The organism is Alteromonas sp. S167 (assembly GCF_036864375.1).
Lineage (GTDB): Bacteria > Pseudomonadota > Gammaproteobacteria > Enterobacterales > Alteromonadaceae > Alteromonas.
In genome coordinates this window covers 57,672-115,342 of record NZ_JAZETR010000003.1, presented here as the reverse complement: position 1 = coordinate 115,342, position 57,671 = coordinate 57,672, and the positions used below count along the sequence as shown (strand labels likewise).

General features: G+C 44.9%; 50 protein-coding genes (1 of these 50 only partly in view). 36 read left to right on the top strand and 14 right to left on the bottom strand.

What is annotated here, in order from left to right; genetic code table 11:
* From V7R35_RS06450 to V7R35_RS06435, 4 genes are all read left to right on the top strand, one after another.
* A protein-coding gene (locus V7R35_RS06450) for a sugar MFS transporter (RefSeq protein WP_334013907.1) crosses the window boundary here: on the top strand, window positions 1-1,113 show its 3' portion. 150 nt of this gene lie to the left of the window's left edge; the window shows 1,113 of its 1,263 coding nt (coding positions 151-1,263); the start codon falls outside the window, past its left edge; its stop codon occupies window positions 1,111-1,113.
* Between the two features lie 2 nt (window positions 1,114-1,115).
* Window positions 1,116-3,686 (top strand): glycoside hydrolase family 3 protein, encoded by a 2,571-nt coding sequence (locus V7R35_RS06445; protein WP_334013906.1) that lies wholly within the window; start codon window positions 1,116-1,118, stop codon window positions 3,684-3,686.
* Between the two features lie 153 nt (window positions 3,687-3,839).
* Entirely contained in the window at window positions 3,840-4,199 is a 360-nt protein-coding gene (locus V7R35_RS06440) for an adenosine deaminase (RefSeq protein WP_334013905.1), read from the top strand.
* A gap of 6 nt (window positions 4,200-4,205) precedes the next feature.
* Window positions 4,206-6,014 carry a lipoprotein N-acyltransferase Lnb domain-containing protein gene (locus V7R35_RS06435; protein WP_334013904.1) on the top strand — a complete coding sequence of 603 codons (1,809 nt, stop codon included), beginning with the start codon at window positions 4,206-4,208 and terminating at the stop codon, window positions 6,012-6,014.
* A gap of 51 nt (window positions 6,015-6,065) precedes the next feature.
* On the opposite strand, the gene V7R35_RS06430 is transcribed toward V7R35_RS06435, so the two are convergent.
* From V7R35_RS06430 to V7R35_RS06420, 3 genes are all read right to left on the bottom strand, one after another.
* Window positions 6,066-9,011 (bottom strand): TonB-dependent receptor, encoded by a 2,946-nt coding sequence (locus tag V7R35_RS06430; protein ID WP_334013903.1) that lies wholly within the window; start codon window positions 9,009-9,011, stop codon window positions 6,066-6,068.
* 63 nt (window positions 9,012-9,074) lie between these two features.
* The gene (locus tag V7R35_RS06425; protein ID WP_334013902.1) at window positions 9,075-11,756 is read right to left on the bottom strand and encodes a family 16 glycosylhydrolase; all 2,682 of its coding nucleotides are present in this window, start codon (window positions 11,754-11,756) and stop codon (window positions 9,075-9,077) included.
* Between the two features lie 347 nt (window positions 11,757-12,103).
* Window positions 12,104-12,856: a sulfite exporter TauE/SafE family protein gene (locus V7R35_RS06420; RefSeq protein ID WP_334013901.1), complete on the bottom strand. Its 753-nt coding sequence runs from the start codon at window positions 12,854-12,856 to the stop codon at window positions 12,104-12,106.
* Window positions 12,857-13,086: 230 nt separating this feature from the next.
* On the opposite strand from V7R35_RS06420, the gene V7R35_RS06415 reads away from it, so the two are divergent.
* The gene (locus V7R35_RS06415; RefSeq protein WP_334013900.1) at window positions 13,087-14,166 is read left to right on the top strand and encodes a methyl-accepting chemotaxis protein; all 1,080 of its coding nucleotides are present in this window, start codon (window positions 13,087-13,089) and stop codon (window positions 14,164-14,166) included.
* Window positions 14,167-14,387: 221 nt separating this feature from the next.
* Window positions 14,388-15,971 (top strand): methyl-accepting chemotaxis protein, encoded by a 1,584-nt coding sequence (locus V7R35_RS06410; RefSeq protein ID WP_334013899.1) that lies wholly within the window; start codon window positions 14,388-14,390, stop codon window positions 15,969-15,971.
* Between the two features lie 36 nt (window positions 15,972-16,007).
* Here V7R35_RS06410 and V7R35_RS06405 read toward each other — a convergent pair whose 3' ends face one another.
* The 3 genes from V7R35_RS06405 to V7R35_RS06395 all read right to left on the bottom strand — a co-directional run bounded on the left by V7R35_RS06405 (window position 16,008) and on the right by V7R35_RS06395 (window position 18,709).
* Window positions 16,008-17,360, bottom strand: coding sequence for an ABC transporter permease (locus V7R35_RS06405; RefSeq protein ID WP_334013898.1), 1,353 nt, complete (start codon window positions 17,358-17,360; stop codon window positions 16,008-16,010).
* Complete coding sequence (locus tag V7R35_RS06400) at window positions 17,357-18,106, bottom strand: ABC transporter ATP-binding protein (RefSeq protein ID WP_334014160.1); 750 nt, start codon at window positions 18,104-18,106, stop codon at window positions 17,357-17,359. Before V7R35_RS06400 ends, V7R35_RS06405 begins: the two co-directional genes overlap by 4 nt.
* A 315-nt stretch (window positions 18,107-18,421) precedes the next feature.
* Window positions 18,422-18,709: a YebG family protein gene (locus V7R35_RS06395; protein ID WP_334013897.1), complete on the bottom strand. Its 288-nt coding sequence runs from the start codon at window positions 18,707-18,709 to the stop codon at window positions 18,422-18,424.
* A 246-nt stretch (window positions 18,710-18,955) separates the two neighbouring features.
* On the opposite strand from V7R35_RS06395, the gene rpsF reads away from it, so the two are divergent.
* From rpsF to V7R35_RS06360, 7 genes are all read left to right on the top strand, one after another.
* Window positions 18,956-19,357, top strand: coding sequence for a 30S ribosomal protein S6 (gene rpsF, locus V7R35_RS06390; protein ID WP_014951120.1), 402 nt, complete (start codon window positions 18,956-18,958; stop codon window positions 19,355-19,357).
* An 11-nt stretch (window positions 19,358-19,368) separates the two neighbouring features.
* A complete protein-coding gene (gene rpsR / locus V7R35_RS06385) occupies window positions 19,369-19,596 on the top strand; it encodes a 30S ribosomal protein S18 (RefSeq protein ID WP_012519954.1) in 228 nt (75 codons plus the stop codon).
* A 26-nt stretch (window positions 19,597-19,622) separates the two neighbouring features.
* Window positions 19,623-20,075: a 50S ribosomal protein L9 gene (rplI, locus tag V7R35_RS06380; protein ID WP_334013896.1), complete on the top strand. Its 453-nt coding sequence runs from the start codon at window positions 19,623-19,625 to the stop codon at window positions 20,073-20,075.
* A gap of 334 nt (window positions 20,076-20,409) precedes the next feature.
* Window positions 20,410-23,535: an efflux RND transporter permease subunit gene (locus V7R35_RS06375; RefSeq protein WP_334013895.1), complete on the top strand. Its 3,126-nt coding sequence runs from the start codon at window positions 20,410-20,412 to the stop codon at window positions 23,533-23,535.
* 12 nt (window positions 23,536-23,547) lie between these two features.
* Window positions 23,548-24,633: an efflux RND transporter periplasmic adaptor subunit gene (locus V7R35_RS06370; RefSeq protein WP_334013894.1), complete on the top strand. Its 1,086-nt coding sequence runs from the start codon at window positions 23,548-23,550 to the stop codon at window positions 24,631-24,633.
* A gap of 203 nt (window positions 24,634-24,836) precedes the next feature.
* On the top strand, window positions 24,837-25,925 hold the full coding sequence (locus tag V7R35_RS06365) for an MBL fold metallo-hydrolase (protein WP_334013893.1): 1,089 nt from the start codon (window positions 24,837-24,839) through the stop codon (window positions 25,923-25,925).
* Between the two features lie 106 nt (window positions 25,926-26,031).
* Window positions 26,032-26,448, top strand: coding sequence for a hypothetical protein (locus V7R35_RS06360; RefSeq protein ID WP_334013892.1), 417 nt, complete (start codon window positions 26,032-26,034; stop codon window positions 26,446-26,448).
* On the opposite strand, the gene V7R35_RS06355 is transcribed toward V7R35_RS06360, so the two are convergent.
* Entirely contained in the window at window positions 26,420-27,058 is a 639-nt protein-coding gene (locus V7R35_RS06355; protein ID WP_334013891.1) for an MOSC domain-containing protein, read from the bottom strand. The genes V7R35_RS06360 and V7R35_RS06355 overlap by 29 nt on opposite strands.
* 123 nt (window positions 27,059-27,181) lie before the next feature.
* Here V7R35_RS06355 and V7R35_RS06350 point away from each other — a divergent pair, with 123 nt between their 5' ends.
* From V7R35_RS06350 to dnaB, 5 genes are all read left to right on the top strand, one after another.
* On the top strand, window positions 27,182-27,757 hold the full coding sequence (locus V7R35_RS06350) for an RNA polymerase sigma factor (RefSeq protein WP_334013890.1): 576 nt from the start codon (window positions 27,182-27,184) through the stop codon (window positions 27,755-27,757).
* Window positions 27,750-28,256, top strand: coding sequence for a hypothetical protein (locus V7R35_RS06345; RefSeq protein ID WP_334013889.1), 507 nt, complete (start codon window positions 27,750-27,752; stop codon window positions 28,254-28,256). The genes V7R35_RS06350 and V7R35_RS06345 overlap by 8 nt, the downstream gene beginning before the upstream one ends.
* A 13-nt stretch (window positions 28,257-28,269) precedes the next feature.
* Window positions 28,270-29,256, top strand: coding sequence for a DUF4097 family beta strand repeat-containing protein (locus V7R35_RS06340; RefSeq protein WP_334013888.1), 987 nt, complete (start codon window positions 28,270-28,272; stop codon window positions 29,254-29,256).
* 190 nt (window positions 29,257-29,446) lie between these two features.
* A complete protein-coding gene (locus V7R35_RS06335; protein WP_334013887.1) occupies window positions 29,447-29,950 on the top strand; it encodes a hypothetical protein in 504 nt (167 codons plus the stop codon).
* 114 nt (window positions 29,951-30,064) lie between these two features.
* A complete protein-coding gene (gene dnaB, locus V7R35_RS06330; protein ID WP_334013886.1) occupies window positions 30,065-31,450 on the top strand; it encodes a replicative DNA helicase in 1,386 nt (461 codons plus the stop codon).
* Between the two features lie 74 nt (window positions 31,451-31,524).
* Here the strand turns inward: dnaB and V7R35_RS06325 are convergent, their stop codons facing one another.
* From V7R35_RS06325 to rsd, 5 genes are all read right to left on the bottom strand, one after another.
* Window positions 31,525-32,721 carry an OmpA family protein gene (locus V7R35_RS06325; protein WP_334013885.1) on the bottom strand — a complete coding sequence of 399 codons (1,197 nt, stop codon included), beginning with the start codon at window positions 32,719-32,721 and terminating at the stop codon, window positions 31,525-31,527.
* Window positions 32,722-32,823: 102 nt separating this feature from the next.
* Entirely contained in the window at window positions 32,824-33,261 is a 438-nt protein-coding gene (locus tag V7R35_RS06320) for a secondary thiamine-phosphate synthase enzyme YjbQ (RefSeq protein ID WP_334013884.1), read from the bottom strand.
* Window positions 33,251-33,715, bottom strand: a complete 465-nt coding sequence (locus V7R35_RS06315) for a chemotaxis protein CheX (RefSeq protein WP_334013883.1) — start codon at window positions 33,713-33,715, stop codon at window positions 33,251-33,253. The genes V7R35_RS06320 and V7R35_RS06315 overlap by 11 nt, the downstream gene beginning before the upstream one ends.
* Entirely contained in the window at window positions 33,705-34,178 is a 474-nt protein-coding gene (locus V7R35_RS06310) for a transcriptional repressor (protein ID WP_334013882.1), read from the bottom strand. The genes V7R35_RS06315 and V7R35_RS06310 overlap by 11 nt, the downstream gene beginning before the upstream one ends.
* Window positions 34,179-34,232: 54 nt before the next feature.
* Entirely contained in the window at window positions 34,233-34,679 is a 447-nt protein-coding gene (gene rsd / locus V7R35_RS06305) for a sigma D regulator (RefSeq protein WP_334013881.1), read from the bottom strand.
* A gap of 179 nt (window positions 34,680-34,858) precedes the next feature.
* Here rsd and nudC point away from each other — a divergent pair, with 179 nt between their 5' ends.
* From nudC to V7R35_RS06290, 3 genes are all read left to right on the top strand, one after another.
* Window positions 34,859-35,692, top strand: coding sequence for an NAD(+) diphosphatase (gene nudC / locus V7R35_RS06300; protein ID WP_334013880.1), 834 nt, complete (start codon window positions 34,859-34,861; stop codon window positions 35,690-35,692).
* A gap of 267 nt (window positions 35,693-35,959) precedes the next feature.
* Window positions 35,960-37,051 (top strand): uroporphyrinogen decarboxylase, encoded by a 1,092-nt coding sequence (hemE, locus tag V7R35_RS06295; protein ID WP_334013879.1) that lies wholly within the window; start codon window positions 35,960-35,962, stop codon window positions 37,049-37,051.
* Window positions 37,052-37,073: 22 nt separating this feature from the next.
* On the top strand, window positions 37,074-37,649 hold the full coding sequence (locus V7R35_RS06290; RefSeq protein WP_334013878.1) for a hypothetical protein: 576 nt from the start codon (window positions 37,074-37,076) through the stop codon (window positions 37,647-37,649).
* Between the two features lie 28 nt (window positions 37,650-37,677).
* Here V7R35_RS06290 and queG read toward each other — a convergent pair whose 3' ends face one another.
* On the bottom strand, window positions 37,678-38,832 hold the full coding sequence (queG, locus tag V7R35_RS06285) for a tRNA epoxyqueuosine(34) reductase QueG (RefSeq protein WP_334013877.1): 1,155 nt from the start codon (window positions 38,830-38,832) through the stop codon (window positions 37,678-37,680).
* Between the two features lie 6 nt (window positions 38,833-38,838).
* Here queG and V7R35_RS06280 point away from each other — a divergent pair, with 6 nt between their 5' ends.
* The 14 genes from V7R35_RS06280 to V7R35_RS06215 all read left to right on the top strand — a co-directional run bounded on the left by V7R35_RS06280 (window position 38,839) and on the right by V7R35_RS06215 (window position 55,969).
* Complete coding sequence (locus tag V7R35_RS06280; RefSeq protein WP_334013876.1) at window positions 38,839-40,347, top strand: NAD(P)H-hydrate dehydratase; 1,509 nt, start codon at window positions 38,839-38,841, stop codon at window positions 40,345-40,347.
* Window positions 40,348-40,412: 65 nt separating this feature from the next.
* On the top strand, window positions 40,413-40,895 hold the full coding sequence (tsaE, locus tag V7R35_RS06275; protein WP_334013875.1) for a tRNA (adenosine(37)-N6)-threonylcarbamoyltransferase complex ATPase subunit type 1 TsaE: 483 nt from the start codon (window positions 40,413-40,415) through the stop codon (window positions 40,893-40,895).
* A gap of 67 nt (window positions 40,896-40,962) precedes the next feature.
* Window positions 40,963-42,309, top strand: a complete 1,347-nt coding sequence (locus V7R35_RS06270; protein ID WP_334013874.1) for an N-acetylmuramoyl-L-alanine amidase — start codon at window positions 40,963-40,965, stop codon at window positions 42,307-42,309.
* A 195-nt stretch (window positions 42,310-42,504) separates the two neighbouring features.
* Window positions 42,505-44,346: a DNA mismatch repair endonuclease MutL gene (mutL, locus tag V7R35_RS06265; protein WP_334013873.1), complete on the top strand. Its 1,842-nt coding sequence runs from the start codon at window positions 42,505-42,507 to the stop codon at window positions 44,344-44,346.
* Complete coding sequence (gene miaA / locus V7R35_RS06260; protein WP_334013872.1) at window positions 44,339-45,292, top strand: tRNA (adenosine(37)-N6)-dimethylallyltransferase MiaA; 954 nt, start codon at window positions 44,339-44,341, stop codon at window positions 45,290-45,292. Before mutL ends, miaA begins: the two co-directional genes overlap by 8 nt.
* Window positions 45,293-45,369: 77 nt before the next feature.
* The gene (gene hfq / locus V7R35_RS06255) at window positions 45,370-45,615 is read left to right on the top strand and encodes an RNA chaperone Hfq (RefSeq protein ID WP_334013871.1); all 246 of its coding nucleotides are present in this window, start codon (window positions 45,370-45,372) and stop codon (window positions 45,613-45,615) included.
* A gap of 17 nt (window positions 45,616-45,632) precedes the next feature.
* Window positions 45,633-46,922 (top strand): ribosome rescue GTPase HflX, encoded by a 1,290-nt coding sequence (hflX, locus tag V7R35_RS06250; protein WP_334013870.1) that lies wholly within the window; start codon window positions 45,633-45,635, stop codon window positions 46,920-46,922.
* Between the two features lie 67 nt (window positions 46,923-46,989).
* The gene (gene hflK, locus V7R35_RS06245) at window positions 46,990-48,141 is read left to right on the top strand and encodes an FtsH protease activity modulator HflK (protein ID WP_334013869.1); all 1,152 of its coding nucleotides are present in this window, start codon (window positions 46,990-46,992) and stop codon (window positions 48,139-48,141) included.
* A gap of 5 nt (window positions 48,142-48,146) precedes the next feature.
* Window positions 48,147-49,028, top strand: coding sequence for a protease modulator HflC (hflC, locus tag V7R35_RS06240; protein WP_334013868.1), 882 nt, complete (start codon window positions 48,147-48,149; stop codon window positions 49,026-49,028).
* Window positions 49,029-49,314: 286 nt separating this feature from the next.
* Window positions 49,315-50,916, top strand: coding sequence for an AbgT family transporter (locus V7R35_RS06235; RefSeq protein WP_334013867.1), 1,602 nt, complete (start codon window positions 49,315-49,317; stop codon window positions 50,914-50,916).
* Window positions 50,917-51,175: 259 nt separating this feature from the next.
* The gene (gene hemH / locus V7R35_RS06230; RefSeq protein WP_334013866.1) at window positions 51,176-52,255 is read left to right on the top strand and encodes a ferrochelatase; all 1,080 of its coding nucleotides are present in this window, start codon (window positions 51,176-51,178) and stop codon (window positions 52,253-52,255) included.
* Between the two features lie 58 nt (window positions 52,256-52,313).
* Window positions 52,314-52,727, top strand: a complete 414-nt coding sequence (locus tag V7R35_RS06225) for a DUF4112 domain-containing protein (RefSeq protein WP_334013865.1) — start codon at window positions 52,314-52,316, stop codon at window positions 52,725-52,727.
* A gap of 109 nt (window positions 52,728-52,836) precedes the next feature.
* Window positions 52,837-54,477 (top strand): acetolactate synthase large subunit, encoded by a 1,641-nt coding sequence (locus V7R35_RS06220; RefSeq protein ID WP_334013864.1) that lies wholly within the window; start codon window positions 52,837-52,839, stop codon window positions 54,475-54,477.
* Window positions 54,478-54,541: 64 nt separating this feature from the next.
* Entirely contained in the window at window positions 54,542-55,969 is a 1,428-nt protein-coding gene (locus V7R35_RS06215; RefSeq protein ID WP_334013863.1) for an aldehyde dehydrogenase family protein, read from the top strand.
* A gap of 146 nt (window positions 55,970-56,115) precedes the next feature.
* On the opposite strand, the gene V7R35_RS06210 is transcribed toward V7R35_RS06215, so the two are convergent.
* Window positions 56,116-56,475 carry a DUF2237 family protein gene (locus V7R35_RS06210; RefSeq protein ID WP_334013862.1) on the bottom strand — a complete coding sequence of 120 codons (360 nt, stop codon included), beginning with the start codon at window positions 56,473-56,475 and terminating at the stop codon, window positions 56,116-56,118.
* 220 nt (window positions 56,476-56,695) lie between these two features.
* On the opposite strand from V7R35_RS06210, the gene ubiG reads away from it, so the two are divergent.
* Complete coding sequence (ubiG, locus tag V7R35_RS06205; RefSeq protein WP_334013861.1) at window positions 56,696-57,448, top strand: bifunctional 2-polyprenyl-6-hydroxyphenol methylase/3-demethylubiquinol 3-O-methyltransferase UbiG; 753 nt, start codon at window positions 56,696-56,698, stop codon at window positions 57,446-57,448.
* The last annotated feature ends 223 nt before the right edge of the window (window positions 57,449-57,671 follow it).

The window sequence follows — 57,671 nt, the reverse complement described above, 5'->3', positions numbered from 1 at the left end:
GGGGCTTTTAACCTGAGTTTTACACAAGCAATGCTTATCCAGTTTTGCTTCTTCAGTGCTTATTTCATTGTGTCTTTGCCAGCTGGAATGGTGGTGTCGCGCATTGGCTATCAAAAGGGCATTGTTGTTGGATTAGGGATAGCGTGTTTAGGCTGTGTATTGTTTTATCCTGCAGCGGAAAGTCAGATATATGGGGTATTTTTGTTAGCCCTATTTGTATTGGCATCGGGCATCACTATTCTACAAGTTTCTGCTAATCCATATGTTACCGCGCTAGGCAATCCAAAGACGGCATCATCACGTCTTACTATGACTCAGGCCTTTAACTCATTAGGCACTACGGTTGCACCATTTTTCGGTTCTTACCTAATGTACGGTGCAGCTGGCGAGCATAGCGCCGCCACAGCGTCAGCCTCAGACGTACAAGTGCCGTACCTTATTCTTGCCGCCGCATTGTTAATGCTTGCCCTAGTGTTTTTGTATTTAAAACTACCTTCGCTTAATCACACAAACAGCAACCCAAGCTTATTTAAAGGTGGTGCATGGCAACACAAACATCTAGTGCTGGGTGCGGTTGGTATATTTATGTATGTAGGCGCCGAAGTTGCCATTGGTAGTATGCTAGTTAATTACCTAGCAAGCCCAAGCGTTGCGGGCCTTTCCGAGGCAAGCGCATCAAAGCTGCTAGCGTATTACTGGGGTGGAGCTATGGTGGGTCGCTTTATTGGTGCATTGGTAATGCAAAAAGTATCGGGCGGTACTGTACTGGCATTTAATGCGGTAATGGCCATTGCATTAATATTGCTATCAATTTCAAGTTCTGGCGATGTGGCGCTTTACAGTGTGCTTGGTGTGGGTCTATTTAATTCAATCATGTTCCCTACCATTTTCAGCCTAGCGCTACAGCAATTAGGAAAAGACACGCCACAGGGCTCAGGAATTCTATGTCTTGCTATTGTAGGCGGTGCCATTATCCCGCTTTTCCAAGGCATGCTCGCTGACGCAGTAGGCGTTACGCTGTCATTTTTGCTACCCGCTTCATGTTACGTTTTCATTGCCTATTATGGATTAGTGGGAAGCCGTGTATCTGAAACTACTTTAATTGAGGAATAACAATGCGAAAAACGACTCTCGCTAACGTTGTTGCTAGCACCGTTCTAAGCTTGGCTGGTGGTGTTTTGCTTACAGGTTGTTCGTTTGAAGATAACACTGCAGCAAGTGTTAGTGAAAAAAACGCCACTGCGCCAAGCACTAAAGCAGCGCAAATTTGGCCGAAGCTTGATATCGAAGTTAAACGCGATGAAGCAGTTGAAGCTAAAGTTTCAGACATCATGTCATCAATGACACTGGAGCAAAAGGTAGCGCAAATGATTCAGCCTGAGATTCGCAATATTTCAGTTGAGGATATGCGTAAATACGGATTTGGCTCTTACCTGAATGGTGGTGGTGCATTTCCCAACAACGACAAACATGCAACCCCGGACGATTGGGTAGCATTGGCTGAATCGCTTTATCAGGCCTCAGTTGATGACAGTTTAGATGGTTCAACAATTCCCACCATGTGGGGGACAGATGCGGTACACGGTCACAATAATGTGATTGGTGCCACGCTGTTTCCCCACAATATTGGGTTGGGTGCAGCTAATAACCCAGCATTAATGGAAGAGATTGCACACATTACTGCCAAAGAAGTAATGGCAACAGGTATCGACTGGGTATTTGCACCTACCGTTGCAGTGGTGCGTGATGACCGTTGGGGCAGAACTTACGAAAGCTATTCAGAAGACCCTGCTATAGTGCGCGAGTATGCTGCATCGGTGGTAAGAGGGCTTCAGGGTGCTGCAGATAAAGACTTTTTAGGCGACCAGCGTGTAATTAGCACGGTAAAGCACTTCGTGGGCGATGGTGGCACTGTTGGTGGTGACGATCAGGGCGACAATATTGCAAGTGAACAAGCGCTGTTTGATATTCATGCACAAGGATATGTAGGCGGCCTTACGGTTGGTGCACAATCTGTTATGGCATCGTTTAATAGTTGGAATGGTGAAAAGTTACACGGCCATAAATATTTGCTAACCGATGTATTGAAAGATCAAATGGGGTTTGATGGCTTTGTTGTTGGTGACTGGAACGGCCACGGGCAAGTAAAAGGGTGTAATAACAACGACTGTGCACAAGCTATTAATGCTGGACTAGATATTTTCATGGTGCCAAGCGACTGGAAAGTATTGTACGACACCACTATTTCACAAGTGAAAGAAGGGGCCATTAGTATGGTTCGTATCGACGATGCTGTACGCCGAATTTTGCGTGTAAAAGTGCGTGCAGGCCTGTTCGATAAACCAAGCCCAGCAAACAGACCACTCTCTGGTGACCGCTCATTAATTGGCAAAGACAGTCATCGTGAAGTGGCGAAACAAGCAGTACGCGAGTCGTTAGTGCTGTTGAAAAACAAAGATAAAATACTGCCTTTAGACGCGAGTAAACGCATTTTGGTGGCGGGTGATGCTGCAGACAATATTGGAAAGCAGTCGGGTGGCTGGACGATAACGTGGCAAGGTACCAATAACACGAATGAAGATTTTCCTGGTGGAACGTCTATATTCGATGGCATACAGAGCTTAGCCGAACAGCAGGGCGGCGAAGCTGTGCTTTCTATTGATGGTGAGTTTGAAACCAAGCCAGACGTAGCAATTGTAGTGTTTGGAGAAGAGCCATATGCCGAAGGACATGGCGATCGAGAAACGCTCATCTATCAGCACGGTAGTAAGCGTGATCTTGCGCTGCTTAAAAAGCTAAAAGCACAAGGCATTCCTGTTGTCTCTGTATTCATTAGCGGGCGCCCGATGTGGGTAAACGCAGAACTGAATGCGTCTGACGCCTTTGTGGCTGCTTGGTTGCCTGGCTCTGAAGGGGCTGCGGTAGCCGATGTGATTTTTGGCAAACAAGACTTTAAAGGAAAACTTCCATTTTCGTGGCCTGCATCACCGCAGCAAATTGTAAATATAGGTGATGAAGAATACGCGCCACTGTTACCTTATGGCTTTGGTTTAACTTTCGATGATAACGATGTACTGAGTGATACATTAAGTACCAAAGTCGAGGTAAGCAGTGAATCTCAAGAGCCTATGTCTATTCTTAAAGGAGCCGTACAGGCACCTTGGGAGCTGTGGCTGTACTCGGGTGACAAATCACTATCTGTAAATGCGAGCACGCATACTATTGGCGCCATTTCTTATCGCACAGTTGATAAAGAAGTACAGGAAGATGCGCGAAAAGTGAGTTTCGATGGAAGCGAGTTCGCTGCTATGCGTTTTGCAAGTAAAAGCTTCTTCCGCGAAGATCTCAGCGCACAGCTTCTTAACAACGCAGCATTAACGTTTATCGTTAACCGTCATTCAGACATAAGTTCGCCAGTTACTATCGGTATGAACTGTGAGGGTGAAGGCGATGTGGCCGGCAGTTGCTCAACACAAATTGATATAAGCAGTAAGCTTAAGGATATGCCAATTGATACTTGGTCTACTATCAGCATTGACTTGCAGTGCTTCGTGGATGCGGGAATTGACTTTACCGGTCTTGTAGTACCGTTCGAACTTGGCAGTGCAGGCAAAGCAAGCTTGAGTGTTGCAGATATTCAATTTACACCGGAAAGTGCCAAGGAAGCTGATATATCCTGTCAGTAGTCACTATGACGTTTAAAAAGCCCTTTCCGTTGAGTTAGGGCTTTTTTTTGCGATGAACGCGACAAACTATACGCTCAGATTGACATTTTTTCATTTTTATATAGATTAATCGCCGCCAAGGTTTTGGCAGTAACAAACTAGGGATATATAAAAATGAAAAAAATTGCGCTACTTGCAGCAATTGCAATGATGACATCTGGTTGTGCCAGTGTCATGACATCAGAGAACCAATCAATTAACGTTACCACAAGTAACAACAAGCCTGCAGAAGTAACTGTTGACGATAAAACAGTGACAGCGCCTGGTATGGTTGTGGTTCTTCGTGACGGTAAAGACAAAGTAGTACGCACAAAAGCGGAAGGCTGTGACACTGCTACACCAATTAAAAAGTCTATAACACCTGTTTTCTTTGGTAATATCGTAATTGGTGGCCTACTTGGCTCTACCACTGACGGCGTTACCGGTAAAATGTGGGATTATGCTGACAACGTAGAAGTTCAGTGCGCGCAATAAGCTAACATGAATTACGTAGTAAAAAGCTGGCTTTTGCCAGCTTTCTTTTTTTTGGCACTTCTTGCGGGTAATAGCAGCGCGAAGAGCTTAGAAGCCGCTGAAACTATGCGAGAACATATTGCAGCGAAGCCGCAATGGCATGCTCTTTTGCATGTAAAAGGTCAAGAATCGGCAATATCAGACCCTAAATTTACCTTATCAGCACCACACTTCTCACCACGCGCTGAACTTGATGCACTGATAGCCTATGTTAATGCGTCTGAGAGTGAAGCCACTTGTCGATTTCCTGCTCGCGTGTATTGGCTGAAAAAGCAGTTAAATAATAGTACAAAACACCTTGATGTAAGCGAGTGTGTTGAACTCAATAAATATATAAATCACGTTCCTTTTGACTCGGTTGAAATCATTTTTGCCTCAGAAGTGTTGTCCTCAGCCTCGAGTATGATGGGGCATGTGTTTCTTAAAGCGAAAGGTGAAAATTACAGAGGAAATGAAGTTTCACACGCGCTTTCCTTCTTTACCGAATATGACACCTTTAACCCTTTTTCAATTATCTACAACGGGCTAGTAAAGGGAATGCCGGGCTTCTTTATTGTGAGGCCTTATGAAAAAGAGCTTGTACGATATTTAAATACCGAAGGCAGGAATGTATTCGAATATACCCTTTCCCTTGATGAAGATGCTAGACAGCTCCTGCAGCTTCACCTATGGGAGCTAAAAGACATTGATATTACCTATCTCTTTCAAAGCTATAACTGTGCAACGCTTACCCTGTATCTATTAGGAATAGTTCAGCCGGAAATAAAAGTAGAAGAAACGCTATTCGTAACTCCTGCAGATGTGGTTAAAGCAGCCGCTAAGGTGCAATTAATCGCGCAATCGAAGGTGAATTTAGCCAACGAATGGGCGGTAGCAGCACTAGAGCTACAGCTAGGTACACGTAAAGTTAACAAGTTAAAGCGTATGCTTTCAGAAGGAAAAAGTACTGACTATGGCCAGTTTGAGGCGTTAACTCCGCTGGAGCTTGAGTATGTGAAGCGGTTAATCGCAATAGAACAAAAGATGACGCCATCGCATTCTTATAAGTACGATGACTTTGATAAGCTTCTAGATAGGCATGAGCAGTTTCAACTTAACAGAAAAACAGCGAAAAACCCGCTTGATACAGTGCAAGACAGTGCTTTAAGTCTAGGGGTTGAGCGGTTTAATCAGTCCGAAAGAGCGGTGCTATCCTTCTTACCAGCTTCGCACTACTTGAGAACATCAGAGCCACAATTTTTCAACGAATCAGAGCTACGTATTGCTGAAACACAGCTGTCGGTAAACACACAGTCTGGCAATGTGCGCTTGGACCGCTTTACACTTTATGCGTTCGAATCATATATGCCGTCAACGCAAAGCTTACCACGGTGGTCTGGTACGTTATTTATTGGCTACCAACAAGCATTTGACGATGCGCTAAATGACGAAGGCTTTTTCTCATTAGAAGGCGGCCTGGGCAAAAGTTTAAGGCTTCATCGCGATGTTATTGGTTACGGAACCGCTGAGGCAGGTTTTGGCACCAGACTGAGCGAAGACATCGTATATGGCCGCTTAAATGCCGGGCTGTTTGTTAATTTAGCCTGGCAATCGTCACTTCGATTTGAAGCGTCGGTGACAGTTTCAGACAGGGTACGAAAACCGCTAAACCACTTTGTAGCTGAATTATCTGCTCAGCCAAACAATGAATATGGCGTTTATGTAAGACTTGAGCATTTCGATAGCGGCGTAAACAAAGAAGTAAGAGCAAGAGCCGGATTTGACTGGTATTTTTAAATAAAAAAGCCGCTTTTAAAAGCGGCTTTTTACTCACACGATAAACAGAAATTAGAACGTGTATCTTGCACCTAGCGTGTAACGAGGACCGTATTGACGAGCAAACAGGAACTGCTCTTCAAAGCGACCGTAGCCACGCTCGGTTTCGTCGTTAATGTTAATACCTTCTAAGAATACCGTTAGGTGTTCGTTTACGTCGTAGTTGATGCTTGCATCAACCTGCCCAAAGGTATCGAACTGCGTTGCTGGGTTGTCTGATGAGCCCTGTGCTTGACCAATACCAACCACGTAGTCAGAACGCCATGCGTAGGTTACTTTTACAGATAGCCCTTCTTTTTCATAAAACACTTGGAAGTTTGCAGAGTCGCTAATACCTACAAGCGGATCCTGCTCTTCAAGGTTATATGGGTCGTATTCTACGTCACCGTCAACCAATGTTGCGTTAGCTCCAAAGCCGAAGCCTGTGTCACCAAAGGTATGCTGAATAGCAAGCTCGATACCTTCAACCGTTTTCGAGTCGCTAGAATTACCTGGTTGTGTGGTACGCCATGTAATTAGCGGGTCGTTAGCATCAGGCGTTACAACACCGTTCTCGTCAGCATAGCCGTTGTTTACGAAGTAGTCGTAAATAGCGCTGTCTGTAGCTTGTTCACCAGACGCTTCAATAGCACTTACTGCCTCATTCCAACGAGGGCCTTGATAGATATCACGCAGTCCTTCGAACTGACGATCTTGACCTGTTGTGGTGATGTAGTTTTCAACTGACTTTCTAAATAGGCCAATTGCCGCAAAGCTTGCTTCGTCGTAATACCATTCTAATGAAAGGTCGATATTCGATGACTCAAACGGCAGTAAGCTTGTGTTACCCGCAGAAGCAGTACGCGCGCCAATTTTAGGGCTACCGCTGAAAGACAAGCCGCCCTGTAATAGGCCAATTGGGGCACGTGTAATTGATTTACCCCATGAGAAGCGTGCAACTACGTCGTCGGTCACATCGACTTTCACGTCAAACATTGGTAATACAACGTCGTACTCGCCGGTAAAGTCTTGTACTTGAAGCTCGTCTTCGAACTGCGTGATCCACTCAGACGCCGCTACCCAGTTTACTTGAGTAGGTACGCGTACTTCGGCAGAGCTAGGTACTTCCGTTTCTTCGTAACGAACACCAGCATTGATTTGTACAAAGTAATCGCCAAGCTCGAAGTCCCACTCGGTTTGCACGTAAATAGAGTCTGTAATTTCCTCTACATTGCTCACCGATGGCGCGCCCATAAAGAACGGGTCGATTGAGTAAGCATTGCCTTCGCCTACTACATCAGCCGTGATGTTTTGTAGCTGTCTTGCAATAGCTTCATCAAAGTTGAACGTGTAGTAGTAACCTGGGTTCATGCCAGCACCGCCGCCATCAAACGCGTCTAGGAAACCTGACGTGTCGTTACGTACAAACATGCTGTCTGGGAATATTTGCGTAAATGACGGGTTGAAGCCCGGGCCGCCACGCAATCCACTCCACGCTGTAAAGCCAGATAGCGCCTGCTCTGTGCGTGCATAACCAAAATCAACTTTAACAAGTGGAATATCGAACGTATCGTTGTACCAGGTTCCGTCTAGCTGAAGCTGCTCGATGTCAGAACGACCAGGAGAATAGATAAACTGACTGAAGTTTGAATCAATTTCACTTGGCAGAATTTCGTTGGTGCCATTGTTCCAGTTTACGAAAACCTGTGGAATTTCACCGTCACGGTAGTCATAAATTTTTGATTCAAGCTGGTTTGAACCAAGAATTATTTGACCTGCGCTGCCTAAGCCTTCGTCAAAGCCATTATCAATTTCGTTGTATGAGTCATGGTAATCAAGGCTTACATGCCAGTCGTCGTTGATTGCCCAATCGAAGTTCACACCTAGCGAGCGCGCGTCAACACGGGTTGTATTACGACTAGCGGTAAATGAGCCATCATCGCCACTGATATCTGCAAAAACAGCTGTACCGTTCTCGTCTAACTCGTAAGCATTGATGTTGGCACCGAAGTTGTTCCAAATACCCCAGCCCACAGAGTTCGTGCCAGTGGTGGCGCGTGATGCTGTGTAGTCAACGGTAGCAGTAAATTCGTCCACTGGACGAAACTGTAGCGTTACCTGAGCATTTTGACGCTCACGCTGAACATCGTTAATGCCATAGTTCATGTCTTTCGGGAAGAATGCGGCGTTGGTAATATTTGTACGGTTGTCTACAACATTCGATGGATCAAGGTCTGGAAGCGCATCATTTTCTTGTAGCTGCCAACCTTGAATATTTGCCGATTGTTGCTGGAAATCACGCTCTTGATGCGAGAATGAAACGCCAAAGCCAAACATATCGTCTGCAAACGTGTTGCTGTAAACACCAGCAATTTCCGGTGTTACGTCATCGCCTTCTTCAACCGAGGTATCGTGAATGCCTTTAACCGATATCGTGGCGTTTTGTCCTGGCTGAGACAATGGCTTCATAGTAATGATGTTTACCGTTGCACCTAAGCCACCGCTTGGGTTTTCAGCACGCGCTGTCTTTTGCAGTTCTAGCGTGTTCACACCTTCAGAAGAGAGGTTCGCAAGGTCGAAAGAACGTGTAAAGCCTGTGCCCGGCATTTGACGGCCGTTAAGCGTTACAAGGTTAAACTCTGGGCCAAAACCACGTACAGTGATTTGGCTACCTTCACCGTTGTTACGGCTAATGGTTACACCGGTAATACGCTGAAGTGCTTCAGCTAAGTTCGTATCTGGAAACTTACCTAACTCTTCTGCTGATATGGCGTCTACCACACCGTTAGAGCTGCGCTTCAAGTCCATCGAGCGCATTACGCTTCCGCGAATACCGCTTACTTGAATAACTTCTACTTCGTCATCAGACGGCGTAGCGGTTTCGGCTTCTTGTGCGTAGGTAGGTAGCACAAGCGATGAGCCCATTAACAAAGCCATCGATGTGGCAAGCTGGGTCTTTTTAAAAGTTGTGTGTTTCATAATTGCCCTACTGTTTCAAATCAATGAAAGGCTGCCGCTGTTTTTACAGCGACAGCTTCTTTGTTATTGCGCTGCAATTTCTACGTTATCTACGCGATAAACCGCACCGTTACCTTGTCCCCATGCTGGAAACATCATAATTACGTTAATCGCGCTGATATCCAGGCCTGCATCAAACAACGTTTGAAGAGGGAAAGTGTAGGTTTGCCATTCACCTTGAACTGGATCTACGCCTTCCAGACTTGCTGAAATAGGTAGTTCAACAGCGGTTGATGCGTTAATTGATTCAATTTTGAATAACCACGGTGCAGATGCATCGTTCGGCATTGAGCTTACTTTCATTTCGAAGCGCACTACACCATTGGTAAGTAGTGCAGACGCATCATAAGAGTGGCCATCGTCAGCAATAATGCCCATTACCGTTGGCGCTTCACCGATGCGGAACTCTGCAACAGTGCCATGCTCAGCGTCGTCAATTTCTTCAGTAGGCGTAGAGCCACCACAGCAGTCCCAAATGCGCCACTGATCAGCAGCTGCATCTGCGAACAATGTGATACCGCCTGCTGGTGCTTCAGCGCCGCTGTCAGGGTGGTAGAACTTCACGTTATCTAAACGGTAAACTGCGCCTTCACCTGTGCCCCAAGCTGGGAATACCATGATGACGTCGATAGCGCTTACGTCTAGGCCACGAGCCTGTAAATCAGAAATTGGGAAAGTGTACGTTTGCCATTCGCCTTCAACAGGTGCTTGACCTTCTACGCTCTCTGCTAGAGGGAGCTCTACCGCTGTTGCAGCGTCTGTCGATTCAATTTTGAATAACCATGTAGAGTCGGCATTCGCTGGTGCATTAACCACGCGCATATCGAATTGAAGCAGGCCGCCGTCAGTTAGTGCTGTTGCGTCAAACGGAGTATCACCACCACCTGCAGCAGGACGTGTGATAAAGCCCATTACCGTTGGTGCTTCGCCAATACGGAACTCTGCTGTTAAACCGTGTTCTTCGTCATCCATTTCTTCGGTTGGCGTTGAACCACCACAGCAGTCCCACATAGGCCAGTCTGGGTTTTGACCTTCTTCAAAAATAACCAGTTCAGGGTAGGTCACGCCGCCTTCTTGAGAAATCTCAACATTCGCCATGCGATACACCGCGCCGTTACCTGTATCCCAAAGTGGGAACACCATAATTACGTCAATGGCGCTAGTATCAAGGCCAGCTTCAGCAAGCGTGCTAAGAGGGAACTCGTAAGACTCCCATACGCCTTGCTCTGGTGTTGCACCTGCACTTGCAGCTGGTCCTACATAGCCATCCATTAATGGAAGTTCAGCAAAGGTACTTCCTTCAGAGCTTTCAATTTTGAATAACCATGCCGTTTCAGTGTTGTTAGGCAGTGAGGTTACTTTCAAGTCAAATTTAACGCTGCCTGTTTCTTCAATAGGTGATGCGTCAAATGGTGATGCTTCGCCCGCAGGGTCAGTGATAAATTGTGAACGACTGATAAAGCCCATAACGGTAGGCGCTTCGCCAAAGGTGAACTCGTATACTTGCCCTTCGTCTGCATCCTCAACCAGTGCAGGTGTTGAACCACCGCAGCAGTCCCATGCAGGCCAGTTAGGGTTTGGTGTACCGTCAAAAATAGTTAGGTTTTGTGGAATACCCGTTGATGGTGGTGTTGGAATAGGTGCAGCACCTTCAACAAGCGCGTCTTCCAGTGAGTCATAACCTGGACGTATTGTTTCACAGCCTTTTCCTGTATCAGGATCAGATGCACACTCATACACGCGAACGTAGTCGATTTCGAAGGTTTGACCTTCTGCAAACGCAGCCGCATCAATACCTGTGTCGTTTACTGCTTCTGGCCATGCACCACCCACAGCAAAGTTCAAGATGAGGTAGAACTCTTGATCGAAAGGCGCATTGTCCCAGTGAGTAGTTAGCTCACCAGTGCCTTGCTCGTAGTATTCAGCATACCAACCGCGGTGTGACAAACCTGTCGCATCACCATTCGCATTAGTGCGCACTTCTGAGCGACGTTGTGTGGCATATAAGTAACCGTCCATGTACCAGCGAATTTCACCCTCTTGCCATTCAATAGCATAAGTGTGGAAGTCATCAGCTGGGTTAGCACCATCAGGTAATGCATAGGCTTGACCAGAGCTATCGTTGTTTGGCCACTCTTGGCCGTAGTGCAACGTACCGTAGATGTGGTTTTCTTGACCGCCCTCTAAGGTAGATGCTTTAAGGTTTACTGCTTCAACAATGTCAATCTCACCAGAGCGAGGCCAGCCACCATATACTTCGTCAGTTGGCATCATCCAAAATGCTGGCCAGCTACCTTGTCCTGACGGCATTTTTGCACGCATTTCTACACGGCCATATTTAAAGTCGGCTTTATAACGCGTATTTATGCGCGCTGAGGTATAAGGCTTTGGTGCACCTTCTTCAGCAGGAAGTGCAACAATTTTTAGGGTACCGTCTGAAACAAAAGAGTTGTCGGCGCTGTCGGTATAGCACTGTGCTTCGTTATTACCGCCGCCTTCACAGTTAACTTCATGGGTCCAGTTATCATCATCGATACTGGTGCCATCGAATTCGTCACCCCATACAAGCTGCCAGTCGCTGACGGGCACGGATGCATCTACCGCTGCGATATTGGTAGAGGTTTCAGCTCCACCACCGCAACCAAAAAGTGTTGTGACTGATATCGCAGCTGCTATCTGCGAAAGTTGAGTTACTTTTTTAGTCATTATTCTCAGCCTTGGTCCAAAATATGAGCAAAAATTGAGTTCGTTACGTTGCGGCGATAGCCACTTCAACATTGAGTGTAAGCGCTTACAATTGCGGTCAAATAAAAAGGGCTGATTGAAAGCGCTTACATTACATTAAGCGAGTGTAATGTAAAGGTCAATAGTGTTACCAGAAAATTAACATTTAGTATGAGGAAGGCGTAGATAAAATATTCACCGGGATATGATTTTTATTGGCTTAGGTCAAAGGTTTATCGTGTGAAACATTTTTTTAAATTTTATGTTTACGCTATTTTTACATTTTCCAAGTGAGTTCAGTTTGCATATTTTCAAAACAAAAAGGGTAGCTAAAACGAAACGTTGCTTAATATCAGTGCTATTCCACTACAAGCAAGAGTGATGAGTGCCAATGCTCTTATCCACAATGGGTTAATATATGTGGAAAGTCTTCTTGCAAACCGTGTCACTAATAAAACAAATGGCACCCCTGCACAGCAAAATAGTAATGTTTCATAGTGCGGTAATGTTCCAAAAGGTACGAGAACTAGCCTTACCAAAGCAGTTGTTGAAAAAACCGCGAGAAGAGTGATCCTTATTTCATCTACTGGCCAGTTTTGCCTGTAGCATTGATAAACAATTGGTGGGCCAAACGTAGAAAATAGTCCACCAAGGACACCGCCTAAAGCTCCGGCAATTACAAATCCACGACGGCGCTTGGACGGGGGGGCAAGAGTACGCTTCATCAATAACAGCGCACAGCAGGCTAGAATACACACTCCCAGTATGACTTTCAGGAAGTCACTTTGTGAACTAGATAGATATTCAAGTAAAGCAAATCCAATGACTAGCGTTGGAAGTCCCGCCAACAAGATATATTTGTATGCCATTCGATTGACTTGATGCGCATTTTTAAAAACCAAACTTGCCGCGTTAAATAAACTTAAAAAGCTTACCAAAAACGTAGTAGCAGTTAATGGCATTATGCTAAATAACGTAAAGCTTGAAACAACGAAAAGGCCGAATCCAAAACCACTTAACGTTTGAAGTAACGTTGCCAGGCCAAGCAAAACAAAAACCATTAAAAGTGTGTTGATGTCCATGTGGGGGTCCAACGCCTGAATATACTGCAGAGAATACGAACAACGCTTTCATAATACCCTAGTGTCTCATTAAAAAATACGGCACGTATATTTAGTCAAAATGTTACATCAGTTTTTCCTCGCGCTGCCGATACCCTTAAAATGCGCTACTTCAGGCTAATAGCGTAAAGCTGTATATGTCTGATATTCTTGCGTAAATATTTTTAGAACAAAAATCTCGGTAAGAAACTATGTTTGTATCTCGCAGTAAATATGAAGATAAGGTGGCTGAAGCTCGCCTTTTAGAGACACGTGTGCAAGACGCTTTAGATAAAGTGGCGCTGCTTGAGGCAGAAAATGCCGAGTTAGTTGCATCTTTAGAGCAAGCAGAAGCAAAGCCGTCGTCAAATGAATCGGTGCTAATGAAATGCGTTGTTGACGCCTTAAACCAAATGGCGGGCATCAGAGAGTCAGTATTAGATACTTATCAGCGAATTGATAACGAAAATCAGTCAGTCGCTAACATTAACGAACTGTTCACTAACTCTGCTGCAACACTAAAGAAGATTGTAAGCGATATGAGCGGCTTAAATGTGCAAATGGGCAGCATGAGCGAGCGTATATCGGGTCTATCTACAACTGCCGATAACATCAATAAATTCGTTACTACAATTACCAGTATTTCAGACCAAACCAACCTGCTTGCTCTTAATGCTGCTATTGAAGCAGCTCGAGCTGGTGACGCTGGTCGTGGTTTTAGTGTTGTTGCGGATGAAGTTCGTGCGCTGGCAACGGAAACCAACAAGTCGGCTACCGAAGTATCGGAGCTAGTAAACGGAATTATTCAGTCGACTTCAAAAGCGGTGTCGGGTGTAAATGAACTTCGTGGTAACAACGAACAGTTAGAAGCTGGTATTGAGCAGTTAAATGGTAGCTATGAAACCATGGTTCAGCATTGTGACAGTATGAGAGCTACCATTAGCGACAGCGCACTAAGCACCTTCATTCAAACCGTTAAGCTTGATCACGTTGTGTGGAAAGCCGATGTTTACGCTGTGCTTAGTGGTTTCAGTAATACGTCAGCGTCAGATTTTACCGACCACACAAGTTCTAGACTCGGAATGTGGTACAGAGAAAACACCAGCCAGTCCATTGGCCAAACAGCCAGCTTTAGAGAGCTAGAGACGCCGATGGTCGCTATGCATAGAAACGGTATTGATGCTGTTGCAGCAAAGCAAAATGGCGATGTTGCATTAGCAGAAACAAAACTTGTTGCGATGGAACAGGCCAGTGAACGATTACTGTCCTTGTTAGACCGTTTGGCTTCTTAAGCCTACCTGCCATTTTAGATGAAAAAGCGGTCGACATGTTCGACCGTTTTTCATATAGCAATAAACTAAAGTATAAAGTGCTTGATATAAGTCTCTGAAAAAATGTAATGTTTTCCAAATTTTCAATTCGACTAGACGTGGTCTAATTTTGTTCTAGTCTTAAATAAAAGAAAAAGTTCAGTTTTTACGGAACAGACTTCACTGGACGGAGAACGCATACAATGAGAAATAACCAGCCTGTTACTCAAAAAGAGTACAAATTTCCCTCTCACCATAGGCTTATTTCTTCAACAGACAAACGCGGTGTTATCAAACATTGCAATAAAGAGTTTATTGAAGCGAGTGGGTTCAGCCGCGAAGAGTTAATAGGTAAAAACCATAATCTTATTCGCCACCCAGATATGCCGGCGCCTGTTTTTAAAGAAATGTGGAGAACGTTGGAGTCGGGGCAATGTTGGCTTGGCCTTGTAAAAAACAGAAGGAAAAATGGCGACCATTATTGGGTATCTGCATTTGTAACACCTGTTTACGAAGGTACAACAATATCTGGCTACGAGTCGGTACGTGTACCGGCACTCCCTGACGAAATTGCACGCGCTTCTTCTATTTATGAAAGAATGCAGGCTGGAAAGTCGGCGATTGGTGCTACTAAGCGTTTCACGCAAACAGCTGGAAGAGTCTGGCCGTCTTTACTTATTGGCCTTTTACTTGCCATTGTAATGGGGGTAATGACAGGCCTGGTGCCTAGTTTAATAACGCTCGTTGCAATTGGTGTGTTAACGGTTGCGCAAGACATGAAAAACCGTAGTGAGTGGAACGAGCTATTAAATTTAAGCCCTGAGAGCTATCACAATGAGGTTGTAGCACAGTCTTATTTCCCCGATGCCCCGCACTTGGCACAGGCTAAACTTGCTATGGGGTGCGAGTTAGCACGAACGCGAACTGCATTAGCACGCATTAAAGACGCCTCTGATGGTTTAGAGCATATTTCTAGCACAACCCACGAACAGGCAGAAAACACCAGTGCAGCGGTAGTTCAACAAAATCAGGCTACGCAACAAATCGCATCAGCGGTTACGCAAATGAGCCAAGCTATTCAAGAGGTAGCTGAGCGTGTTGAAAGTAACGCTAAGAGTTCGCAAACGGCGGCTGAAAACGTAGATAGAGGTAACCAAAAAGCAGAAGAAGCCATGCAAGCCATTGTTTCTCTGCGCAAGGCGGTTGAGTCTATTTCTGAAACTGTTACTGAGCTGGCGCAGTCAACCAGTGATATCGGTGAAGCCGCTAACATCATCTCTACCATCGCGGAGCAAACCAATTTGTTGGCGCTTAACGCCGCCATTGAAGCTGCAAGAGCTGGAGAACAAGGACGTGGCTTTGCCGTGGTCGCAGATGAAGTGCGCACGCTAGCATCGAAAACACGTGAATCTACTGACAAAATACACAATATCATTACTGAACTGGCCGAGCGCTCAGATCGCGCAGTACGCGTGTCGACAGAAGGGCTAGCGTCAGCTGAGCACGGCAGCGCTATTGTTGAAGAAACACGTGGGGCATTACTTGAAATAAACAACGCTGTAAAAGGTATTGCAGACGCTACTGTTGAAATGTCGTCAGCTGTAGAGCAGCAGAGTACGGTGGCTGAGCACATCAACAAACAGCTTGTTGAAGTGGCAGATGGCGCGGCTGAAACTCAGCGTTCATCGGAAGCATCGCTAGCCGCTAGTGATGATTTACGCCAAACTGTTAATCAAGTACACGAGCTAATTACTCGTTTTAGCACTAATAGGCGGGTGGGCGAATAGCTCCACCGACTTGCTAATCGTCACCACTCTTATTTCCTATCTGCCAGATAACCCAGAGTGAAGGCCTCGTCTGTAGGCCGCTATTGCTGGGAATAACGATACCAGATACGTAGCAAGCAGCATCAGAGAAATAATAATGAGGCTGCTTTTACCCAATAGCGCGCCACTTAAGAATATTCCGTATTCGCTGCTTAACCATGGTTTGATTAGCGCCATTATTGCAACAACCAACCCTATGCTAAGTGCCGTGCTTATTGCTGCTAAAAGCATGGCTTCCAATTGAATAAGTAGCAGCAAGGTACCTGGACCTGCGCCAATAGAGCGCAACACGGCGATTTCTTGATATCGTTCTCGCATAGACGCTAGCAACATGGTGGATAGGCCAATAAGTGCACAGGCCACAATAAGTGCTGAAAGCCCAAGTAGAAGTGCCTCTATATTACCCATAATTTGCCAAAGTTCAGCCAGCGCCATTCCGGGAAGAATAGCCATTAGCGGCGTGGTTTTATTCTGGTTTATACGATATTGAAGCTGCAAAGCCGTTACGCGGTTTTTAAGCCCGATCATCACTACGGAAACCTGTTCTGGAGTAAAGGCATTAGCGTTGTAGTCTTCCAAGCTTTCTGTAGCATTTTCATGCTCATGCTCATGCTCATGCTCATGCTCATGCTCATGCTCATGCTCATGCTCGGATGCGGGGTTTTGTATTGCGCTTGGGCGGGTAATGCCTGTAGAAGCGCTGCCCTGTCCCTGATGTGGACTATGCGCTTCCTCAAGGCCTTCTAGTGTTACGTATACGGCTTTGTCTACGGGTGTCCCTGTTTTCTGCAATATGCCTGAAATTACAAAAGGGTGTTCATCGTGATTATTAAACGACACATTACCTAAGCCGTGGGAAATAATAATGCTATCACCTACTTCGTAGCCGAGGTCTGCGGCAATGTCGGCACCCACAACGGTAGCAAGTGGTGTATTGAACATTGCGCCGTTTTTAAAGGTTAGTGTTTGCTTATCACCGTACTTAAAGTGCGTAAAAAAAGCGTTTGTTGTGCCAACAACACGAAACCCTCTGTGGGTATCACCAAGAGAAAGTGGAATTATCCAATCTACTTGTCGATTATTTTTTAGCGCGGCTACGCTTTCCCATTCTATTCCTTTTGTTGGCGTCCCAATGTTGAACACTGAAGAAAGCAATAAGTTTAGCTGCCCGCTCGGCGCGCCAACAATTAGATCAACGCCTGATACCGTTCTGGTAAAACTGCTTTTCACTTGCGTTCTTATAATGTCTACAGAAATCAATAAGCTAATACTAATGGTGATACTAATAAGCGTAAGCAGCGCCGTACTGCGTCTACGTTTTAAACTCTCGAGCGCAATACTGCCTATCATGATAACGCTCCCATTGGCTTTGTATTGTTTGTGTCCGACAAGTCACTAATACTGCATGTAGTATCGAAGTGCGAGGCCATACCCATGTCGTGGCTTACAAAAATCATGGTGCTGTCTTTCGCAACGCTCTTAAGCAAAGTCATAAAGCTATCTCTTGCCGCGGTATCTAATGCCGATGTGGGTTCATCAACTATCAATAGCTCGGGGCTATTAATTAGTGCTCTAGCAATAGCAACTCGCTGTTGTTGACCTATGCTCAGTGCATCAGCTTTTTGTTTTAATACCGATGTTGGAAGACGAAGCGCATCAATCAGTGTAAGCATGCGTTCGTACACTTCGGTACTAGATGCGCCTTTTTTAGCGAAATACACCGCTGCTTTAATATTTTGCTCAACCGATAAGTACGGAATAAGGTTAAATTGTTGGAACACCACACCGATATGCTGTGCACGAAATTTATCTCGCTGACGTGGTGATAGTGAAGAGAAAGGTTTGTCTAGCAATGTGATGTTACCGCTAGTAGGTTTTAACGTACCACTTAGAAGGTTCAGCAGGGTACTTTTACCACTGCCAGAAGGGCCCGATAAAAATACATGTTGATTGCTAGGCACTTTCCATTTAGGTATAGAAAGTATGGGCGGGCTACCTTTAGTATAACTGAACGTTAGTGTATCAATGTTTACCGCTAACGCTGGCGCTTTTTCATCTGTTTTGCTATTCGACACGTCTGCCCCTACCAAATTCATCACGCTTTTCATTCGTGTAGACCAAACAAAGTCTCCTATAAGACTTTCGATTAGCCATAACGTGTGCAACTCAACACTAAGATCAGCGCTTTGCTGATATCGACGTCGTTATGTTATCAAATAACTAATTGGAGCGGCATCTTATTTAAAAGTGACGTTTTATTTTGAGAAGATACTGTTTGAATTGACGCTAGTGAAAACTGATTTCTAACATGTGTGAGATTAGTGAAGGCAATTGAAACACACTGTGGCGCTAATAGCGGGTTTTCGTGTGTTTCAACTTACTATTTTAGCCATGAGTCGGCGCTTATTGTGTTAGCCGTTGGCTTGAAGCTTTACCACTTCCGCGCTTTCGTCTTCTAGCACGCTATCTGCAGTTGCGCCTTTAAATATTTTGCTTATTTTGTCTTTATTTTTCGACAACATAATAGTGAGTTCCTCTACTACATTATCTTCAAGCTTAATGCCTTTAGCATTGATGTACTCGGCCAAGTTGTCTGCTGCGTCTAGCATTTTGTCGTATTGATCGGCTTCTTTTTTGTCGGTAGTTACCAATTTTTCTACCCCTTTGTGTGTAACAACGTACTGTGTAGTAATGGCCATGGTAGGTCCCCTGTTTTTTAAAGACACAAAAACTGTACAACAAAATGCTGTACAAATAAACAGTATTTTGCATTGTATTGTTAAATTTATTTACTGTGTGCAGCATTGGCGCTGTTTTTAAGGTGATTAATGCTTGTGCAATTTACAACTGCTGCGTATAATGCGCGCCCTTACAGCCATCCCAATTCGTTCCTTGTCTCCATACAGTCGGCTGTACTGTCGAGGCTACAACCGTAAGGAGCTATAATGCGTCATTACGAAATCGTATTTATGGTTCACCCTGATCAGAGTGAACAAGTACCTGGTATGATCGAGCGTTATACCACAATCCTAAAGCAAGACGGTGGTCAGATTCATCGTTTAGAAGATTGGGGCCGTCGTCAACTGGCTTACCCAATTGAAAAGCTGCACAAAGCCCACTACGTACTAATCAATGCTGAAGCATCTGCAGAAGCTGTTGATGAGCTGGAAAATGCTTTCCGTTTCAACGACGTGATCCTACGTAACATGGTTATGCGCACTAAGACTGCTGTGACTGAGCCTTCTCCAATGATGAAAGAAGAGCCTCGTCGTGAGCGTCGTGACGATTCTGCTCCTCGCCAAGACCGCGCGGAAAAGAAAACTGAAACCACTGAAGACAACGCTTAAGGAGATCACCCATGGCTCGTTTTTTCAGACGTCGTAAGTTCTGCCGTTTCACTGCAGAAGGTGTGACTGAGATTGATTACAAAGATATCGCTACTCTTAAGAACTACATCACTGAGAGCGGTAAAATTGTCCCTAGCCGTATTACTGGTACAAGCGCAAAATATCAGCGTCAGCTGTCTTCTGCGATTAAGCGCGCACGTTTCCTTGCGTTGCTTCCGTACACTGATTCACACAAGTAATTTGGCGAAAATAAGGGTTAGCTAAGATGAATATCATCCTACTAGATAAAATCGCCAACCTTGGCGGCCTGGGCGACCAAGTGACTGTTAAGTCTGGTTACGCTCGTAACTTCCTTTTCCCACAGGGTAAAGCGGTTCCTGCAACTAAAGGCAACGTAGAAAAGTTTGAAGCACGTCGTGCTGAACTTGAAGCGAAAATTGCTGAGCAACTAGATGCTGCAAATGCACGCGCTGAAAAAGTTGCTGAGCTTGCTGAAGTTACTATCGCAGCTCCTGCTGGTGACGAAGGTAAACTATTTGGCTCTGTTGGCACACGTGACATCGCTGATGCAATTACTGCAGCTGGCGTTGAAGTTGCTAAAGCAGAAGTTAAACTACCTACTGGTACACTTCGTGAAACTGGTGAGTATGACATCGACTTACAACTTCACTCTGACGTTATCACTTCAATCAAAGTGATCATCATTGCTGAAGCGTAAGCGCTGACGTATTTGAAAAAAGCCGCTCTTTTGAGCGGCTTTTTTTGTGCCTGAAGAAAACTTCTGTATTCTCTATTCATGAAACCTACTCAAGAAACCCATTTAAGAAATCTATTCAAAAAACCTTGCCTCTGTATTTGTAATCATTTGTGTCATTTTCCGATAAATAACCTGTTTTATCCGTTCAATTATCTGCGATAAATAGCGGTTCTTAGACCAAATATTAAATAAATGTTAATAGTCGCTAAAAATCTAATTGTCGCGGCTTTAAACTTTTTCTGTCACTTGTGCGACCTATAGTAAACCCGACAATAAAAAGCATAAGTGCATCCTGATGGACATTACAAAGTTAGCAATTAAGAACGCGACGGGCGTAGGCATAGGAATAACCCTTTTGGTGTTTCTAGGGCTCTATAGTTTATTAAATTTGCCCGTTCAGCTATTCCCAGACATAGAACGTCCTAACATCAATATTCAGACGTCGTGGCGTGCAGCATCACCGCTAGAAATTGAATCGGAAATTATTGAGCCACAGGAAGAGGTGCTGCAGGGTATTCCGGGTTTAGAGTCTATGAGAACTTGGTCAAATCAAGGTAATGCTTGGATTAACTTGGAATTCGGTTTGGGTACCGACATGCAGAAAACGCTAATTGAAGTCATTAGCCGCATGAATCGCGTACCACCGCTTCCTCGAGATGCACTTTCTCCGAATATTATGTTGGCGGGCAGCGGCGGCGATGCGCCAGCGTTAACCTATTTTTTCTTACAGCGGTTACCCGGTAACCCGAATGAAATTAACTCATACGTGACGTACTTTACCGATGTCATTAAACCACAATTAGAGAGTATTCCAGGTGTTGCTCGCGCAAGAATGGAAAGCGGTGTGGGCGGTGTTGAGGAGTTTCAAATTATTTTCGACCCCTTTAAGGCTGCTCAGCTTGGTATCGATTTAACGGCTGTTGCTAATGAACTCGGGCGAGCAAATGACGTCTCTGGCGGCTTTGTAGATGTTGGTCGTCGTCGCTACACGTTGCGCTTTGAGGGGCGCTATCAGCCTACGCAAATGGGCGAGATGATCCTTGAATGGCGAGATGGAAGCCCTATCAGGCTCAACGACATAGCAGATATTAAGATAACTAGGGCTGACGGCGCTAACGCTAGCGTGCAAAACGGTAACCCAGCCATTTCAATTCGTGTAGACAGACAAAACGACGCTAATGTGCTTGCAACATTGGAGGCGGTTAAAGACAGAGTTGCCCAAATAAACGCGAACGACTTAGCACCTCAACAATTGGTGATGGTACAAAGCTTCGATGCGTCGGTATTCATTTACAGAGCAGTACAGTTGGTCACAAGCAACCTGTTTATTGGCGTGCTATTGGCCATAGGAATTCTGTGGGCATTCATGCGACAGCTTCGCGCCACACTCATCGTGGCATTAGCCATTCCCATTTCTTTGTTAAGCACCTTTGTTGTTCTACAAATTACAGGGCGCTCACTTAACATTATTTCTCTTGCTGGTTTAGCCTTCGCGGTAGGCATGGTGCTAGATGCGGCGATAGTAGTGCTTGAAAATATAGTACGAACTCGCAAAAGTGTGGCAAGCGATGAAGAGAGCGCATATAAGAGCACAAAAGAAGTGTTTGGCGCGCTAATGGCGTCAACGGCGACAACCGTAGCTATATTCATACCCGTGATGTTTCTAGAAGATGTAGAAGGTCAGCTTTTTGCAGACTTAGCGTTAACCATTGCCATCGCGGTGTGTATGTCGCTTGTTGTTGCCGTTACTGTGCTACCTGTTGTGGCATCTCGTTATTTGAAGGGCGAGATGCCAGAAGATAGCCTGCAACGGCTGTGGGCAAAAATCACCGGCAATATAATGCGACTTTCTGCCACGCAGACCCGTCGAATAATACTGGTGCTGACGCTTATGGGAGTGCCTGTGGCTGGCAGCGTAATGCTTATGCCGTCAATGGATTACTTACCGCCTGTGAAGCGTGATGCTGTTGACGCTTTCTTAAGTTTGCCGGCAGGTGCGAGCGAGAACTTCATCTCTGAGGAAGTTATTCCTGTTGTTGTCGAACGCCTTAAACCCTACATGGACGGTGACAAGCAACCTGCGCTTAAGAATTACTACATTATTACCTGGCCTAATGGCGGCACGCTTGGTGTAAGAGCCAAGGACCAGTCGAAGGTGAAAGAACTTGAAGCTATCGTTCGCGACGAGATTTTAAAAGACCTTCCCGATACACAAGCATTTGCTCAGCAAGGAAACCTTTTCGGTGGCTTTGGAAATGGTCGTTCTATCGACATTCACTTGCAGGGCATAGACCAAGAGATGCTGGGCGTGGCCGCACAAGCCGGACTAGATAAACTACGGGAAGTTTTTCCAAATGCTAACGCCAGAGCAAACCCATCACTAGAACAAGCCGAACCCGAGCTTCGTTTTTATCCCAATGACGCACGTATGATGGAAGTTGGCCTTAATCGAGGTGCTATGGGCAGTCTTGTGCGCGCTATGGGCGATGGCATGTACGTAGGCGAATACTTCGACGGCGTTAAACGTATGAACATTATCTTTCGCTCAGAGCCTTGGGCTACGCCGGAAGAGGTAAATAGCACGCCTTTAATGACACCGGTTGGCGAAGTCGTTCAATTAGGTGAACTGGTTGAAATTCAGCGTGCAGTAGGGCCAAGTCGGATTCAGCGTATTGATGGTCGTCGTACATTAACCGTAAACGTGAATCCACCAGAGGGCATGAGTTTAGAAGATGCAGTGGCGGTTATTAAGTCGGAAGTAGAGCCTGCCATTATGGCAATGATGCCGGTAGACGGGTCTATTACCTATGGTGGCAGTGCAGATAGTCTAAAAGGCGCTATTGCTTCTATGGCTTATAACTTTATGTTCGCTATGGTTTTACTACTGTTGCTAATGGCAGGTTTGTTTAAGTCGCTGAAAGACAGTGTGTTAGTGGTGTTGTCTATTCCACTAGCGACAATTGGTGGCGTGCTAGCTATTCGAATTATGAATGTATTCACCTTCCAGCCCATGGACTTGCTGACCATGATTGGCTTCATTATTTTGCTAGGGCTAGTGGTGAATAATGCCATTTTGCTTGTGCATCAAACACGCTTGGGTGAACACGCTGGGCTAACGCGAGATGAAGCGGTGGAACAAGCAGTTTTACTTCGTCTTCGTCCTATTTTTATGAGTACGTTTACCTCTATCTTCGGCATGCTTCCTTTACTGTTATTGCCTGGTGCTGGAAGTGTCATTTATCGCGGTTTAGCCGCAGTAATTGTTGGTGGAATGACCGTAAGTACTGTTTTCACTCTTCTTTTATTACCCACGTTATTACGAATGAAAATGCCTGAAAAAGCGCGTATATCTCAAGTCGACAATGCGGCTGGAAGTACTTATCAGGCAGTCAAACTCAATAAACACAGCGATCATTTATAAGGAATATCTCTCATGAAAGCATTAATAAAAGCAGCCATATTCGGCTTATGCACTGGGAGTGCGTTGGTGGCTTCTAGTACTGTCGCAGCGCAAGAAAACACGCCAGCAGTAGTGCTGGTGCAGGTAGATGAAGCTAAGGAACAAGCTATATCGCAGTTAACATGGGTGCCGGGCACTATCTTAAGTCAAACCGATGCAAACTTAGCATCGGAAGTAGATGGTCGCATTACATGGATGGCAAACGTTGGTGATGTGATTGAAGCGGGGCAGCCGCTAGCAACGTTAGACGATACACGTTTGACTATTACGCTAAATCAAAATAAGTCCGATATTGCACAGTGGCAGTCTCAGGTGTCGTTATTTGAAACACGATTATCGCGTTTTAAAAACCTACAGGCGAACAATAATCTCTCACGCGGAGAACTTGATACGGTTTACGCCGACTTAGAAAACGCCAAACAAGAACTTGCAAAGGCAGAGCTTGATTTAGCCTTTACGCAATATCAAATCGATCAGAGTCAAATTAAAGTACCTTACACAGCGCTTGTTGTAGAACGATTAAAAGCACCCGGAGAATATACAGGCGTAGGGCAAGATTTAATAAGGGTTGTTAATCCAGAGAATATCGAAGTACAGGTACGCGCACCATTAACCGTACTTCCGTTTATAAAGCGTGGGATGCCCGTTAATGTGCACAGCAAAACGCATCAAGTTGAAGAATCGATAAGGGCTATTGTGCCTGTTGGTAATACCAACTCTAGGATGATGGAGCTTCGCATTGCCATAAAGTCTGGCGACTTTCCTATTGGTAGCGCGGTAAGAGTAGCTTTACCTAGCAGCGACACCCACAACGGCGTAACCATTCCGCGAGACGCGCTTGTGCTAAGAAAAACGGGCACCTTTATTTATCAGCTAAATGATAACAACGAAGCACAGCAAATTAAGGTGCGCACAGGCGTTGGTTTAGGCGAGCGTATTGAAGTGTTCGGTGATGTGAACCCACTACAGTATGTTGTTGTAAGAGGCGCAGAGAGATTGCGTGCTGGCCAAAAGGTACGATTCGAAGAGACTGGTACAACATTAACGGCAAAAAATTAATATTTTCTTACGTTTAGCGGTAACAAGAGCCAACCCGAAATAGAAAATTTGCGGTAAAGTAGCCAACGTAGATAGTAGTGGGTGAAATAATGCAATTCTTCTTCGGTAAAGTTCTTGTCAATAGAAAGCTCGTCAATAAAAAGCGCGTCATCAAAAAGCACGTGATCAATAAGCGCATAAGCAACAATAAAAAAGGTTTATCTGTGAAATACCTATGCCTATGTGCTGCTGCGCTTTTAGTAAGCCTTGGTTGTTCAACTACCAACACGGTTAACCGTGTTTCATCAGAGTCTTCACAAGTTAGATATAGCGAGCATGAGGGGTACGAAGATAGATTTCGCAACCTGTATGACGACGTTAAAAATTATCCCGTTACCTGCACTGATAATTGTTACCCACCTCACGAGGACATTAAGTGCCAAAGCAGCATGCAGGATTGCCAGTATGTGGGGAAGCGCCCTAAGGTTCAGTTAAATACGGGCTTCGACATTACCTGGCTAGGGCATGCTACATTCGTGATAAAAACGCCCGACAACAAGCAAATTCTTGTAGATCCTGTTTTTGGGCAGTTCGACTGGCCAGTAAACTGGGGGTTTCGCTTGGCCGAAGGGTTTAATAGAAACCTACCTGCTACCTTAAGCCAGCGGGATATTATGCAAACAGATGCTGTTTTGTATTCCCATATTCACTACGACCATTTCAATAAAAACGATATTGAAACAATTGGCAACAACACCGAGTATTTAGTACCGCTAGGCTTTGCTGAACACTTCCCAAATAATGGCTACAGCATAAACGAAATGCCGTGGTATGCGTCTTACGCGCTTGCCGATACACAAATACATTTTGTGCCAGCCCATCATTTTAGTAATCGTATTTGGGTGCCTTACTTGTACGAGGATAACAACGCCTCGCTGTGGGGAGGATGGTTAATAGAACACGATGGTAAACGTGTTTATTTTGCTGGAGACACCGGGTATTCAGCGCATTTTAAAGCCATAAATGAACGCTACGGCAACATTGATATTTGTTTGCTGCCAATTGCGTCCTATCACAGCGAAGAGTCTCCTAGGTGGTACAGAAAAGTGCACACTACGCCAGAAGATGCCATTGTGGCGTCTAATGAACTAGGGTGTAAGGTTGTTATCCCCTGGGGCTTTGGAAACGCGACTTGGCGTATGGGCGATAAAACATCACACTCAGCCCTTTTTCGTCTTTTGCACATGAAACAGCAACTTAATGCATCAATGCCTTGGGTAGTATTAAATGAAGGTGAGAGCGCTTCATTTTAAAATTACCTTCAAACAAGCGTTTAAACATTCACTTGCACTTACGGGCTGCCATGACTAATATTTGAACATCAAACGCCCTTTGGTGAAGTTTTTTCAGGGACGAAAAATGTTTAAATCTAGAATAGCTTCTTTTTCTGGCTTGGTTATCGCCTTTCTAATGTATATTGGCGTGTGCGGCTATTTGTTAAAGCAAGAGCCCGCGCCAACGCTACCTGCCTATAAGTCTTGTGAGGAAAGCTGCACTACAAGCATTGAGTTTTATGTTCCTGAAGCTGCAAAAAGAATGACGCTTGCCCGCGAACTTGACGATATTTTTGAGAGCTATACCGCGAAAGAAGTGGGCTATTTCGTTTACTGGAATGGCGACGTATGCGAGCTACGACTATATGCTAACTCACCGAACGCGCTACTCTCACTCACTTCAAAATTAGAAGCGCAAGTAGCGCCATTCATTGAGAATAGAACCCATCACATAATAGAGGTTTTTGACGGTATTACCTACTCGCTACTTTCTCGCATTTAGTGCGCCATTCATCGTCCAATACAGACAATGAAGCAAGTTTAGCAGCCAGCGCTTTATCGGTTTTTAAATGTGTGCACTGCATTAGCGTATGTACGTTTACCGAGTTCTCTTGACGTTTAAGTAACGTCACGGAATCTCCAACATGAATTACGCCGGTTTTAAGTACGCGGTAGTACCAGCCTGTTATCCCGCGTTCGCCTACGAACCTATCCAAATTCTTTATTTCAAAGCGTTGAGATATTTTACTGCATGGTGCTCGGGGGGCACTCACTTGAAGTTCAACCTCTCCAAATTGCCAAATGTCGCCAATAAATACTGTTGAATCATCCATGCCTTCAACGCTGATATTTTCTCCAATGCTGCCCTTTTCAAAAGCACCGTCGGGAAAATGTTTTGCCAGTGTCAGATAGTTTATAGGGGCAAATTGATGCAGTACCTTTTCTGGGCCACCGTGTAGCTTTTTGTTGGCTTGTACATCTTCATTGGTACCGTCGATATTGACAGTTAAGGTGTTAACCGGGCTTTTAACTATACTGCTTGGTGCACCTCTAGGCCCTAATGGCTGTGGCTTTCCAGCAAATAAAGCATCAACAGTGAAGGTGGTTGGCATGGTTTCTCCAAAAAAATATTTTGTTTATTTAAACCTTTCTACTATAGGGTACGACTAACTCTATAACACTAACAAGTGCGATGCTTAAAAAGCAGAAAAGTACGTAAAGAATATGAGAAGACAATGGAACACACCCAACAACGTGTAGTTCACGCCAATGTGGTGTTTGGTAAGCAAGACGAAGATCACTGGATATCGGAAGCAAAGCGAGGCAGTAAACATGCATTTCGCCAACTGTACGATATGCATATTGGTCGTGTTTATGCTTTGTGTTACCGACTCACTGGCGAAAAAGGCATGGCAGAGGATGCGGCTCAAGAAGTGTTTATTCAGCTTTGGCGAAAGCTGGATAACTTTGAAGGGCAAAGCCAATTCTCAACGTGGCTTCACAGTGTAACGGCGAATATTACGATTTCTTACATTCGAAAGCAGAAAGGTTGGGTGCAGCGGATGTTCAATTTAGAGTCCAGCGGTATTCACGATATGGCGGCAGAATCGCAGAGTACTGATATAGATTTAGAAGCCATGGTTGTGAGGCTTCCCGAGCGAGCAAGAATGGTATTTGTACTGCACGCCATAGAGGGCTATCGGCATGAAGACATTGCATCCATGCTCGATATGGCAGTGGGCTCAAGCAAAGCACAGTTCTTTCGTGCAAAGCAATTGTTAAAAGATTACATGGGGTATGGCGATGAGTAATTTCGATGAACAGCTATCTCAACAACTCAGCAGCCTTGCAAAAGAGAAGCAGCCTGAGCGAGATTTATTTCGTGGCGTAGAGCTTGGTATTGAAGCACAGCGTAATGGCGAAGAGAAACAAAACAGTAATGGTGTAACGAATAATCAATGGCTGGCCATTGCTGCTAGCGTATGTTTAGTTACTGTTATTTGGCTGTCTGCGCCGTTGGCATTTAAAACCGAGAACACACAGGCCGATACCTATGCATTGATAGAGGCGCTAAGTACGCAACAACAGCAGCAAGTTAATAGCTTATTGGCTAGCTATGAAAGTACGCCGGCCTTAACACAAGACTGGCAACAACAATTGAAAGAATTAGACGATGCAGCAGATGCCGTTAAGTTAGCGTTGAAGGAAGATCCTGACAATTCCGCATTAATTAAAATGTTGCACCATGTATATCAACAGCAAATTGCCTTAATTGAGCGAGTGCACGCGCCAAAGTGGCAGCAAATTTAAAAAGGGTATGATGATGAAATCAATATTAAAGACAACACTTTCTCAAAATGTAGCAAAAGCATTTGGCGTAACGCTGCTACTTACCATTGCCGCCAATGTTTACGCGGGCGAGATGGTAGATAAAACCATAGATACATCTAGTTCGCCGAAGGTAGACATTGAGCACGTTAACGGCAAGGCAGAAATACGTGTATGGGACAAATCGCAGGTTCGTGTAACTGGAGAGTTAGGTGAACGAACAGAAGAGTTTATCTTTGAGCAGCGCGGTGATGTGGTAGTTATTCATGTCGAAGTAGAGCGCAGCAGCCAAAGTTGGTACAAGAAAGTGAAAGACGGTGACGACCTTACCATTTATGTGCCTGCGTCAAGCGACTTACATTACACTGCGGTAAATGCAGATGTTAAAGCAAGTGGCATTACTCGTGCAGTTGATGTTGAAGTAGTTAACGGTGACGTAATGCTTCAAGACATTGCAGAGCGTGTTGAAGTGGAGTCGGTTAACGGTGATATAGAACTTAAAAACGTTCGCGGACGATTGGAAGTTGAAAGCGTTAATGGCGATTTAGATGTTGAGCATACTGGAAGCGAGTCGGTGTCGTTTACCTCGGTTAACGGTAAGGTTGAAGTAAAGACTAATAGCCCAGACGTAACGGTTGAAACGGTGAACGGTCGCATCGATTTAGCACTTGGTGATGTGGACTCATTGGATATTGATACCGTAAACGGCCGCACGTTTGCTAGTTTATCGATAAATGCTAATGGACGCGTAAACGCTAATTCAGTGGGCGGCGCAATGGAGTTTCAATTCCAGCCTAATGTGTCTGCACAGTTTGATATTGGTGCGCATGCTGGTGGTAATATAATAAATAAAATCAGTGATGTGCAAGCTAAAAAGCCTAAGTATGGTCCAAGCCGTTCGCTTCGCTTTATCAATAACGGCGGTGCGGCTGATGTAGAAATCTCAACCGTGCACGGACGAATTGTTCTAGACCAAAAGTGAATAAGTAAGCATAATTACAATCGCTAAAATGAGTTGAAATGATAAGTTTTGTCCATATTTATTAATTAACTGGCAAAAGGCTGTATCAGTGCAGCCTTTTTTGTGTTTAGACGATAGCTTTTAATGGTAAATGTGTACTGCTCATAGTTGCCGATGTCGTTTTTAAAAAGTCATCACACGGGAGAACGAGTTGAATATTATTGGGCACTTAAAGCGCTTTTGGCGATTTCATAGCTTGGTACTAGGTGCATTAAGCATTTCTGCGCTTACGCTGGGTTGTGCAATACATGAACCCGCGTATTACGAAGGTACTTGGGTAGTGACTGCAGCGCATACATCAGCTGACAACGCTAAAAATACGGTGCAGCTGCGCACAGCTCAGCCAAGTGTGGCCCAACCAAATGAGTTTCTTGGTAGCTCGGTGGTTTATTCGTCTGTATCGGCGCGATTAGACCAATATCTATGTGAAGCACCAACGTACACCGAGCGCACAATAGCGCCATCGGCAATTGAACTAGACTACAAGGTTTCCTATGCGTCGTTAGGCTTCTCAAATGATAACATCAGTTTAGTAGAGCTATCATGTAAAAACGATGGCATTTCAATTGGTTCACAGCTTTTGTATCAAGAAAATACATTAGCTTATACACACGTTGACGGTACCTTCTTAAAACTTGAAAAAGCCGTATTTTAGCATTAGTTCGAATTTCCTGTTTTTACCCTAATTCCTTAGTTCCCGTATTGAGGGAAGAGCTCGAAAAGCGCATAATATCCAACTGACTTTTGTTCGACGTTATAAGGTTGTATTGTGGCTTCTGCTCCTAAAAGCGATAAGAATGTAGAAAAATTGAAGGTTCCACCTCATAGTATCGAGGCGGAGCAATCTGTTTTAGGAAGCATGCTCATCGACCCCGAAAGTTGGGATAAAGTTGCCGAACTTGTTTCCGACAATGACTTTTATAATCGCTCTCACCAAATTATCTTCCGTGCAATAACCCGTTTGCTTAATAGCAGTCAGCCTATCGACCTTATTACCGTGTCGGAAGAGCTGGAAAAACACGACGAGTTAGACGACGCAGGTGGTTTTGCCTACTTAGGTGAACTTGCCAAAAATACCCCGAGCTCTGCGAACGTTGTATCGTACGCTCAAATCATCAGTGAGCGTGCGATTACACGAGAACTGATTGGCGTTGCGCACGAGATTGCCGAAGTGGGTTATAACCCCGAAGGAAGAGATAGCGCCGATATCCTTGATTTAGCTGAGAGTAAAGTATTCGAGATTGCCGAACGCAGAACAGGCGAAAACGAAGGCCCTCGCGACGTTGAGTCTATTCTTGGCAAAACCATAGACCGCTTGGAAGAGTTGGTGAAAACCAATAAAGACGTAACCGGTGTTACGTCGGGTTTTACTGACCTTGATAAAATGACCAGTGGTCTTCAGCCTTCAGACCTTATTATTGTGGCGGCACGTCCTTCAATGGGTAAAACCACGTTTGCCATGAACTTGGTTGAAAACGCAATGCTAGCGGAAGACAAGCCGGTATTGGTATTTAGCTTGGAGATGCCGTCAGAACAAATCATGATGCGTATGCTTGCATCACTAAGCCGTGTTGATCAAACCAAAATTCGTACTGCGCAGCTAGATGATGAAGATTGGGCACGTATTTCAAACACCATGGCGATGTTAAAAGACAAAGATTGCTTGTTTGTTGATGACTCATCGGGGTTGACCCCAATGGACGTTCGAAGCCGAGCGAGGAAGCTGGCTAGAGAACGTGGCGGTATTAGTCTTATCATGGTGGATTATCTTCAATTAATGCGCGTACCGTCGTTAAGTGATAACCGTACATTAGAAATCGCTGAAATCTCGCGTTCACTAAAAGCGTTGGCGAAAGAGTTAGAAGTGCCAGTAGTGGCGCTTTCTCAGCTTAACCGTACGCTAGAGCAGCGTGCTGATAAACGTCCGGTTAACTCAGACCTTCGTGAATCAGGGTCAATCGAGCAGGATGCCGACCTTATCATGTTTATCTATCGCGACGAGGTTTATCACGAAAACAGTGAATATAAAGGCATTGCAGAAATTATTATCGGTAAGCAGCGTAATGGCCCTATCGGTACTTGCCGCTTAACATTCCAAGGGCAATTCTCGCGTTTCGACAACTACGCTGGTCCAGCTATCGCTGATGAATATTAAGCTAGTTGTAAAAGCCTATTAATAGAGACAAAAAAGGCGCCTGATGGCGCCTTTTCTTTAGCTAGTTAGCTGAATTATTTTTCTTCAGCTACTTTCACAGTACCTTTAACCGTTACAGAGATACGACGGTTAATACGGTGTGCTTCAGCGTTGCTTGCCGAATCAAGAAGTTGTGTTTCACCGTAACCAATCGTTTCAAGGCGTGAGCTGTCGATACCGTACATATCAACCATTACTTCTTTAAAGTTAGCTGCACGACGCTCTGAAAGATCCATGTTGTACGACTCTGCACCTGGCGCAGAAGTGTGACCTTCGATCACTGCTGTGGTAGATGGATACTGCTTCATGAATTCTGCGAATTCTGAAATTTCAGGATCCTTAGGCATTTTAACTACAGCACTTTCGTTGTCGAAAAGAACGCGCAGCGTGATTTCTACCGTTTCTTCATCAAACAATGTACAACCTTTAGCGTCTACTTTAACGCCTGCAGGTGTGTCAGGGCACATGTCTTTGCTGTCTACTACGCCATCTTTATCAGCGTCTTTAATAGCACAGCCTGTAGAATCTACTTTTGTACCCGCCGGTGTATTAGGGCATTGGTCAGCGCTATTCATTACGCCGTCGTTGTCGTTGTCAACGTTACAACCCATTGCATCTACGCGAACGCCAGCTGGTGTCATAGGGCACTGGTCTTTACCATCTACAACGCCGTCGTTGTCGCTGTCTACTGGCGCAGCAGGTGTGCTTTTGCCAAATGGAACAGCAAATCCTAGTTTTAAGCTGTAGTCGTTGTAGTCATCACCGAAATCATGATAAGTCGCAATTTCCGTAATTACTTTCACAGAATCTGCAAGGTCCCAGTGTTTACCAATACCCATGTTACCTAGCGTAGTTGAAACACCAGCAGATTGACGTTTTACACCACCGAAAACATACCATGCATCGTTTGGCGCGAAGTATAATGCATCAACACCAACTAGAGCGCCGTTCTCTTCGCCGCCAGATACAGTATCTAGACCAAGCGCAGTGTACTCTAGACGTGCTGCCCAGCTTTGTGTGAAGCGAAAGCCATATTCAAAAGAAACACCGCGACCATCGTCATAGGTGCCGTTTGGTGTAAGTGATGCTGGACGAGCAGAATCAGTGTTGTAGTACATGCCAGACATACCAAACCAGTGCTTGTATTCAGGTTCAGCTGATTCTTGTGCAAGAGCGTGTGTAGAGGTAAGCATTGCAATTGATAGCGCTGCCAATTTAAAGTGCTGTTTCATAGTCACATCCTGTTTAACGTTGAGTGATTATCAATTTTGATAATTTTTTATGTTGTGTTTAGCCATTATGGCTAGCACAAGTTGTGCCATTTATAATATGGGTTAGGCTGCAATCCCTTGTAATGTGGCAATAATTGTACGTCTACCACCGCTATTACGGTGCTCACCAAGCATGATACCTTGCCAAGTGCCCAATGCAAGTCTGCCTTGTTGGACAGGGATCGTAACCTGGCAGCCTAGTATACTCGATTTTAAATGCGCAGGCATATCATCATCTCCTTCATAAGTATGTTGAAAGAATGATAAATTTTCCTTTACCGCATAATTACAAAAGGCTTCCATGTCCTGTCTTACGGTAGGATCTGCGTTTTCGTTTACCGTAAGACTTGCGCTTGTATGCTGAAGCCATAGGTGAAGCAAACCAACTTCCACCTGTTTTATACTGGGTATGGCGGTTGTCACTTTATCAGTGATAAGGTGAAAACCGCGGGAATAGGCTGGCAGTGTAATTTTTTCAGACTGCCAGAAATTATTTGTCAAAACAGATTTCCAAATGAGCTCGGCCTTCATCGCATAAGAAAGGAAGAATAATCTTTGCGCCGTCTACTTGGTGGCTAATAGAGTGCTGTTTTCCAGACACTACAATAGGCGTTGCCATGCCAAATTCAAAGCCTCGCTCTGCAAGGTCTCGCTTGGCGTTTCCGCATATCATGTTGGTAACCTCACCCACCATGTCGCCCACTTCAGCGTCGAGTTGTTCTGGACGCTCACCAACCATTCTTTCCATAATGGTGAGTGCAAGCGACTCGTCAAACGTAATAGACATAGAGCCGCGCACGTTTGGGCCCACCATACCGATGAGACCAGACACATCGCCTTTTGCGATATCGTCTTGTTTGCGTTTAGGCTTTCCTGGGGTAAGTGTGGTCTGCGCCATTGTTTCCATAACATTAAGCAAACCTGCAATAAACGGGTTCACAAAATCAGCATTCATGTGCATTCTCCTTGATAGGGCTATCTTCCGTTTGTTGGCAGTCTGCGCATAATCCATGTGCTTCTATTGTTTGTTTTGATACACGAAAACCGTGTTGTTGCGCTTGATTTTCAAGCGTTTCCTGTAAACCTTCAGATTGAATTTCCGCGACATCACCGCAACTGTCGCAAATAAGAAACTGTACCGGGTGATTGCAACCAAAATGGTAACATGCAACAAAGGCGTTGGTTGACTCTAAGCGATGGATGAACCCGAAATCGAGAAGAAAGTCTAATGCACGGTAAACCGTTGCTGGTTTGGCGCTTGATTCAGTCTCTTTCAATGAGTCCAAAAGGTCGTACGCGCCCATAGGACCATGTTTCGACACGAGTATTTCATAAACCTTTTCTCGCAAAGGGGTAAATCTAGCGCCACGTTGCTCGCAATAAGCACGTGCCTTGTGGATAAGTGTGGTTTTATTCATCAATGGTAACCGTCAACTCTACCTTCATTGTTATTGTAAAGCTCTGTTTAAGGATCACGCCTTATGAGTGTGAACATGAGCTATGAGCTCGTCTTCAAGGGCAAAGCGTTCCTCTAGGGTTTCGCCCAGCTGCGCAAGCGCGGCATCGAAGTGTGACGCTTGCTCTGCCGTTACAGCATCTGCAAACGTATCATTAAATGAAAGTGATGCGTCAGTAGTTTCTTTGAGTTTTGGATATAGTTGCTCTTTTAACGCCTCACCCGCGCTGTCATCTCCAGCGATAATATCGAACACTTCAAAATGTCCTGCAGACAGGTAATCCATCAATGCGTCGCAAAACTGCGAAATTTTATCTGCGTCGGGCAAACAGCCACTATTCTGATTGATACCCGCAAGGTTGCAGTACGAAACAAGCAATGCTTGGCGTTCAAGTAACCATTTATCAATTACTTGGTGTTTTCCGCCCCACTTATTCTTAACGCTCTCTAGTTGCTGCAACATGTTAATGGTTACCTTTTAAGAGACACCTTTTCTCAGTATAACACTGTGCACTTGTGACACAAATTTTGCGCGAAAAAGAATAACATGAGCCGTATTTGAGCAATATTTACCACAGTGTGACTTGTTAGATATTGTTGTATTTGTGCTAAGGTAAATGTCGAAAACAGGAGACAGTAGTAATGATGATTAAGCAAAGTAAAGCGAATCTAGACACCCAACAGGCCATGTGGGTTATTTTCAGCCGCGGCAAATTGCTTATTCAAACACGTGTTCAAACTATACCTGTAGCGCATTTTAGCGATTTACCTTTCCTGAATTCGTATATTGATGATATCCATCAACTTCCCCCTTTAAACGACTCGGCGCATCGAGACGTGCCAGTTTTCGTGGTTGACCTAGGTTCGCAGCATATCGAAGAAGACGGATGGGAGCGCGTACCGCTTCGCTCTCTATTGTTTACAGAACAAGACATAGCGTTCACGGTGATTGGCAGGGCATGGCAATACATACACTTTCTTCGTACCCATCAATATTGTGGCCAATGCGGTGCTAAGGCCGAAAGAGTAGAATGGGAAATGGCAATGCATTGTCATCGATGTGGCCACCGAAGCTATCCACGTGTGTCACCGTGCATCATAGTGTCTATCCATAATAACCAGCAAATTCTGCTGGCAAAAGGCGTAAGACACAAAGAGGCCAATATGTATTCAACATTGGCAGGTTTTGTTGAAAGCGGAGAAAGTCTTGAAGAGGCTGTGCACCGTGAAGTATTCGAAGAAGTGGGCGTTCGCGTAAAGAACTTGCGCTATTTTAACAGCCAGCCATGGCCATTCCCTCACTCTTTAATGGTAGGTTTTATCGCTGAGTATGACGGTGGTGATATTCGTTGCCAAGAAAACGAAATTGATGATGCGCAGTGGTTTGACGCAGATAATTTGCCTAACATCCCACCTAAAATTTCTATAGCAGGGCAGTTGATTGAAGAAACACTGTCGCTAATTAGCAACAAATAAAAAACCCTGCAAAAGCAGGGTTTCAATATGTATAGCACGGTCCCTTGAAGGGCTTCTTTATCTTACGAATCTAGTCATAACAAACAATGAAAGCGCTTGCAAGTTACAAATTCAAGTGATGTTGAGCGTAATTTGTCTCATCTTCATCGCATGAAGCATAATTTAGGTCACGTTTTAGCACACCCCTTACATAATGCTGGTATACTCCTCGGCTTCGAGCCGTCACGGCCTTTGTTCATTGTATTTAGAGCTATTTAGGTGAGTTATATGTCGCAAAATATTCCTAGTATTGAAAAGCCTGCATTAAAGAACGACCGTTATTTACGTGCGTTGCTAAAGCAGCCTGTAGATATGACACCTGTATGGATGATGCGACAGGCTGGTCGTTACCTACCTGAATATAAAGCTACGCGCGCTGAAGCGGGTGATTTTATGTCACTTTGCAAAAATGCAGAATTAGCATGTGAGGTTACGCTTCAGCCGTTAAGACGTTTTCCGCTTGATGCTGCCATTCTGTTTTCAGATATATTAACTATTCCCGATGCAATGGGCTTGGGACTTTACTTTGAAACAGGTGAAGGCCCACGTTTTAAAAACCCTATTACGTGTAAAGCTGATGTAGATAAAATTGGGCTGCCCGATCCAGAGGGCGAATTACAATACGTAATGAATGCAGTGCGCACTATTCGTCGAGAGTTAAAAGGTGAAGTACCATTAATCGGTTTCTCAGGTAGCCCTTGGACGCTAGCGACGTACATGATTGAAGGTGGCTCTAGTAAAGCCTTTACCAAGATTAAGAAAATGGCGTTTGCGGAACCTGCAACCTTGCATGCTTTGTTAGCGAAGCTAGCCGATTCTGTTACTGAATACCTTAATGCTCAGATTGCAGCAGGCGCGCAGTCTGTTATGGTTTTCGACACGTGGGGTGGCGTACTTTCACCGCGCGACTATAAAGAATTTTCGCTTCAGTACATGGAGCGCATAGTAAACGGCCTTACTCGCGAAAGCGAAGGGCGAAAAGTACCGGTAACCTTATTCACTAAAAATGGTGGGATGTGGTTAGAGTCTATTGCCGCAACTGGCTGCGATGCTGTTGGCCTAGACTGGACAATAGACATTAAAGAGGCGCGTGCTCGTATTGGTGACAAAGTAGCACTGCAAGGCAATATGGACCCTTCTATGCTTTACGCCCCTGCAGCACGAATTGAAGAGGAAGTATCTACAATTCTAGCGGGTTATGGCGAAGGCACTGGCCACGTATTTAATTTAGGACATGGAATTCATTTAGATGTGCCACCAGAAAATGCAGGCGTATTTGTTGAAGCTGTGCACAAGTTCAGCAAGCAATATCACAAATAACAGCCGCGCACGCTAGCCAACAATGAAAATATGGCTTCTGCTTGCTCTTGTCTCGTTTATTTTGGTAGCTGGGTTTAAATATCTCGGCTACCAGCAGCATTTAAATGAATCTACTGTCGAAAAGGAACGCTTAACAAGCGTGCTTAGTCGCGCTCGTGTCACAGAAACAAGTGAGTTAAAGGTTATTAAGCCAGCCGCGAAGCTGACAACAAATAATGACTTTAAAACTTTCTACCCTAACTCCATGAATACGTTAAATGACGAGCAACAAAAAATGCCCGCTTTTCAATCTAAAAGTGAAGCGGACACAGAGTTAGCTTTGAGTCATTTCTTTGCCTCTCACCCTACAAGCTCGTCCTTTATTTTTGAGCGTATTCAATGTGAACAACAACAGTGTGAGCTTATGGGTGAATACTATGGAAGTGAAAGCGAGCTTACTGAAGTAGTAACTGCATTAGAGCAAGAGCCTTGGTGGCATTATATGTCGCCCACGTTGACCACTACAGCAGCGGAAAAGGGTGTGAAAATAACCATGCTGTTTTTGTCACAGTCTGCAGGCGCTGATAAACGAAACAATACGCAACCTACAGCCGATTAACGGCAACTTCCTACAAGCTTTTGCTAACTTAAGCGTCGCGGGGTAAGCCTTTTTCAACCGCACGTATAAGCCGCTTCTGCTGGCGATTTTCCTGTATATCAATTTTGCGATTAAGCTGTTGATCAAGCGCCCAGTTGATATGCCTGTCTACCCGGTCGCTTACCATGCCTCGCTTTTCTTTAAGCAATGAAATTGACGTTTCATTGAATGGTGCGTTACCAAGCGCAACGGCAATATTGCGTTGCCACTTTTCATAGCCAATTCGACGTATTGGTGACCCTTCAGTATTTTTGAGAAACGTTTCTTCTGACCAGCTAAACAGCGTATTGAGTGACTGCCCATGTAATGCCTGCCTAGGGTGAAAATCTGCCTCGGTAGTCACATCTGCATAGCGGTTCCAAGGGCAAATTAGCTGGCAGTCGTCACAGCCATAAATACGATTCCCCATTAGCGGGCGTAGCGATTCTGGAATGTCCTCATCTGACTCAATAGTAAGGTAAGAAATACAGCGCCTTGCATCTACTTTGTATGGCGCCACAATGGCATTGGTAGGGCAAATGGTTAAACAGGCCGTGCAGCTTCCGCAGTTTTCTTCTACTGGCTTATCAACCGGTAACGGTAAATTAATAAAAAGCTCACCTAAAAAGAACCAAGAGCCGGCTTCTTTGTTAATGGTGAGGCTATGCTTTCCCGTCCAACCTATTCCTGCTTTTTCTGCAATGGCGTGTTCGAGCACTGGTGCTGAGTCGACAAAAGGACGGTATTGTGTAGTCGATGAATCAATTTCAGACAGCGCGTTAGTAATCTTCTCACCTAACTGTTTTAAGCGCTTACGCAACACTTTATGGTAGTCACGGCCAAGTGCGTAGCGGCTAATGTACCCAATATCTGGACTGTTCAAATGTTTCGCAAAAGACGCATCAGGAGGCAGGTAATTCATACGAACGCTAATAACACGCAGCGTGCCAGGTACCAGTTCATCAGGTCTAGCGCGTTTCATTCCGTGGCTTTCCATAAACGACATGTCGCCGTGGTAACCTGCGTCAAGCCATGCTTGTAAATGCGCTTCGTGATGATGTAGATCAATATCGCTAATACCAACTTGCTGAAAGCCTAGCGCCATGCCCCAAGCCTTGATATTGTTGGTTAACTCAACGAGGTCGATAGAATTAATTGCGGACATTTGCTCATGCTAGATACTCAACTCACGTCAAGTTTATCATACAAACTATTTAGAGCCGATCAGGTTCGAGAAAACGAGGCTCAGGCGGCAGCCGACTCTGGCTGCGACATGTTTACGTTAATGCAGCGCGCAGGCGATGTTGTATTTAAACAATGCCAAGAACTAATGCCTAACTCCGACGTTTATTTAGTACTAGTTGGGCAGGGAAACAACGCTGGCGATGGGTATATTGCCGCAGTGAATGCAAAGCTTGCAGGTAAACAAGTGCATTTGTGTGCTATCGAGCCAGAACGTAAGTTAGAAGGTGATGCAGGTATTGCCCAGCAGCGCTGGACTGACGCTGGCGGCAAAATTAACACATTTAACGAAGCTTTCCTTGAGAAAGCCGATGTGGTTATTGATGCACTCTTAGGGACAGGTATTAATAGCTACATTCGAAATGAATTTGCTGACGTTATCGATGCGCTCAATGCATCATCTACGCCAGTGGTGAGTGTTGATGTGCCATCAGGTCTTGATGCGAATACCGGTCAAAGTCTAGGTAGGTGTGTACAGGCCGACATAACAGTTACTTTCGTAGGTATAAAACCTGGCCTGGTAACAGGTGCCGGTAAACAATCCTGCGGCAAGCTAGTGTATGCCGACTTAGGCATTGGTAAAGCCTTTCAATCGCTGGCTAGGGCTAGCGCTACAATGCTAAATATCGACCATTTCAAAGGCATGGGCCCACGTGATATTAACAGTCACAAAGGCACCTATGGCCGTTTGTTATGCATAGGCGGCAACCGAGGTACAGCTGGCGCAATTCGCCTTGCTGGTGAAGCTGCTTTGCGAAGTGGTGCTGGTATGGTGCGCGTGTATACCCACGAATCATCGGTTATTCAAGTTAGCGCTGGGCGCCCTGAGCTTATGGTGTCTGATGCTCATCTTGAAGATGCGTTAGCATGGGCAACGTGTGTTGTTATTGGGCCAGGGCTAGGGCAAGACGAATGGGCTAACCACACATTTGAACTCACAATGAAACACTGTCAGGCAAACAACAAGCCTGTGGTTATCGATGCCGATGCCCTCAATATTCTTTGCAAGCAATCTACAGCATATACGCTATCTGACAGCATACTCACCCCACATGCTGGAGAAGCAGCGCGATTACTTGGTGTATCGATAGATGAAGTAGAAGGCGACCGATTTAATTACGCAAGACAATGCTCACAGCGTTATCACGCGGTATGTGTGTTGAAGGGTGCAGGCACACTTATTGATAATGAAAAGAAAACGTGGGTATGCCGACACGGTAACCCAGGTATGGCAACGGCTGGTAGTGGTGACGTATTAAGCGGAATTCTTGGTGCACTGCTGGCACAAGGTGTAGAAACCGATATTGCGGCAAAGTACGGCGTTGTATTACATGCAAAAGCGGGTGACGATATTGCCCAACTCTATGGGCAACGTGGTATGATAGCGAGCGATTTATTCGACGCAGTGCGTGCTTTAATTAATCACAAACATCTGTGATCTTCCCTTAAACGGGTAGGCATTAACTGCGTTTTTCGGTTTTTTGTTATATTGGAAAATTGTTGATGTCTTACCCGCAAACTTCTTTTTTCGCCAATGAAATAGACGATACTGCGCAGCTTGCAAAAGACCTAGCACAGGCCGTTTCAAGCCAACTCCCTACCGATGCTGTTATTTATTTGAATGGCGATTTAGGCGCAGGTAAAACCACATTCAGTCGGTATTTTATTCAATCTCTTGGTCATTCAGGTAGCGTTAAAAGTCCAACCTATACGCTGGTTGAACCTTATGAGCTAGAAAACGTCAATATATATCATTTTGATTTGTACCGTTTGGCCGACCCTGAAGAGCTAGAATTCATGGGAATTCGAGATTATTTCGGTGGTGGTGCCATTGCGTTAGTAGAATGGTCTGAAAAAGGCGGCGAATACTTGGCATCGCCTGACTTAGTGATTAGTATAAATATTACGCCATCTGGTCGACAGTTCGCCATCGAAGCAAAAAGCGCTCATGGTGCAAAGCTGCTTCAGCAGTGCAAGCGCATTTAGCGTAAAACTGCTATTGAGTAACAGTTGAAAAGCCAGACACAAAATAACAAAAGCATATAGGCAAATTATGGTGCGCAGTATAATTTCGGTCTTATTGTTGTGCTTGCTTGTGCAGATTGCACATGCCGCACAAAATAGTATCGACGGAGTAAGAATATCACCGTCGCCGGATAATACGCGCGTTGTGTTTGATATGAAGTCGAATCCAGACTTCACCTATTTCACCCTTAAAAATCCGCTGCGCTTGGTTGTTGACCTTCAAAATACTAACAAAGCGTTCAAACTCTCCTCTGTTGAAAACAGCGGCGATCTTATTAAGAAATTGCGCTATTCAACGCCAAAGAATAAGCAAGCGGCACGTATTGTTGTTGAACTTAATAGAAAGGCGACGCCTAATTTGTTCGCAGTGGCACCTGCTAAATCCTACGGCCATCGCTTAGTTATCGACTTAACCGACAGTGAGCCTAAACGAACCAATACGTCGTTGGCGTCAACGCGTAATTCGGTAGTACTCGACGATAAATCAAGCCCTCGAGATAGCGACATTATTGTTGCAGTAGATGCAGGTCACGGTGGGCGCGACCCTGGTTCGATTGGCCCTGCCGGTACCTTTGAAAAAAACATCACGTTAAGTGTGGCCAAAAAACTTCAGGCAATGATTAACGCCGAACCCGGCATGCGAGCAATAATGACGCGTAGCGAGGATTACTATATTTCGCCTAACCGCCGTCCAGAAATAGCGCGCGAGAAAAAAGCCGACCTATTAATTTCCATCCACGCCGACGCGTTTAGCCAACCCCAACCTCGCGGTGGGTCGGTGTGGGTATTATCAATGCGAAGAGCAGATACCGAGCTGGGTCGCTGGCTAGAGAAATCAGAACGACATGCTGAACTGCTTGGTGGTGCCGCTGAGGTAATTAACGATAAATCCAGCGAGCGTTATTTAACAGAAACCATTCTTGGGCTGTCGATGGATCATAGTATGGCCACAAGTCATGACCTGGGTAACAAAGTAGTAGAAGAACTTAAAAAGGTAACTAGCTTGCACAAAAGGAAGCCTCAAGCTGCAAGCCTAGCTGTACTAACTGCTCCCGATATTCCTTCCATTCTGGTAGAGGTGGGTTTTATTTCGAATCCACAGGAAGAAAAAAACTTAAACTGGTCTAAGCATCGCGAGCGTCTTGCCTCAGCTGTGTTTACTGCTACCAAGCGTTATTTCAAACAAATGCCGCCCGATGGTACACTGTGGGCCGCTGAAAAAGCGAATAACCGCACTCATAAAGTGCGCAGTGGTGAATCGTTGTCGCTGCTTGCTCAGCGCTACAATGTAAAAGTGAGCAGTATCAAAGCTGCGAACGACCTAAACAGTGATGTTGTAAGAATTGGTCAAGTACTGACTATTCCCAGAACATAGCATTGCCGATTATCTGTGTTACCTGGCCGTATTGCATAGCATTGTTATAGAACGGGCAGCGTTACTCTGGATGGGGACCCCCATTATTGATAGCACGGCACTTTTATTGGTAGCACAGCGTTATTAACGTTATCACGCATCATCACATAGCAATGTGGTGATATACACGAATTAGTATTATCACAGGGTATTACATTGCCTATACAGCTTTTATCTCCGCAACTTGCTAACCAAATAGCAGCCGGTGAAGTGGTGGAGCGTCCTGCGTCAGTGGTTAAAGAGCTCTTGGAAAATAGCCTAGATGCTGGTGCAACAAAAATTGAAGTCGACATTGAGAAAGGCGGGCACAAGCGTATCCGCATAAAAGATAACGGCAGCGGTATTGCCAAAGATGAACTTCAGCTTGCGCTTAGCCGTCACGCTACAAGCAAAATAGCCACATTAGATGACCTAGAGCAAATTCTATCGCTGGGCTTTCGCGGTGAAGCGCTAGCAAGTATAAGCTCAGTGAGTCGTTTAACGTTGACGTCGCGTACAGAAGCGCAAACAGAAGCGTGGCAAGCATATTGCGAAGGCCGCGAAATGGCAGTTAATGTGCAGCCAGCAGCGCATCCCGTAGGCACAACTATTGACGTTGCCGACTTATTCTACAACACACCTGCAAGGCGCAAGTTTCTTCGCACAGAGAAAACAGAGTTTCAGCACATAGAAGATGTGATTAAGCGCATTGCACTTAGCTACCCAAGTGTGTCGTTCATCTTAAAGCACAACGACAAGGTGGTTAAGCGCTTTATCGCTGATAAAGCGGGAAGTTTGTCTACCCGCATTGGTGCCGTAGTAGGTCAAAAATTTATACAGAACGCCGTTCACGTTAATACTGAATACGATGGCATTTCCATTGATGCATGGCTTGGCAATGAAACAATGCTTCGCAGCAGTAATGACTGCCAGTTTAGTTTTGTAAATGGTCGTGGTATGCGTGACAAGCTCATTATGCATGCGATAAGACAAGCATATGAAAGCGTGTGGGGTGTAATTGAGCAGCCAAGCTTTGTTGTTTACCTTACGTTAAGCCCAAAAGACGTGGATGTGAATGTACATCCGGCAAAGCACGAAGTGCGTTTTCAGCAAGGTCGTTTGGTACATGACTTTATATGTAAAACCGTTGGCGATGCGCTACATGCTATTACGTCAAATGAAGAATTTGACGAAATGGCATCCTCAAATACTTCACATCAATCCAGTTTTGGCGATACTAACGTCGCCCACGATTACATAAGGCCGCTACAAGAGCAATCAGCTACTTCGTCGCAGTATAGTCAAACCGGTAGTGCCCCCTCTTTAAGTGGATCTTCAGGTGGATCACCAGGGGGATATAACAATGCAGGGTTTGGTGGTAATGCACCTTCCAGCGCTAGAAGTGGCGGTGGTGCTTTTCAGCGTCAAGCGAAAGGACCAAGTGCGGCATATCAAAGCAGCTACAACGCGCTTATGACGCCAAAAGGCGACATGGCAGATGCAAGCAGTGATAAAGAAAGCGCATTAGAGCGTTTAAATCTAACAGCAACGCAGCGTTTGTATTCTAAAAATGAAAAAATTTTCCTTCTTAGCGCGGGAAAACTTGCAAGTATTTGGTTAAGCGAACTATTTTTAAAAGCAGAGCATAGTCAGCCGCTACTGATGCCGGTAGCAATATCAAGCGAACACGTAAGTGAAGAGGTACTTGCGCACTTACGTGCGCTTCATTTTGATGTAAATAAAGCAGCAGGAAAATATCGACTGCAGCAAGTGCCTGCGGGTACACGGCACATGCCATGGCTAAAGTGGTTCGAATTTTTATTGGCGACATCCGCTGCTGAGTCAGACATGAGCCGAGACGAATTCATAACGTGTATTGATATACCTGATAGTGCTATTGACCCTGATGTTGCAGGGCAAATTTGGTACTGGTTGGATCAGCAAAGCGAAGTGAAACAATGGGAAACGATTGAGCAATTTGCTAAAGTGCGCCCGTTAACTATTCTGCTAGATGTATGAGGTACAAAGCGTGTCCAGTGGCATAATAACTGCATCGCCAGTAGTAGCGATAATGGGTCCGACAGCATCTGGTAAAACCGGATTAGCTATTGAACTTGCCAAAAAATGCAATGGCGAGGTTATCAGCGTTGACTCGGCGCTTGTCTACAAAGGCATGGACATAGGTACGGCAAAGCCAACGCAAGAAGAACAAGCCGGTGTTAAGCATCATCTTATTGATATTATTGACCCTGCTGAAAGTTATTCTGTGTCGCAATTTGTTAACGACACCAACGCGTTAATCGGTGAAATTCTGGCTAAAGGCAAGCTTCCAATACTAGCTGGTGGCACAATGATGTACTTCAATGCCTTGATAAATGGAATTTCGCCACTACCTAAGTCGGATGAAGTAGTACGAAATGAAATAGCTGAACAAGCAAAACGCGACGGATGGGCTGTTTTACACAACGAATTATGTAGCGTAGATGCAGTAAGCGGTGAAAGAATTCACCCAAACGATCCTCAGCGAATTATGCGGGCGCTAGAAGTGTATCGCTCGACGGGTCGAACGTTAACAGAGTGGCAACAGCAAGAGGGTAAAAAATGCCCGTACACTATCTCGCAGTTTGCTATTGCGCCAGAAGACAGGGCGGTTTTGCATCAGCGCATTGCTAAACGTTTCGACATTATGCTGTCGCAAGGTTTCAAACAAGAAGTTGAAAAATTATACGAACGTAATGATCTTCACGAAGACTTACCCTCTATACGTTCAGTAGGCTATCGACAAATGTGGCAGCATTTAGATGGCAAGCTTGACGCAGACGAAATGCGCGAGCGAGGAATTATTGCAACGCGGCAGCTGGCAAAAAGGCAGTTGACGTGGCTTAGGGGTTGGGAGCAAGTGTCGTGGTTGGACACATTTGCTAACGATAATTTGACTAAAATTACAGCAAAAGTCACACTTTGAATGTTGGAGTGTGTTATACATTAGACCTACTGCGGTGATTTAAGGCCACCGCAAATAATAAAAACTAAGGATATCAAATGGCTAAAGGGCAATCTTTACAAGACCCATTCTTAAACGCTTTGCGTAAGGAACGTATTCCAGTATCAATTTACTTGGTAAACGGTATTAAACTTCAGGGGCAGGTTGAATCGTTCGATCAGTTCGTCATCCTTCTGAAAAACACAGTTAGCCAAATGGTATACAAACATGCAATTTCAACAGTAGTGCCAGCACGTGCTATTACTATGCCGAGCACAGGAGATTCAGATAATAAAGGTGAATAGAATTAAAGGTAACGCGCTTGTTTGACCGTTATGAAGCCGGTGAACAGGCTGTACTTGTTCATGTAAATTTTTCCGATGAAAACAGCAAAGAAGACTTAAGTGAATTAGAGCTACTTGTGTCATCTGCAGGCGTAAATGCGGTGGAAGTTATCACCACTTCACGCAGTGCGCCCCATGCAAAGTTTTTTGTTGGTTCAGGTAAAGCAGAAGAAATCGCTGCCGCAGTAAAAGCGCACGACGCCAACGTAGTGATTTTCAATCACGCCTTGTCTCCTTCGCAAGAGCGAAATTTAGAGGCAGCGTGTAAATGCAGAGTGTTAGACAGAACTGGGCTTATTCTAGATATCTTTGCGCAACGCGCAAGAACGCATGAGGGTAAGCTTCAGGTCGAGTTGGCTCAGTTGAGACACATTTCAACACGCCTTATAAGAGGGTGGACCCACCTTGAGCGTCAGAAAGGGGGTATTGGTCTTCGTGGGCCTGGTGAAACTCAGCTAGAAACAGACCGTCGATTGTTACGTGGTCGTATAAAAGCTATTCTTCGTCGTTTGGAGAAGGTGCAAAAGCAGCGCGAGCAAGGTCGCCGCTCTCGTAAACGCGCAGAAATTCCAACGGTATCCTTAGTTGGCTATACGAACGCGGGTAAATCGACGCTGTTTAACACTATAACCGACTCTCACGTTTATGCAGCCGATCAACTGTTTGCAACACTCGACCCCACACTACGCAAAATTGAATTAAAAGACGTTGGGCCTGCTATTTTAGCAGACACCGTTGGTTTTATACGTCACTTGCCTCATGACTTAGTGGCGGCGTTTAAAGCAACACTTCAAGAGACTCAAGAAGCAGACTTACTGTTACATGTTGTAGATATCGCTGATGCGAAATATCGAGAGACAATGGACGAAGTAAATGATGTACTTGAAGAAATTGAAGCGGGTGAAATTCAACAATTACTAATCTGTAATAAGATTGATAAACTAGACGATGTTAATCCGCGTATAGAAAGAAACGATGAAGGCGTGCCCGTGCGTGTGTGGCTTTCTGCACGAACTGGTGAAGGAACGGAGTTGTTAAGCCAAGCGCTTACCGAGTGTTTAGGAAAGAGTATGGTGAACTACACATTAAAAATTCCGCCAGCGCACAGCAGACTTCGCGGCGTGCTTTACGAGCTAAACTGTATTGCTAATGAAGAATACGACAGTCAGGGAGATTGGGTTGTTGACGTAAGAATGCCCACTGCCGATTGGAATAGGCTTGAAAAACGTTTAGAAAACGGAATATCAGAGTATGTTGTGCGACATTAGTTGGCGTTAACGTCAGCGGTGCATGCTAATTTCAAAAAAATATAACAGTAATCTATGGAGTATCAGCATGGCTTGGAACGAGCCGGGTGGCAATAATAACGACCCGTGGAAAAATCGCGGTGGGAAAGAGCAAGGTCCCCCAGATTTAGATGATGTATTTAAGAACTTGTTTGGCAAGTTTGGTAAATCAGGCGGTAACGGTGGCGGCTCTGGCAAAAGCTTGGGTGGCATCGGTGCTGGTATACTTGTAGGCCTACTGGTTGCTATTTGGTTTATCAGCGGCTTTTACACCATCCGTGAAGCGGAGCGTGGTGTAGTGTTGCGTTTTGGTGAATACCATCAGCAAGTAGAACCTGGCTTACGTTGGGCACCTACATTTATCGACACGGTTATTCCTGTTGACGTTCAATCTATCCGCGACCAGTCTTCATCGGGCTCTATGCTTACCGAAGATGAAAACGTGGTTAGCGTTCAAATGGAAATGCAGTTCAGAGTGGTTGATCCATACCGCTGGACATTTGCAGTTGAAAGCCCTGAGCAAAGCTTAAGCCAGTCACTAGACAGTGCTATTCGCTACGTAGTTGGTCACTCAACAATGGATGACGTACTTACCGACGGTCGTGAGGTTACACGCCAACGCGTTTGGGAAGAGCTTCAGTCGATTATCGAACCTTACAACATGGGCGTATCGATTATTGATATGAACTTCCGTGATGCTCGCCCACCAGAGCAAGTAAAAGACGCGTTCGATGACGCTATTGCTGCACAGGAAGACGAACAGCGTTTTATTCGTGAAGCTGAAGCCTACGCAAGAGAAATTGAACCACGTGCTCGTGGTCAAGTTAACCGTATGAATGAAGAAGCCCAAGCGTATAAAGAACGTGTAACGCTTGAAGCACAGGGTGAAGTAGCGCGCTTTAACGAGCTACTACCACAATACGAAAAAGCGCCGCAGGTAACACGTGAACGTATTTACCTTGAAACCATGGAAGAAGTATTGGGTAACACCAGTAAAATTATGGTGGATAGCAAAGGTGGCAATAACATGATGTATCTTCCATTGGATAAAATCATGGAGCGCCAGCAGTCTTCAAATACGCCGCGTTCGCGCAACACGCTAGAAGGTCTACAAGCGCCGGTAACTGATGCAAACGGGGCAAGCCGTAATTCATCACCGACGTCAGGTCTTCGCGGTAATAGCTTTAGAGAGGGGAGATAATAGCTATGAAGAATTTATTTATTGCTGCTGCTGTCCTTCTTGTACTGCTAGCATCGGGCTCTTTGTTTGCCGTTAAAGAAGGTGAGCGAGCCATTGTAATTCAATTTGGTAAAGTTCAGCGCGATGACGCAACGGGTGATACGCGTGTGTTCGAGCCTGGTTTACACTTTAAACTGCCGTTCATTGACTCTGTTCGCCATCTTGATGCGCGTATTCAGACCCTTGATGGCACACCTGACCGCTTTGTAACGAGTGAAAAGAAAGATCTTATCGTAGATTCATACGTTAAATGGCGTATTGATGATTTCGCTCGCTACTATCTGTCTACAGGTGGCAACAAGCTACAAGCTGAAGCGCTATTGAAGCAGAAAGTGAACAATGGTCTTCGTTCAGAGTTTGGTACACGTACCATTGCTCAAATCGTGTCGGGCGAGCGCTCTGCACTAATGAACCAAGCAATGGAGCAAGCTTCTACTTCATCTGACGAGCTAGGTATTGAAATTGTTGATGTTCGCGTTAAGCAAATTAACCTACCTACTGAAGTAAGTAATTCAATCTTCCAGCGTATGCGTGCAGAGCGTGCGGCAGTGGCAAGAGAACATCGTTCAGAAGGTCAGGAACAAGCTGAAGTTATTAAGGCAAACATAGACGCGAAAGTAACAGTAATGCTTGCTGATGCAGAGCGTAATGCACGACAGCTTCGCGGTGAAGGTGATGCATTAGCTGCTCAAATTTACGCAGACGCCTATTCGCAAAATGCTAACTTCTACAGCTTCTTGCGCAGTATGGATGCTTACAAGCAAAGCTTTAACAGCAAACAAGATGTAATGGTAATTGCGCCAGACAGCGACTTTTTCAAATACATGAATCAGTCGAAAGGTAACTAATTACATTTGCTAGGTAAATGATAGAAAGCCAGTCAATTGACTGGCTTTTTTTATGCCGCTGTAAACCTTTAAACCCCTGTTTTTATGTACTAACCTTTAACCGTCTTTACGTGGTTGGTGGTGGCGAGTTGCGCTGATTTACTGCTATCACTGCCAAAATCACTAGAGATCGGGTAAAATACCGCCGAATTATTAAAAAAAGCTGCACCACTCATTTGTACGACGCATTGCCGTCCCAGCGATGTATTCGATAAGCAGGTGCGAATAAAACGACAGAGGGAACGTTTTGACAACCGAAAACACAAATACAGTTTCCGTCGATAATAACGACGGAAAGGGTGGTTTATTCTCGCGATTTCTTACCACCGTAGAATTTTTAGGTAACTTACTGCCTCACCCAGTAACACTTTTCGCTTTGCTTTCGCTGTTTATCGTAGTGTTAAGCGGCGTATTAGGGTACTTCGATATTGCCGTTGCTGATCCACGCCCAGAAGGTGCTAAAGGTCGCGAAGCTGACGGCATGATTGAAGTTATCTCGTTAATGAGTGCCGAAGGATTACAGCGCATCGTTACAGGCCTTGTAACGAACTTCACGGGCTTTGCTCCCCTTGGTACTGTGCTTGTTGCATTACTTGGCGTATCTGTAGCCGAGCATTCTGGTTTGCTGTCAGCGGCAATGCGTGCGCTTGTTATGAATGCATCAAAGCGCGCGGTAACCTTTGCCATTGTGTTTGCAGGCATCATCTCAAACACGGCATCGGAGTTAGGCTACGTTGTTCTAATCCCTCTTGCAGCAATGATATTCCATTCGTTAGGTCGCCATCCTCTCGCCGGTCTTGCTGCAGCCTTTGCGGGTGTTTCAGCAGGCTATAGCGCCAACTTATTATTGGGTACTGTAGACCCATTATTATCCGGCATCACAGAAGCCGCAGCGCATATGATTGACCCCGACTACGCGGTTGGTCCAGAGGTGAACTGGTACTTTATGTTTATCAGTACTTTTGTTGTCGCGACCATGGGTGCACTGGTAACAGAAAAGGTCGTAGAGCCTCGTTTAGGGAAATTCGATGAGTCTGAAGCCTCTATCGACTTAGGTAAGCAGTCTATGGATGCACCTACCGATATTGAGAAAAAAGGCCTGCGTTGGGCAGGTATTTCTTTTGCTGTGGTATGTGCAATTTTGGCGCTTACGGTAGTACCGGAGAACGGTATTTTACGTCACCCTGAAACAGGTGAAGTTGCTGGCTCACCGTTTCTTAAAGGCATTGTAGCGTTTATATTTATTACCTTTGCGGTTCCCGGTTTTGTTTATGGCAAAGTAACGGGGTCGATGAAAAACGACAAGGATGTAATAAATGCTATGTCTAAAAGTATGGGCGCAATGGGTCTGTACATTACGCTTGTTTTCTTTGCCGCTCAATTTGTTGCATTTTTCAAATGGACAAACTTAGGAACGGTATTAGCGGTAAAAGGCGCGGCACTACTTCAGGCCGCTGGCCTTGATGGCCCGTCAGTATTTATTCTGTTTATTCTTATGTGTGGTGTTGTAAACCTGTCATTAGGCAGTGCATCAGCACAATGGGCGGTAACTGCACCAATTTTTGTACCCATGCTTATGCTAATTGGATACGCGCCAGAGGTTATTCAGGCTGCATACCGTATTGGTGACTCGGTAACAAACGTCATAGCACCTATGATGAGCTACTTTGGCTTAATACTGGCTATGGCAGCGCGCTACAAAAAGGATTTGGGCATGGGAACCTTGATTGCCATGATGCTACCTTATTCGATGGTGTTTATCGTTGGTTGGACTTTACTGTTCTACATTTGGGTATTCCTATTAGGCATGCCAGTAGGTCCAGGCGCGGCAACGTATTATCAGCCATAGATAAGACTCTAGCAGTAAAACTCAAAAAGGCGGCGTCCGAATAGGTAGCCGCCTTTTTTGTATTCAAAATTCAGCTATTTAATCTGTGAGTTTTCGTCTGTGTTCAGATCAAAAAACACTAATATTCAGTATACTACTAGTATTAAATTGTAGTCGGCTTGTGAATGATAAATTCGATTCAGCATAGCTTTGAAAATTAACACCGCTGAATAACATCGTCTTGCTGACAAAATATGCAGTATTTCTTGGAAAACGGTAAATGAAATATAAATCGAATAAGGGTTTTACCCACGGACAAGCTGATAAAATTGGTGTGTTGGTTACAAACTTGGGTACGCCTGAAGCGCCAACGAAGCAAGCCTTACGCCCCTATTTGAAAGAGTTTCTGTCAGATCCACGGGTGGTGGAAGTGCCAAAAGCCATTTGGTGGTTTGTGCTTAACCTGATTATTCTGAACATTAGACCAAAGCGTTCAGCAGAGGCTTATTCAACGGTTTGGACCGAAGATGGCTCGCCGTTGTTGTCTATTACCAAAGCGCAATCTGAAGCTATTGCAGAGCGTTGTAAAGCCGCTTATGGCGATGATGTGGTGGTTGATTTTGCTATGCGTTATGGCAATCCAGCTATATCAGATGTTATCGAACGCATGTTATCTCAAGGCGTGCGAAAGCTTGTTGTGTTGCCGCTTTATCCTCAATACAGCGCCTCTACGACAGGCTCTACGTTCGACGCTATTGCCAAAGATTTTACGTCGCGCCGTTGGTTGCCAGAGCTTCGTTTTGTAAATAGCTATAACGACAGAGACGGCTTTATTACTGCATTAGCAAACAAGGTAAAAGCTCATTGGGAAAAGCACGGCAGGGCGGATAAGTTAATACTGTCTTATCACGGTATTCCAAAACGTTATCTTATGAATGGTGACCCATACCATTGTGAATGCCACAAAACCTCTCGTTTGCTTGCAGAAAAGTTAGGGCTTAGCAGCGATGAATACATGACCACATTTCAATCGCGTTTCGGTCGTGAAGAATGGTTAAAGCCTTACACCGATGAAACGTTAAAATCTCTGCCGGGTAAAGGCGTCAAAGCAATTCAAATCATGTGCCCAGGCTTCTCTGCTGATTGTCTTGAAACTATCGAAGAGATAGGTGAAGAAAATCATGAATACTTCATGGAAGCTGGCGGCGAACGTTACGAATATATCGAAGCGTTAAATAGCGATGAAGAACATATAGATGTGCTTTTCGATATTGTTAAGGAAAATCTGCACGGGTGGACTGTTCAATCAGACAATGGCCTGCGAGCTGGTTTAGCTCGAGCTTTGGGTGCAGAAAAATAGCCATAGGTAATCAGGCGTAAGTAAACCAGACAAGTGAAGATAGATAAAGGGGAGCGACATGGAAGTAAAAGCGCCAAGTGAACTGTTAAAAGCACAAAAGCTTGCCAACTTGCTAGATACGGCGGTTAAGCTTCCCATTATTCCTATAAGAATAGGTTTAGACTCGCTAATCGGCCTTATTCCCGGGGCGGGGGATGCGCTTATGCTGTTTATCTCACTTCGCATTGTGTGGTTAGGCAAGTCACTTGGCATGCCTAAAGCGCTCATAGCCCAAATGATCAAAAATTCTGTTATCGACTTTGCTTTGGGCTTTATTCCCTTCATTGGAGACATTGTCGATATCTTCTATAAAGCCAATCAAAAGAATGTGCGCGTAATGGAACGCTGGTGGATATCACAAAACAAGGCTAATGTAGATAAGGCAACGCAGCAAGCGCTCGAAACATGGGCGGCGCAACAGGATGCGAATTAACTGTAGCACGCTCTAAGCATCTCAAAAATAAATCGTTTTTAAGGTTATACCCGTAGCAATGAACTAAACGCGTCAAATTTACCAACACTTTACAAGGAGTGTGCAGTACATGAAAGCGTCAGATTTATTCGTTAAAGCATTAGAAGCTGAAGGTGTTGAATATATATTTGGCATACCCGGTGAAGAAAACCTCGATTTACTAGAATCACTTCGAAACTCCTCTATAAAATTAGTCTTAACTCGCCACGAACAAGGTGCTGGGTTTATGGCTGCCACTTATGGTCGACTTACAGGAAAGGTAGGCGTTTGCTTATCAACGCTGGGCCCTGGTGCAACTAATTTAGTTACGCCAGCGGCATATGCCCAATTAGGTGCAATGCCCATATTGATGATAACCGGGCAAAAACCCATTAAAACCAGCAAGCAAGGGCGTTTTCAGGTTATTGATATCGTAGATATGATGCGACCCATTACCAAATTCACTACGCAGATTGTTAGTGGCGATCGCATTCCATCTACAGTGCGAGAGGCATTTAGATTAGCGCACGAAGAGCGCCCGGGGGCAGTACATATTGAATTGCCAGAAGACATTGCCGCCGAACAAACAACGGCAGAGTTACTTGATCCTAGTGTGTCTAGAAGGCCTATCGCGGAATACAAAGCAATTTCGCACGCAATAAGCATGATAGAAAAGGCGCACTCGCCTTTATTGTTAATTGGCGCAGGTGCAAACCGAAAGCTTACAGCGAAAATGTTGCGCGAGTTTGTCGATAAAACCTGTATTCCTTTTGTTACTACGCAAATGGGCAAGGGCGTACTCAACGAAAGCGATTCTCGCTTTGCCGGTAATACTGCTCTCTCAGACGGCGATTTTGTGCATCGTGCTATTGAGCGTGCCGACTTAATAATTAATGTGGGTCACGACGTTGTAGAAAAGCCCCCCTTCTTTATGCATCACAACGACAAAAAAGTGATCCACGTAAATTTCGAGACAGCCGCTGTCGACCCCGTTTATTTTCCTCAGTTAGAGGTAGTGGGCGATATTGCCAATAGTATTTGGCAAATAAAAGAAGGCATTACCCCGCAAGACAATTGGAAACTCGACTTCTATCAAGACGTACATGACGCGTATGTGAAGCATCGGGCTGAGGCTGAGGATGATAATAGATTCCCAATTTTGCCCGAGCGGTTTGTAAGAGACATAAGAAAAGTGATGCCCGATAACGGCATTGTTACGCTAGACAATGGCGTTTATAAAATTTGGTTTGCGCGTAACTATCCCGCATATCACCCAAATACCTTACTGTTAGATAATGCGCTTGCCACAATGGGGGCAGGCCTTCCCTCGGCCATCGCTGCTAAAATAGTGAAGCCTGATGTTCCAGTGGTTAGTGTGTGTGGTGACGGCGGCTTTATGATGAACAGCCAAGAGATCGAGACAGCGGTTAGGCTGAAACTTGACCTTGTCGTTATCATTTTGCGCGACGATGCGTATGGCATGATCAAATGGAAGCAAGCCAATATGCAGTTCGACGAGTTTGGCTTAGATTACGGCAACCCGAATTTTGTTAAATATGCACAAAGCTATGGTGCCAAAGGGTGGCGAGTAGATGATACCGACGTACTTATTCCTATGGTTGAAACGTGTTTAAACACGCCAGGGGTGCATATTATCGACTGCCCTGTTGATTACAGTATGAATGACAAAACACTGAATCAAACCATAAAAGAATTAAGCGCGAAGCTATAACCGTTACGCCACAATCGTTAAGCCATAACCGCTAAGCGAAGGCAAACAGATAAGGAGTCAAGATATGTTAAAGGACAGTTATCCCTACTACCTTGCAAATAAAGCCTATTTTGCGAATACCGATTTAGATGTAACAAACAAATACACGGGTGACGTTGCAACCCGGGTGGCAATGGCTGATGCCACCGTAATAGATAAAGCCATAGCGGCGGCCGAAAAGGCGCAACCTGCTATGACAGCCATGGCACCCTACGAGCGTCAGGCAGTGTTAGAGCACTGCGTGAAACGCTTTACAGAACGTGCCGATGAATTAGCGCAAGCTCTATGCATTGAAGCGGGTAAACCGATTAAAGATGCAAAAGGCGAAGTTACTCGTTTAATTGATACCTTTAAAATTGCTGCTGAAGAGTCAGTAAGAATAAATGGCGAAGTGGTGAACCTTGAAATATCGGCGCGCGCCAAAGGGTATCAAGGCATGACGAAAAAGGTACCTATTGGGCCGTGTTCATTTATATCACCTTTTAATTTCCCACTTAACTTAGCTGCACACAAAGTAGCCCCAGCCATCGCCGCGGGCTGTACCTTCGTACTGAAGCCTGCGTCGCGCACACCTATTGGTGCGCTGATTATTGGCGAAGTGTTAGCAGAAACCGATTTACCCGAAGGCGCATTTTCTATTCTGCCGTGTAGCCGTGACGGTGCCGATTTATTTACAACCGATGAACGGTTTAAACTGCTTAGCTTTACAGGCTCGCCTGATGTGGGTTGGGCATTGAAGGCGAAAGCCGGTAAAAAACCTGTAGTGTTAGAACTTGGTGGAAATGCAGCATGCATTGTTGATGAAGACGCAGACATTGAAGATGCCATTGAGCGTGTGATCATTGGTGCTTATTACCAGTCTGGCCAAAGCTGTATTAGCGTGCAGCGGTTATTAGTGCACAGTAAGATTTATGAAGAATTTAAAGAGCGCTATGTAACCAAAGTAAAGGCATTGGTGTCTGGCGACCCATCAAAAGAAGATACGTTTATCGGTCCAATGATTTCAGAAGGTGAAGCCGAGCGACTTCACGGATGGATTGAAGAAGCTAAGTCAAAAGGGGCAACCATATTATGCGGCGGTACGCGTAATGGGGCTATGTTAGAGGCAACGGTAATGGAAAACGTGCCGAAGGACTGCGATGCAAGCGCCGAAGAAGCGTTTGGCCCGCTTTCCATTCTTATGCCATTCGACGACTACGATAGTGCATTAAACGAGGTAAACAATAGTCGCTATGGCTTACAAGCCGGTGTGTTTACGCGGGATATTTATAAAGCACATAAAGCGTGGGATGTATTAGACGTGGGCGGTGTGGTCATTGGCGATGTACCTAGCTGGCGTGTCGACAACATGCCTTATGGTGGTGTTAAAGACTCTGGCTTAGGGAGAGAAGGCATTCGCTATGCTATAGAGGATATGACGGAAACAAGACTTATGGTTATTCGTACGCCGTAGCCTCTGGATTTCGATGTTGTAACCCCCAAACCAACAAAAAACACAACTAGACAAAAAGCGAACGAGATCGAAAAAGGCGCACTAAGCGCCTTTTTTACTTTCAAACATATTACGGCGTTAACCGTAAAAATTGTGTTCATTATGGCTTAGTCTGCCGCGTACTCTTCTAACAGCGCAAGTGGAATAACATCGAGCGCTTTTTCGTGGGTGGCTTCTAGCCTTACTTTAGGTGCAACACCTGCCTCATAGGCTTGTAACCATCGTGCCGCACACAAACACCATCTGTCGCCGTCTAGTAAACCGGGAAACTCCATACTTGGCCATGGTGTAATAAGGTCGTTTCCTTGACGAAGCGAGAACTGCAAAAATTCATCGGTCACAATAGCGCAAACACTGTGGTTGCCAACATCGGCACTAGGTACATAGCAAAACCCTTCTCGGGTATACCCCGTATTACCGCAACATAACTGAAGTGGACGTCCATAGACATTTTTTGCGTTCGCCAAAATCAAATACCTCTTAAACTACGTATTATGCAATGTTGACTCACATTACGTTCGTGGGTTCCATGGGTCAACTATAAGCCAGAACTCGGGGTAATTCTGTTTCGATGATTATTCGTAAATCAGTACGTAAAAGACAGAAAACGGATGACACCGCTCTTCTCTGTGCTTTCAGCACACTGTGCTACAAGAAAGTAAAATAGTAGGTAAAGGGTAAGAATATATGCTGGATAAAAGCCAAAAGACAGGTAGCGTTAATTTTTCTGAAGAGGAAATTGAGAAGTTTGATGCATTGGCTGAAAGCTGGTGGAACCCTAAGGGCAAATACAAAACTGCGCTTGAATTTAATCGCGCTAGGCTTGAAGTCATTAAGTCTCAAATCAATAGTCATTTCGGTATTCATCACAATAAAGAAGGTTACTCATCATTGTCTATTATCGACATTGGTAGCGGCGGTGGTTTGATAAGTGAACCTTTAGCCAGTTTAGGGGCCAACGTCACGGGTATTGATGCCAGCGCGGTAAGTGTTGAAGTTGCTACGCGCCATGCCGCACAAAATAATGTCGATGTTACCTACAAACATATGCTTTCTAGCGAAATGGTGAAAGAAGGAAAGCAGTTTGACGTGGTTATTAATGCCGAGGTAGTCGAGCATGTGCCTGATCAACAGCAGCTTATTCAAGAATGTGCCAGTATGGTAAAACCTGGTGGCCTGCTTGTACTGGCAACATTAAACAGAACGCTGAAAAGCTTGATTATTGCTATTGTTGGTGCGGAATACGTGATGCGTTATTTGCCCATTGGCACTCACGATTGGCGTAAATTTGTAAAACCGCAAGAGCTTGAAGCATGGGTAGGCACTGACTTTTCACTACAGCATCAAAAAGGCATGAAGCTTAATCCTCTGAAAGGGGAATGGACAACCACGCCTAGCTTGAGTGTTAACTATATTCAAACGTTTTCGAAACATGAATAGGGGTAATGCGTTTACATAAATCCTGTTTATTCACCGTATATAGTTTTTAAATAGTATGGAGTGATATACGTTAAAAAAATGATAACACTATGTAATAAAGCGTTTTTATTTTTGCACTGTGGGCTTATTAGCTAACTTTTTACCTAAAGGCTGCATTAAAGTAATTTAATCAGGCTTGATCTTCACAATTGATTTACATGATAGTTACAAGGACGGACCACCT

Coding starts and splice junctions, on each gene's coding strand:
- V7R35_RS06445 (WP_334013906.1), top strand. CDS start 1,116: ATGCGAAAAACGACTCTCGCTAACGTTGTTGCTAGCACCGTTCTAAGC.
- V7R35_RS06440 (WP_334013905.1), top strand. CDS start 3,840: ATGAAAAAAATTGCGCTACTTGCAGCAATTGCAATGATGACATCTGGT.
- V7R35_RS06435 (WP_334013904.1), top strand. CDS start 4,206: ATGAATTACGTAGTAAAAAGCTGGCTTTTGCCAGCTTTCTTTTTTTTG.
- V7R35_RS06430 (WP_334013903.1), bottom strand. CDS start 9,011: ATGAAACACACAACTTTTAAAAAGACCCAGCTTGCCACATCGATGGCT.
- V7R35_RS06425 (WP_334013902.1), bottom strand. CDS start 11,756: ATGACTAAAAAAGTAACTCAACTTTCGCAGATAGCAGCTGCGATATCA.
- V7R35_RS06420 (WP_334013901.1), bottom strand. CDS start 12,856: ATGGACATCAACACACTTTTAATGGTTTTTGTTTTGCTTGGCCTGGCA.
- V7R35_RS06415 (WP_334013900.1), top strand. CDS start 13,087: ATGTTTGTATCTCGCAGTAAATATGAAGATAAGGTGGCTGAAGCTCGC.
- V7R35_RS06410 (WP_334013899.1), top strand. CDS start 14,388: ATGAGAAATAACCAGCCTGTTACTCAAAAAGAGTACAAATTTCCCTCT.
- V7R35_RS06405 (WP_334013898.1), bottom strand. CDS start 17,360: ATGATAGGCAGTATTGCGCTCGAGAGTTTAAAACGTAGACGCAGTACG.
- V7R35_RS06400 (WP_334014160.1), bottom strand. CDS start 18,106: ATGAATTTGGTAGGGGCAGACGTGTCGAATAGCAAAACAGATGAAAAA.
- V7R35_RS06395 (WP_334013897.1), bottom strand. CDS start 18,709: ATGGCCATTACTACACAGTACGTTGTTACACACAAAGGGGTAGAAAAA.
- rpsF (WP_014951120.1), top strand. CDS start 18,956: ATGCGTCATTACGAAATCGTATTTATGGTTCACCCTGATCAGAGTGAA.
- rpsR (WP_012519954.1), top strand. CDS start 19,369: ATGGCTCGTTTTTTCAGACGTCGTAAGTTCTGCCGTTTCACTGCAGAA.
- rplI (WP_334013896.1), top strand. CDS start 19,623: ATGAATATCATCCTACTAGATAAAATCGCCAACCTTGGCGGCCTGGGC.
- V7R35_RS06375 (WP_334013895.1), top strand. CDS start 20,410: ATGGACATTACAAAGTTAGCAATTAAGAACGCGACGGGCGTAGGCATA.
- V7R35_RS06370 (WP_334013894.1), top strand. CDS start 23,548: ATGAAAGCATTAATAAAAGCAGCCATATTCGGCTTATGCACTGGGAGT.
- V7R35_RS06360 (WP_334013892.1), top strand. CDS start 26,032: ATGTTTAAATCTAGAATAGCTTCTTTTTCTGGCTTGGTTATCGCCTTT.
- V7R35_RS06355 (WP_334013891.1), bottom strand. CDS start 27,058: ATGCCAACCACCTTCACTGTTGATGCTTTATTTGCTGGAAAGCCACAG.
- V7R35_RS06350 (WP_334013890.1), top strand. CDS start 27,182: ATGGAACACACCCAACAACGTGTAGTTCACGCCAATGTGGTGTTTGGT.
- V7R35_RS06345 (WP_334013889.1), top strand. CDS start 27,750: ATGAGTAATTTCGATGAACAGCTATCTCAACAACTCAGCAGCCTTGCA.
- V7R35_RS06340 (WP_334013888.1), top strand. CDS start 28,270: ATGAAATCAATATTAAAGACAACACTTTCTCAAAATGTAGCAAAAGCA.
- V7R35_RS06325 (WP_334013885.1), bottom strand. CDS start 32,721: ATGAAACAGCACTTTAAATTGGCAGCGCTATCAATTGCAATGCTTACC.
- V7R35_RS06315 (WP_334013883.1), bottom strand. CDS start 33,715: ATGAATGCTGATTTTGTGAACCCGTTTATTGCAGGTTTGCTTAATGTT.
- V7R35_RS06310 (WP_334013882.1), bottom strand. CDS start 34,178: ATGAATAAAACCACACTTATCCACAAGGCACGTGCTTATTGCGAGCAA.
- rsd (WP_334013881.1), bottom strand. CDS start 34,679: ATGTTGCAGCAACTAGAGAGCGTTAAGAATAAGTGGGGCGGAAAACAC.
- nudC (WP_334013880.1), top strand. CDS start 34,859: ATGATGATTAAGCAAAGTAAAGCGAATCTAGACACCCAACAGGCCATG.
- hemE (WP_334013879.1), top strand. CDS start 35,960: ATGTCGCAAAATATTCCTAGTATTGAAAAGCCTGCATTAAAGAACGAC.
- V7R35_RS06290 (WP_334013878.1), top strand. CDS start 37,074: ATGAAAATATGGCTTCTGCTTGCTCTTGTCTCGTTTATTTTGGTAGCT.
- queG (WP_334013877.1), bottom strand. CDS start 38,832: ATGTCCGCAATTAATTCTATCGACCTCGTTGAGTTAACCAACAATATC.
- V7R35_RS06280 (WP_334013876.1), top strand. CDS start 38,839: ATGCTAGATACTCAACTCACGTCAAGTTTATCATACAAACTATTTAGA.
- tsaE (WP_334013875.1), top strand. CDS start 40,413: ATGTCTTACCCGCAAACTTCTTTTTTCGCCAATGAAATAGACGATACT.
- V7R35_RS06270 (WP_334013874.1), top strand. CDS start 40,963: ATGGTGCGCAGTATAATTTCGGTCTTATTGTTGTGCTTGCTTGTGCAG.
- miaA (WP_334013872.1), top strand. CDS start 44,339: ATGTATGAGGTACAAAGCGTGTCCAGTGGCATAATAACTGCATCGCCA.
- hfq (WP_334013871.1), top strand. CDS start 45,370: ATGGCTAAAGGGCAATCTTTACAAGACCCATTCTTAAACGCTTTGCGT.
- hflK (WP_334013869.1), top strand. CDS start 46,990: ATGGCTTGGAACGAGCCGGGTGGCAATAATAACGACCCGTGGAAAAAT.
- hflC (WP_334013868.1), top strand. CDS start 48,147: ATGAAGAATTTATTTATTGCTGCTGCTGTCCTTCTTGTACTGCTAGCA.
- hemH (WP_334013866.1), top strand. CDS start 51,176: ATGAAATATAAATCGAATAAGGGTTTTACCCACGGACAAGCTGATAAA.
- V7R35_RS06225 (WP_334013865.1), top strand. CDS start 52,314: ATGGAAGTAAAAGCGCCAAGTGAACTGTTAAAAGCACAAAAGCTTGCC.
- V7R35_RS06220 (WP_334013864.1), top strand. CDS start 52,837: ATGAAAGCGTCAGATTTATTCGTTAAAGCATTAGAAGCTGAAGGTGTT.
- V7R35_RS06215 (WP_334013863.1), top strand. CDS start 54,542: ATGTTAAAGGACAGTTATCCCTACTACCTTGCAAATAAAGCCTATTTT.
- ubiG (WP_334013861.1), top strand. CDS start 56,696: ATGCTGGATAAAAGCCAAAAGACAGGTAGCGTTAATTTTTCTGAAGAG.